The sequence below is a fragment of the Telluria sp. ZT3P26 genome (genome assembly GCF_059686035.1).
In genome coordinates this window covers 1-49,644 of the sequence record NZ_JCASII010000010.1, presented here as the reverse complement: position 1 = coordinate 49,644, position 49,644 = coordinate 1, and the positions used below count along the sequence as shown (strand labels likewise).

The window sequence follows — 49,644 nt, the reverse complement described above, 5'->3', positions numbered from 1 at the left end:
GACCCACGTGCTCAATGGCACTCAGTCTGAACAGCGTCACCCCGACCGGCCACATCACCACGATTATCTACTGGTGAGCTGGCATGTTCAATATACGAGGTCTGACATTCGGACACGGTCTCGACAATCGGAGCTGGGAACCAGCCGGTACCGAACCATGCGAATACCGGCAAGACACCATTGGAAGTGGTCAAGGCTGAGGTCGTGTCCGAATGTCAGACCTGACCCCGGCTGTGTCATGACAATTTTGTCGCCGGCAAAAAAAAGCGGGCCGTGGCCCGCTTGGTGTTACCGGATGCGCACTACCATGATGCCGGCGCGTAGTCCCACCCGGACATCCGGGTTCGGGAACACGACCAGTTCTTCGTCGTGCTGCACCGTGTAGGTCGTTGCACCATCCTGCGCGATGACGTCGTCTCGTTGCATCGGCGTGAAATTCCAGGTCTCGCGCCCCACCTGCATGGTAAATGCGTCGGACAGCTTGATGATCGACTGCGCCGTTGCGAACACGCGCGGCGCCACCGTCGCTGACTGCGCCGGCTGCCCGCGCAGCAGGCGATCCAGCGCGCTTGAGGCGGCGGCAAACTGCGACAGGTCATTCTGCCCCAGCGTGCCAACCCGACCCAGTTCGACCGTGCTGCTGGCCGCGCCGAGATGTTCGGCCGTGAAGTAACTGTAGGTGCCGGCCGATTCGGGATTCATGATGATCGCTTCGATCCCTGCCTCGCCCAGCCACCCCATCAAACCCTCGCGCGCCGCATCCGCAATCAGTTCCGGCACGATCGCGAACATTGGATAGTGCGACGGCCTGATTGCCGTGTGCAGGTCGAGGTGCCAGCGCGCCGGGCCGCTGCCCTCGAAAAACGCGCGGGTCGCCTCGATCAGCACATCGGCGCGCCCGGCCTCGAACGTCCCGGCGAGCGAGCCGCGTTCGGCGCGGAACATCCGGTTCAGGTCCGCGTCGATGAAACGCTTGCCGGCGCGGATGGCGTCGATATGCCCGACACACAGCATCAGGTCCACCGCCAGCGCGCTTGCAGAGCGCGACAGCGCGTCGACCAGATACGCCACCATCTCGATCGGCCCCGTCTCGTCGCCATGCACGCCAACCGACACCAGCACGCTGGGGCGATCGGCGTCCGGCGTTGCGGCGCGCACCGTCAGGATGCCTGACGCTGGCAATGCAACGACAAAGCCGGCATCACGAAAACGCTGCGCGACCGCGCCGAAGTCGGCTTCGGCCAGTGCGCGCACCGCTTCCGGCAAACCTGCTACGGATGCTGCACTCATCTTATGCAGCCAGACGTTCTGGCGAGAGGCCTTCCGACAGCGCCCACACGTCCAGCATCGCCTGCTCCAGCTCGGTCGGCGGGGCAAAGCCCGTCAAGCCGCGCGCGGCGGTCACTTCGTCCACCGCTGCCTGCATGTCGTTGCCGTTGTGGCCGGCATGCTCGATCACCTGCAGCAGCAGGCGCTGTTGCGCGCGGCGCAGCGATTGCAGCGCGTAGTTGCGCAGCTGTTCCTGCGACTTGCTTTGCGCCGGCAGCTTCAGGCCCAGTTCCAGCGTGTCGATGCCGACCTGCTGGCGCAGCAGCGTGCCGACCTGCAGGAACTGCAGCAGCGACATGCCCTCTGGCCGTGGCACCGAGACCGCCGCGAACAGGAACGAAGCTTGCGACTCGATGATCTCGACGGCCTTCCAGGCAGCCGCGAACTGCGGCGGCAGGCCCGTATGGCCATCGGCCTCGGAGCGGAACTTGGCAGCGGCGCTCTCGTCGGCTTCGGCGAACAGCGTCGAGAGTTCGTCCAGGCCTTGCGAGCCTGGCGGCAGCGACAGCACGCCTTCGATCGTGGCGCGTTGCAGCGCGCGGGTGCGGTTGTCGACCGAGACCGACACGTCACGCGGCACCACCAGGGCGTCGGCGTCGAGCGCATCGAACACCGGCGCCAGGTGCAGCGCAGCCCAGGCCTTGGCCCATGCCTTGACGACTTCGGTGTCGTCGATGCGGTGTTCCAGCGCCAGGTCGCGCAGCATCAGCGGGCCGCAGCGGTTGACGGCTTCGTTGGCCAGCACGGTAGCCAGGATCGCGTTGGCCAGCGGATGGTCCAGCGGATCGCGGGTGGCGACCAGCTGCGCCGGGAAGTAAGGCCGCAGCAGCGAATCGGCCCAGACTTCGTCGGTCAGCGGCAGCGCAGCCAGCGTGCGCTTGAAGCGGTTCTTGACGTTGGCGATGACCACGGCCAGCTCCGGCGCGGTCAGGCCCAGGCCCAGTGCCTTGCGGCGCAGCAGTTCGGCGTCGCTCGGGAGTTGCTCGAGTTCGCGCGAGACGGCGCCTTCGGCTTCGAGGTTGGCGATCAGGGCGATGTAGCCGTCGACCACCGCGCCCGTGGCTTGCGCCTGCACTTCGCGCGTCAGCAAATGGGTCTGCAGCGTGTTGTCGCGCAGGACCAGGCGCTCGATCTCGCCGGTCATTTCGTTCAGCGTGCGGTTACGGTCGGTTTCCGACAACTGGCCGGCATTGACTTCGGTGTCGAGCCAGATCTTGACGTTGACTTCATGGTCCGAGCAATCCACGCCGGCCGAGTTGTCGATCGCATCGGTGAAGATGCGGCCACCGGCGAGTGCGAACTCGATGCGGCCGGCCTGGGTTGCGCCCAGGTTACCGCCTTCGCTGACCACCTTGCAGCGCAGCTCATTGCCGTTGACGCGGATCTGGTCGTTGGCGCGGTCCTTCACTTGTGCGTGCGTCTCGGTCGAGGCCTTGATATAGGTGCCGATACCGCCGTTGTAGAACAGGTCGACCGGCGCCTTGACGATGCGGTGCATCAGTTCCTGCGGCGGCAGCGATGTCTCTTCGATCTGCAGCGCTTCGCGGATCTGCGGCGAGAGTTCGATCGAGCGGGCATTGCGCGGGTACACGCCGCCGCCGGCCGAGATCAGGCTCTTGTCATAGTCTTCCCACGACGAGCGTGGCAGCGCGAACATGCGCTCGCGTTCCTTGAACGACACTTCGACGTCCGGGGTCGGGTCCAGGAAGATGTGGCGGTGATCGAACGCCGCCACCAGTTTCAGCTGGCGCGACAGCAGCACGCCGTTGCCGAACACGTCGCCCGACATGTCGCCCACGCCGGTCATCGTGATCGGGTTGTTGGCCAGGTCGTGACCCAGTTCATAGAAGTGGCGCTTGACCGCTTCGAACGCGCCCTTGGCGGTGATGCCCATCTTCTTGTGGTCGTAGCCGTTCGAGCCGCCCGACGCGAACGCGTCGCCCAGCCAGAAGCCACGCTGCACGGCGATGCTGTTGGCGATGTCCGAGAACGTCGCGGTGCCCTTGTCGGCGGCCACCACCAGGTACGGATCGTCCTGGTCGTGACGCACGGTTGCTTCTGGCGGCACGATCTCGCCGCGCACGCGGTTGTCGGTCACTTCCAGCAGGCTGGCAATGAACAGGCGATACACGGCTTCGCCCTCGGCGGCGACCACGTCGCGCGCCGCATCCTTCGGCATCTGCTTGCAGACAAAGCCGCCTTTCGAGCCGGCCGGCACGATGACGGCGTTCTTGACCATCTGCGCCTTCACCAGGCCCAGTACCTCGGTGCGGTAGTCTTCCATGCGATCCGACCAGCGCAGGCCGCCGCGGGCGACCGGGCCGCCGCGCAGGTGCACGCCTTCGAAGCGGCGCGAGAACACGTAGATTTCGCGGAACGGCCGTGGCTCCGGCGCCAGCGCCAGGTCGCTCGTGTCGACCTTGAAGATGATTTTTTCGCCGCTGTTCTGGAAGTAGTTGGTACGCACGGTGGCCAGCGCCAGGTCGATCAGCGCTGCCATGATTTCTTCGGTGTCGGCGTGGTTCACGCCCGGCAGGCTGGTTTTCAGCAGGTACAGCGCGCTGCTGCCTTCATTGCGTTGTTCGTCGGTCAGGGCCGGATCGAAGCGCTGCATGAAGCCGTTGACGAATTCCTTGACCAGGCCAGGCTGGGCGCGCAGCGTTTCGGCCATGTAGCGCACCGAAAACTTCGAGCCGAGCTGGCGCCAGTAGCTGATGTACGCGCGCACCAGCTGCACTTCGCGCAGCGACAGGCCGCCTTCGATGGTCAGGCCGTTCATGCGGCCATCTTCGGCTTCGTCGTTGAACAGGGCCGAGAACAGTTCTTCGGCCACTTTGCCGATGCCAGGCTTGGTGAGTTTGGCGGCGCTTTCGGCGTCGACCGACAGCGCGGTCACGTAACGGCGCACGCCATCCAGGCCCGTGTGGCGGAAGGTCTGCTCGCGGTCGACCGCGATGCCGGCGTTCTGCAGCGCCGGCAGGATGCGCGACAGCGACGGCACGGTCTCGCTCGAGTACAGGCGGATCGACGTGCCGGCCGTGTCATCCTGCTCGATGCGGGCGGTCACGCGATCCGGACGGCAGCGCGTCAACAGCGCGTGCACGTCGCGGAATGCCGTTTCAGGCGCAGTGGCGGAGACAAAACTCACCGGCAGCGTCGGCACCACCTTGCGCATCAGGCTGCGCAGGCGGCTTTCATCGACGCTGTTGGTCAGCTGGGCAAAGCGGTCATGCCAGCCATCGAGCACGCCCAGCAGCGGCGCCTGCAGATCGGTTTCCAGGTCGAGCGGATAGCGGGCCGCATGCGCGATCAGGTACACGCGTGCCAGCGGTCCATCGGCCACCAGGGTCTGGACGTCGACTTCACGCGCGCCCGAGCTTTCCTTCAGGGCGGCTGCCAGGCTCGCGGCCACGGCCGCGCTGAAACGCTCGCGCGGCAGGTACACCAGCACGTTCAGGTGACGGCGATACACGTCGCGGCGTGCGAACACCTTGGCGCGCGGCTGCTTGTACAGCGACACCACGGCGCTGCAGACTTCGGCCAGCCATTCCGGCTCGGCTTCCAGCGCTTCGTTGCGCGGCAGTGATTCGAGGATCTCGATGAATTTCTCGGCGCGGAAACCTTCCTGGCGCACGCCGGCGATGCCGAGCACCTTGGCCACGCGGCCACGGGCAAACGGCAGGCGCGCCAGCGGGGTCGAGGTGGCGGCGCGGGTGAACAGGCCAATGAAGCAATGCTCGCCCAGGATGCGGCCCTGCGCGTCGGTGTCGCGCACGCCGATGAAGTCCAGCGGCTGGTCGCGGTGCAGCGTGCCGCCCACGTCGGCCTTGACGATCGACAGCGTGTCAGCGCGGCGCGACAGCGTATCGAGGTCGCCCGGGATGCTGGCCAGGCAATCGCCATACACCGGATGCGCGGTGTCTTTCAGCACGCCGATGCGGCTGCCCAGATCGCGTTCGAGTTCGCGCTCGCCCGCCTTGACGACGTAGTAGGCGTAGCCGAACGGCTCGAAGCCTTCGTTCTTGGCCCATTCGAGGAAGGCAGCGGCTTCCTGGCCGTCCGGCGTGCCGGCGGCGGCAGCGGCTGCGGCCACGGCGGTCATGCGGTCGCCCATGGCGACGGCGTCGCGCTGCACGGTAGCGGCGTCGCTGGCGACCATGCGGATGCGCGCGGTCAGCTTGTCGAGTTCTTCGACCTGCAGTTCGTCGTTCAGCAGGCACAGTACGATGGATTCGAGCGGGCTGCCCGCTTCGCCAATGGCGGCCAATGCGCCGCTGGCGTCACGGCGTACCGGCAGCACGGCGTTCATGACGCCGGCGGCGACGATGCGCTCCTTGCGCAGCGCCATGACGAACGAGTCGACCAGGTACGGGCGGTCATCGTTGAGAATCAAGAGTGCGGTGGCCTTGCCGCCGCGGCCGTCCGAGTAACCCATCGTGGCGATCTGCGCGCCAGGGCCGGTGCGCTGGGCCAGTTGCGAGAAACCGTCGACCAGCACGGGCGCCAGGCTTTGCGGCGCGGTGCCGGCCAGGTCTTCGTCGTCGAGCGACTCGAGCCAGGCGGCGATCAGGGCATGGACCTGCGCGCTGCCGGCCGATTGACTGGCCGAACCGTTCTCGTTGATCAGCGCCAGCGTCTGGCCGCGCAAATCGTTGGGCATATCTTTCATCTTGCTTCTCCAAAGTTGTGTGCCTGGCGCGCCGCAGCTCGTGGCATGGCGCTTCCCTGCTTTATATGGACAGGGATTACCCGCCCGAATCTTACCTGTTACAAGTCGTACAGCCCCGGCAAGCCGAGGATGCGTGTGAGTTCTTCCAGCGCAGCGGCGCATTCGAGCGCCAGCTGCGGGTCCATCAGATCCTGCGTTTCGATGCGGTCGCGGTAGTGGCGTTCGACCCACGCGACCAGTTGCGCATACAGCGCCTCGGTCATGATCACGCCCTGGTGCATCGCGGCCGCCTCGGCATCGGTCAGCGCCACGCGCAGGCGCAGGCACGCCGGCCCGCCGCCGTTGCGCATGCTCTGGCGCAGGTCGAATTCGATCAATTCATCGATCGGCCCGCGTCCAGCCAGCAAGCCTGCCAGATAATCGGCAACTGCGGCGTTCTCGCGGCATTCGTGCGGCACCACCAGCGCCATGCGGCCATCGGCCTTGGACAGCAGCTGGCTGTTGAACAGGTAGCTGGCGACGGCGTCGCCCACCGCGACCTGGCTGCTCGCCACGCGCACCGGATGCAGCTCGGTGCCGGCAACGGCCAGCGCGCGCCGCAGCGCGTCGAGCGTGCCTGCTTCGTCGGCGAAGGCCTGCTCGTGATAGAACAGCACATTGCCATTGCCGACTGCGATGACGTCGTTGTGGAACACGCCCTGGTCGATCACGTCCGGGTTCTGCGATGCAAACACGGTGCGTGCCGGGTCCAGGCCGTGCAGGCGCGCGATGGCCTGCGAGGCTTCCAGCGTCTGGCGCGCCGGGTATTTTTTGGGCGCCGGGGCCGACGGATCGAACTCGACGCGGCCATACACGAAGAACTCGACGCCGGCGGCGCCGTGGCTGGCGGCAAAGCGCGTGTGGTTGGCCGCGCCTTCGTCGGCAAAGGCCGGCACCGATGGCAGCGGCTCATGCACCATGAAGTGTTCACTGTTGCCGAAGATCGCGCGCAGCGTGCGCGTGGCCTGCACGTGTTCTTCGGAGCGGTGCAGCTTGTTGTTCAGGTTCGCGGCCGTGAAGTGCACGCGGCCATCGAGCGAATCGGCCGACGGGCTGACAGTGGCCGCGTTGGCGGTCCACATCGGCGCAGCTGACCAGGCGCAGGCCAGGATCACGGGCGCTTCACGGTAGGCGCGGGCCAGCACGTCGGCGTCGGTGCCCGAAAAACCCAGGCTGCGCAGCAGGCGGAAGTTCGGGCGGCCCTGCGGCGGCATCACTGCCTGCGCAAAGCCGCGCGCAGCCAGCTCGCGCATCTTGGCCAGGCCCTGCAAGGCGGCCTGGCGCGGATTGGAGCTGCTGCGCACATTGCTGAACGAGGCCACGTTACCGAACGACAGGCCGGCGTAGTTGTGCGACGGGCCAACCAGCCCGTCGAAATTGTATTCGCGTGCGTCGCGCATGCTCAAGCTCCTTCGGCCGGGAAGCTCAAGCCGGGCGACAGCTTGGCCGGCATGTCCAGCACGGGGTTCTCGATCGAGGCGACCGGATAGGCGCAATAATCGGCGGCGTAATACGCGCTCGGACGGTGATTGCCCGACTTGCCCACGCCGCCGAACGGCGCCGAGCTGGCCGCGCCGGTGGTCGGGCGGTTCCAGTTGACGATGCCGGCGCGGGCGCGCACGGCAAAGCGCTGCCACAGGTCTTCGGATGGCGACAGCAGGCTTGCGGCCAGGCCGTATTGGGTAGCGTTGGCCACGCGCAGCGCGCCGTCGAAACTCGCCACGCGGATCACCTGCAGCAAGGGGCCGAACCATTCTTCGTCCGGGATACCCTGCGCATCGGTCGTGTCGACGATGCCGGCGGTGACGAAGCCGGTGTTCGGATCGAGCTGGCGCATCGCCAGCAGCAGCTTGCCACCCTTGGCAACCATGTCTTCCTGCGCCTGCACCAGGCGCGCAGCAACAGCGCTGGAGACAACGGGCCCCATGAACGGCTGCGGTTCGGCGTTCGACGGGCCGACCTGCAACTGCGCGGCCACGGCCACCAGGCGCGCGAGGAACGCGTCGCCGGCGGCGCCGTTTTCGATCACGAGGCGGCGCGCGCAGGTGCAGCGCTGGCCGGCCGAGATGAAGGCCGACATCACCGTGTGGTGCACGGCCGCGTCGATGTCTTGCACGTCCCAGACGACGAGCGGATTGTTGCCGCCCATTTCCAATGCCAGCATCTTGCCCGGCTGGCCACCAAACTGCTTGTGCAGCGCGGCGCCGGTCTGGCTGCTGCCGGTAAACAGCACGCCGTCGATCAGCGCTTGCTGGCCCAGTGCGATGCCGGTGTCGCGGCCGCCGTTGACCAGGTTCAGCACGCCCTTGGGCAAACCGGCCTGCTCCCACAGCTGCACCGTCTTGACCGCCGTGCGCGGTGCGTATTCGCTGGGCTTGAACAGCAGCGTGTTCCCGGCGATCAGCGCCGGCACGATGTGGCCGTTCGGCAGGTGGCCAGGGAAGTTGTACGGTCCATAGACGGCGAACACGCCGTGCGGACGGTGACGCAGCACGGCGTTGCCGTCGGCGACCTTGGTTGCGCTCTCGCCGGTACGCGCGGCATGCGCCTGCACCGAGATGTCGATCTTGTTGGCCATCGTCGCGACTTCAGTGCGCGCTTCCCACAACGGTTTGCCCACTTCTTCGGCGATCGTCGCGGCGAGCGACTCGGCGTTATCCTTCAGCAGATCGCGAAAACGGGTGGCGATGGCGATGCGTTCGGCCAGCGGCGTCAGGGCCCAGGCTTCGAAGCTGTCGTGCGCGGCCTGCGCGGCGCGCGCGATGTCATCCGGGGTCGAGCTATTGCTGGTCCAGGTCTGGCGGCCGGTCGATGGGTCGATCGTCGCGAGTTCGGCGCCGCTGCCGGCGAGCCATTCGCCGTTGATGTAATTCGAGAGATTAGCCATGGGTGTTTTTCCTGGTATTGAGTGTCAGGGTACGCACATTGTCGCCGGCGGCGATGCGCAGCAGCGCCAGCTCGTCGGGACTCAGGACCACGCTGCCCGCGCCAGGCACGGCGCGCGTGAGGATCATCCGGAAGTCGTCCAGGCGCGTGTTCGACACCAGCATGTGTTCGGTGTCGTGGGCGACGTCTTTTGGCGCGCCGTCCGCCACCTCGCCGGCATCGATGGCCGGCAAGCCTTGCGCCGCCACGGCCAGCACGCTGTCGCGCACCGCGCGCAGTTCGGACACGCGGCCCTGCAGCACGGGACCGGCATCAAAAATGTCGACATAGCCTTCGTAGTACATGCCCTCCTGCTCGAGCAAGCGGCGCGCCGGCTGGGTCGAGGTGTGCACCTTGCCGATGACGTCAATCGCCGATTGCGGCAGGTAGTCGACATACAGCGGCTGGCGCGGCATCAGTTCGGCGATGAAGGATTTCTTGCCGATCGCGGTCAACCCATCGACATGGTTGAAATCCATCTTGAAGAAGTGCCGGCCCAGGCCTTCGTAGAACGGCGAATCGCCACCCTCGTCCTGGTAGCCGCGCATCTCGGCGATGATCTTTTCGGTGAACAGCTGCTGGAACTGGGCGATGAACAGGAAGCGGCTCTTGGAGAGCCACTTGCCGTTGAAGCCCACGCGGTATTCGGGCAGCAGGAACAGCGAGCACAGTTCGGTCGAGCCGGTGAGATCGTTCGACAGGTACAGCGTCTCCATGCGCGTGAAGACATTCAGTTCGCGGCTGCAGTGCACCAGCGTACCGATGCGGTAGTTGTAGAACGGTTCGGTCAAGCCCACCGCGCCCTTGATCGCGCAGACGCCGGCGATGCTGCCGTCCTGCGGCTCTTCGAGAACGAACATGTAGTCGCGCTGCTCGGGGCGGATGGTTTCGGCAAACGAGGCCTCGGACGTGGCCAGGCGCTGGCCGAGCATCTCGGGATCGGGCTTCAGCGTGGTCATGCCACTGCCGGCCTGGTGCGCCATATTGATCAGGGCGTCCAGGTCGGACGTTTTGGCGGCGCGGATCACGAGCATGACGGTTCTCCTTCGATGCGCAGGCACACGACCTCATCGCCCGCTGCGACGCCAAGCGCCTGCTGGACGTCGCGCGGCAGCGCGATCGTCGAGCCGTGTTCGAGCGGCGAAGAGTGCAGCGTCACGGCCCGGAAGCCGTTGTCGACGCTGGCGACCGCATAGGCCACCGGCGTGCCCTGGCTGCCCGGTTCCTGGCCGGCAGCGGCCACGCGCAGGCGCTGCGACGCGCCGAACGAACGCAGCGCGTTCTTGTGCGCCTGCAGGATCGGGCCGCCGTCGAAGATGTCGATGTACTCGTCGGCTTCAAAGCCTTCCTGCGCCAGCAGGTCGAACGCCATCTGGCCACCCGGATGGATCTGGCCCAGCGCCGCCTGGGCGTCGCCCGGCAGCAGCGGCACGTAGACGGGATAGTGCGGCATCAGTTCGACGATCAGCGTGCGGTTGCGGGCGCCTTCGATCAGGCGCTCGGCTTCGAGGAAGTCCATCTTGAAGAACTTGCGGCCCAGCGCATTCCAGAACGGCGACTGGCCATCGGCATCGACGCGCCCGGCCAGCGGCACGAAGAAGCGGTCGCCAAAACGGTGCGGTGCGAGCATCGCGTACAGCAGGCGCGCGCGCGACAGCAGCGCCGCTTCGACGCCGGCGCTCTCGCGGTTGCGCACAAAAAAACCCGACAGGTGCGAGTAGGCAGTCAGCTCGGAGCACAACGTGAGTGCGTGCACGTTGTGGCTGATGTTCAGGTCACGCGAGACCTGCTGGATGACATCGTTGCGAAACGCGAAATAGGTGCCGTTCGAGCCGGCCGATGCGTGGATGGCGGCGGTGCCGACGACCTCGCGCGAGCGCAGGTCTTCGAGCACGAACAGATACGATTCTTCGCTTGGAATATCGACTTGCGCGGCGAACGAGGCGAGCGAGCGCTCGACGGCGGCATTGATGCCTTCGCGCGTGCGCGGGAGCGTATGCACCCCCGGCATCGAAATAGCGGCCATCGCTTCGAGCGCGCCGATATCCGCGCGATCTACCGGACGGACAACATACATGTGGTCTCCCTGTGGGTCAGTGCGTGCAGCCGGCCGCCTCGGTCAAGGCGGCCGGCGGTTCCGATGCGTCAGGCGGCGTCGGGTGCCGGCACGGGTGCCTCTTTGCGTGGGGCCGCAGGTTCGTCGATGGCGTCGGCTAAAAATTCGGCCACGGCGGCGCGCATGATGCGGTTCGCTTCGGCGATCTGCGCGTCCGAGACGATCAGCGCCGGCGCCAGGCGCACGACGTCCGGACCGGCGATCAGGAGCATCAGGCCCATCTTCTCGGCGATCTTGGTGAAGTCCTTCGAGCGGCCTTTCGACGTTTCCGCCATCGGCAGGCCCAGGAGCAGACCCATGCCGCGTGGCTGGCCGAACACTTGCGGGAAGTCCGACGCCAGTTGCAGCAGGTTCGTCATGATCGCCAGGTTCGCTTCTTTCACGCGCGCCAGGAAGGCTGGCTGGTTGATGATCTCCAGGACCTTCAGTGCGACGGTGGTGGCCAGCGGATTGCCGCCGTAGGTCGTGCCGTGGCTGCCCACGCCCAGGTGCTTGGCGATCTCGGTGGTGGTGAGCATCGCGCCGATCGGGTAGCCGTTGCCCAGCGCCTTGGCCGACGTCAGGACGTCCGGCTTGACGTTCATCTGCTCGTAAGCGAACAGCGTGCCGGTGCGGCCCATGCCCGACTGGACTTCGTCGAAGATCAGCAGCGCGCCGGTCTGGTCGCACAGCTCGCGCAGCACTTTCAGGTAGTCAGGATTGCCAGGAATGACGCCGCCCTCGCCCTGGATCGGCTCGACGATCACGGCCGCGACATCATCGGTAATCGCGGCGCGCGCGGCCTCGATGTCGTTGTACGGGATGTGGCTCAGTTCCGGTGGCAGTGGCTCGAAGCCTTCGGTGTATTTCGACTGGCCGCCGACCGACACGGTAAACAAGGTGCGGCCGTGGAACGAGGCCAGGCACGAGACGATGCGCGACTTGTGCGGACCGAACTTGGTATGCGCGTATTTACGGGCCAGCTTGAGCGCCGCTTCGTTGGCTTCGGCGCCCGAGTTGCAGAAGAACGCGCGCTCGGCGAAGGTCGCTTCGGTCAGGGCGCTGGCCAGGCGCAGCACCGGCTCGTTGGTGTAGCCGTTGCCGAGGTGCCAGAGGGTGTTGAGCTGTTTGGTCAGCGCTTCGTTCACTTCCGGATGGGCGTGGCCCAGCGAGGTGACGGCGATACCCGAGGTGAAGTCCAGATACTGCTTGCCTTCCTGGTCCCACAGGTCCAGGCCCGATGCGCGCACCGGCACCATGGCGGCCGGGGCGTAGGTCGGGACCAGGACGTCGTCGAAGGTCTGCCGGGTGACAGGCCGCGTGGCGATACCCGAATCAAGCTGAGCGTTCATGGCGTTTTCCTCATCCAATCAATGTAAATGGCGCGGGATGCTTCTCCCGCATGATCAATTCATTATAGAAACGCTGGCCGACAACTTCTTTTAGAAGTGCGACAGGCATTTTCATTTTTGGACGAGGTAGTTATTGGCATGGAGATAACGGCGCCACTGGCTGGCTTCTATAGCACGTCGTTCTAGCGGAGGCTGGAACCCAAGCTCGTCGCGTACCTGTAGCGTTAAACTTTGCCGATATGCACGCACACTTGGGTTCCAGCCGCCGCTGGAACGACGTGCGAGGGCACGTAGCCAAGAAGTAGGTAATCACTGCGCCAGCTTCCTCTGCCGCTCTTCGCGTGGCGTATTGCCGAACAAGGCCCCAAAGGCCGTCGAAAAGTGCGAGCCCGACGAAAATCCGCACATCAGCCCCACCTGCACGATCGAGTGGTTGGTATCGAGCAGCAGCTGGCGCGAGCGGCGCAGGCGCAGTTCGAGGTAGTAGCGCGACGGCAGGCTGCCCAGGTATTGCTTGAACAGGCGCTCGAGCTGGCGCCGCGAAATGCCGGACAGCTGCGCAATTTCGTCGGTGGACAGCGGCTCTTCGATATTGGCTTCCATCAGCGCCACCGCCTCGGACAGTTTCGGTTGCAGCGCGCCGAAACGGGCCTGCAGCGCCACGCGCTGGCGCTCGTCCGGGCCGCGCACGCGGTCGATGCACAGCGTTTCCTTCACTTGCGCCTGGACGGTCGCGCCGAACAGCAGGTCGACCAGCGTCAGCGCGAAGTCGATGCTGGCCGCGCCGCCGCAACAGGTCAGGCGGTTGGCGTCGAATTCGTACAGATTGGGGGTGAGCAGGGCCTGCTCGGCCTGGGCATTGACGTCCGGGTACAGCGCCCAAGGCAAGGCGGTGCGCACGCCATGCAGGACGCCGGCATCGGCCAGCCACAGCACGCCGGCGCCGACGCCGCCCCAGAACGGCGCGGCGCGGCAGCGCTCGACCAGCGCGCGCAGATTGGCCGGACGCAGCGCCGCTTCGGCCTCGTCGGCCACCAGCAGCACCAGGTGCCAGTGGCGCTGGGCGTCGCCCATGAATTTGTCGGGACTGCGCACGTCGACGTGCAGGCGCTCGGGCCCCAGCACCTTGGCAGCGAGGCGCAACGGCTGGTACAGCCCGGACCAGGTCAGCGCGTCCGGCTCGCCGGCATTGACCAGGAGCACGCGCAGCAGCCGCTCCTGCGTGAGCAGGGACAGGTCAGGCTGCATCGCGGCGGATGGTCAGGGTCACGAAAAGGAAACGGCCACAGGCCTGTGCAAACGACATGGGCGTACATCATACCGGAGAACATTCGCACAACGGGCCTGTGGCCGCCTGCCCCGCCATATTGCGTGCCGATGAACGCGCAGTGTTACGGGCAGTGCAGCGGGCAAGGCAGCGGGCGGCTATAATCCCGGCCCATGGGGGAACGATATCTAAAAAGCGTCCGACTGCTGGCCGAGTGCATGCAGAGCTTCGAGCGCGTCTCGGGCGACGCCGTGCGTCAGAACGGCTTGACGCATGCGCAGTTCGATATCATCGCCACGCTCGGCAACACGAGCGGCATGAGCTACAAGGAACTGGGCGAGCGCACCCTGATCACCAAGGGCACGCTCACCGGCGTCATCGAACGCCTGGAGCACAAGGGCCTGGTACTGCGCGAGCGCAGCTGCGACGACAAGCGCTCGTTCTTCGTGCGCCTCACACCGGCCGGGGAACAGGTATTCTGTGATGTGTTCCCGATCGTGATCGCACGTGGCAAGGAATTGTTCCACGCTTACACCGACACCGACTTCGCCACGCTCGAAACCGCCCTGACGCTGCTGCGCACCCGCATCGCCAGCCACGGCAACGGTCCCCTGCCATCACCACCCCACCTGAAGGAAACGCCTTGAAAACCGCCCTCATCGACGACAAGAAGCCTGCCCATTTCGACAAGCACATCATCGGCAACATCCTGCTCGACGTCGCCCCCCTGGATGAAGTCCAGCAAGAACCGATGCTGATCGGCGTGCGCAACGAAGCGGGCGAGATCTACCGCCTGATCGGCGCAACCAAGCTCAACAGCTACATGAATGCGGTCGAAGAACTGTTCGACCTGGGCCTGGCCGACGAGCTGGAAAACACCGAAGAGCCAAAAGAAGGCTGCGACGCCATCTTCAGCGAAGCGTAATCCGGTCGCAGGGATGCCACAGGCCATCGCCCGTGGTTCTCTAGAGCAATATATTTGGTCGCGTTCCGATGGGTTGGGGGTATAATTTTTTCATGGACCAACTCTCCTCCCTCGACAGCATCGCTGCTGAAGCCAGCCGGGGCGAACTCACGTTCCCCACCAGCGTTCACGCATCGCTCAAGTTGCAACGGGCGTTGAGCGAACCCGACTGCCATATCGACGCCGCCGCCCGCCTCGTGCAGGCCGAGCCGCTGCTGGCCGCGCGCACGGTGGCGATCGCCAACTCGGTCGCCTATAACCGCTCCGGCAACGACGTCACGAGCGTGCCCGCCGCCGTGCAGCGGGTGGGCTTTCGCACGCTGGGCGCGCTGGCCGCATCCGTCATCGTGCGCCAGCTGGCCAGCGAAATCCGCGATCCGGGCCTGCGCAAGAAGGCCGACCAGCTCTGGACGCACTCGGCCCACGTGGCCGCACTGGCCCAGGTGATCGCGCGCCGCGTCTCATTCGTCGACCCTGAAACCGCGCTGTTTGCCGGCATCGTCCATGAAGTCGGTGGGTTTTACCTGCTGTCGCGCGCCGAATCGATGCCGGGGCTGCTGGACGACAATCTCGATGCCTGGCTCGACCATGGCGAAGCGGCCATCGGCCGCGGCGTGCTGCACAAGCTTGCCGTGCCGGCGCCGGTGATGGACGCCATCGAGGCGTTGTGGGATGGCATGCGCGCACTGCCGCCGGAAACCCTCGGCGACACGCTGCTGCTGGCCAACGACCTGGCGCCATTCCCGTCGCCGCTGTTCGCGCCGTTGGGCGCCACGACCTATGCGGGCGCGGCGACCATCGATTTCGTGTTCGGCCACGGCACGCTCAAGGGCGTGATGGAAGAGTCGGGCGACGAGGTCAAGAGCCTCACCTCGGCGCTGCTGTAGGCAAAAAAATGCCCGCTCGGTGAAGAGCGGGCCGAAGTCCAAAACTAGGGATGTCCTGAAAGAGACAGCCTGATCTTATGTCTGGCGGGGTGCGCACTCGGTGCGCTGACTCACACTACACGCAGTTCAAGCGCCTTGTTCGATCCTTCTTTTTCCGCACGACATTGCCACGGCATGCGTGCCGGGCCCATCCCTGCTTTCTGCTAAGGTCGTTCCCATAGTTGGCGCACGCAACAGTGCGCCCTGACCTTCTGGAGAATCCCATGAAAATCAGCCTGCAGGACCAGGTGGTGCTCGTCACCGGCGGCGATTCCGGCATCGGCCGCGGCATCAGCCTCGCGTTTGCCGACGCCGGCGCGCATGTCGTCGTCAATTACAACAGCAGCCGCGACAAGGCCGAAGAGGTCGTCGCCCAGATTACTGGCGCCGGAGGCCGCGCTGTCGCGGTCCAGGCCAATGTCGGGCACGAAGACGATGTCGCGCGCCTGTTCGACGACACCATTAAAACCTTTGGCGGCATCGATATTCTGGTATCCAATTCGGGTATCCAGAAAGATGCGCCAATCGCCGAGATGACGCTCAAGGACTGGCAAGCCGTCATCGACGTCAACCTCACCGGCCAGTTCCTGTGCACGCGCGCGGCGATCCGGCGCTTTCGCGAGCAGGGCAACCGCGGCCGCATGCGCGCCAACGGCGCCATCCTGTGCATGAGTTCCGTGCACGAGATCATTCCCTGGGCCGGCCACGTCAACTACGCCGCGTCAAAAGGCGGCATCGGCATGCTGATGCGCTCCCTGGCACAGGAAGTGGCGCCCGACCGCATCCGCGTCAACGCCATCGCACCGGGCGCCATCCGCACGCCGATCAATGCCGAGGCCACCGAAGGCGCGGCAGCCGACAAGCTGCTCAAGCTGATCCCGTATGGCCGCATCGGCGACGTGGAGGACGTGGCGGCGCTGGCGCTGTTCATGGCATCCGACCTGGCCGACTACATGACCGGCACCACGGTGTACGTCGACGGCGGCATGACGCTGTATCCGGGCTTCGAAGACAATGGTTGAACGTTCAGGCAACCCAGCTGGCACGCCACCGCCCCGGCCCATCGCCAGCCACGGCGCCATCGGCAACCTGGCCACGATGGCGCTGGTCGCCACCGACGGCACGGTCGACTTTCTGTGCTGGCCCGACTTCGACAGCCCCAGCGTGTTCGCCGCCCTGCTCGACCCGGAACGGGGCGGTCACTTCACGCTCGCCCCGCAGATCGGGGATGCGCGCGTCGTGCAGACCTACCTGCCCGACACCAACGTCCTGCTCACGCAGTGGCTGAGTGACGACGCCAGCGTCCAGATCACCGACCTGATGGCCGGGCCCGAGGAAATCGGCCACGGCGCCGCATGCCTGCTGCGGCGCGTGCAGGTCACGAAGGGCGAAGTAAGGATGCGGCTCGATTGCCAGCCGCGCTTCGACTATGCGCGCCTGCAGCCCGAGGTCGGCATCACCGCGGGCCAGGTGGTGTTTGCCGCGCCCGGTGCGCCGTCGCTGCGCCTGTGCGCGGCGGTCGAGTTTACCGCCGTCGAAGGCGGCGCCGGCGCCAGCTTCGTGATGAAGGCAGGCGAATCGGTCGATATCGTTCTGGACGAAGAAGGCGACCCGGCCCTTGACCAGGCGGCGCGCGACGCGCTGGTTGTCGACGTGGTTGCGCACTGGCGCAACTGGGCCCGGCGCTCGACCTACAAGGGCCGCTGGCGCGAAGACGTCACACGCTCGGCGCTGGTGCTCAAGCTGATGACATCGCGCCGTCACGGCTCGATGGTCGCTGCCGCCACCTTCGGCCTGCCCGAGGTGCTGGGAGGCTCGCGCAACTGGGATTACCGCTCGACCTGGATCCGCGACGCCTCGTTCACCGTGTACGCGCTGATGCGCCTTGGCTACACCGAGGAAGCCAAGGCGTTCACGCGCTGGTCGGCCGAGCGCCCTGGCCACGGGCCGGATGGCGGCCAGCTGCGCATCATGTATGCGCTCGACGGCGGCGAGGTGCAGGCCGAAGTCGATCTGGATCACCTGGCCGGTTACGCCGGCTCGCAGCCGGTCCGGATCGGCAACGACGCGGCGACCCAGCTGCAGCTCGACATTTTCGGCGCCCTGCTCGACGCGGTCTACCTGAGCAACAAGTACGGCGAAGCGATCTCGCACGCCGGCTGGCTGGGGGTTTGCCACGTGGTGGGCTTCGTGTGCGACAACTGGCGCCGGCCCGACGCCGGTATCTGGGAAGGCCGCGAAGCACCGCGCGAGCACCTGCACTCGCAACTGATGTGCTGGGTGGCGGTCGACCGGGCGATCCGCCTGGCCAGCAAGCGCTCGCTGACCGCCCCGTTCGACCAGTGGATCGCGGCGCGCAACGACATCTCCAACTACATCTGGGCCACGTTCTGGAACAAGGAGCTGGGTCACTTCGTGCGCAGCAAGGGTTCCACCGACCTCGATGGCGCGATGCTGATGATGCCGCTGGTGCGCTTCATCGGCTCGACCGACCCGCAGTGGCTGGCCACGCTCGACGCCATCGGCGACCAGCTGGGCGACGATGCGCTGGTGCTGCGCTACGACCGCGACGATGGCCTCGAGGGCGAGGAAGGCGCGTTCGCGGCCTGTTCGTTCTGGTACGTGGAATGCCTGGCGCGCGCCGGGCGCCTGGAGCAGGCGCACAACAATATGGAAAAGTTGCTCGCCTACGGGAACCACGTGGGGCTGTACGCCGAGGAGTTCACCAGCCAGGCCGAACTGCTCGGCAACTTCCCGCAGGCGTTCACGCACCTGGCATTGATCAGCGCCGCAACGTATCTCGACAGCGCGCTCGATGGCAGGAACAACCATCCGTGGCAGTTGTAGAGCAAGCATTCCCGGGGCGCGCACCTGTTTGGTGAAGATCAGGGCTTCGGCCAGCTACCTGACTGTCGAGATCGTGTCCGAATGTCAGACCTGACCCCCGCTTTTTTGCAGGGAAAGCAGGGCAAAAAAAACCCGCGCCGTTGCCGGAGCGGGTGAAGTCCAAAACTAGGGATGTCCTGAAAGAGACAGTTCCACTATAAATACGGGCACATCGCGGCTCCGTGCGTTGACACACACAAAGCCGCAATCGTGCAATTGGTCAGACGACGGCGCCGTCGGTGTCGTCTTTCTCTTTGACCGGCTTGATCAGGTCTTCACGCTTGACGCCCAGCCACATCGCCACTGCTGCCGCCACGAACACCGACGAGTAGATACCGAAGAGAATGCCGATGGCCAGTGCGATCGCGAAGTAGTGCAGCGCGTAGCCGCCGAAGAACAACATCGACAAGACCATCATCAGCGTCGAGCCGTGTGTGATGATCGTGCGCGAGATCGTGCTGGTGATCGCGTGGTCGATCACTTCCGGCACACTCATGCGGCGCTGCTTGCGGAACATCTCGCGGATCCGGTCGAAGATGACGACCGATTCGTTGACCGAGTAGCCCAGCACCGCCAGCGTTGCCGCCAGCACCGTCAGCGAGAATTCCCACTGGAAGAACGCGAAGAAGCCCAGGATGATGACCACGTCGTGCAGATTGGCGACCACGGCGGCGACAGCGAATTTCCATTCGAAGCGGATCGCCAGGTAGACCACGATGCCCAGGATGACCATCAGCAGCGCGTTCAGGCCGTTCTGGGCCAGCTCCTCGCCGACCGACGGGCCGACGAACTGCACCTGCTGCAGGCTGATCAGCTCTTGCCCGCCTGGCGCGACGCAGCTGGTACGGTTAAGCACGTCGCCCTTGTCGGTGGTGGTTTGCGTCTGCTTGGTCGTGCCCTGCTCGTCGCGGCAGATGGCGTTGAACACGGCCGTCGAGCTGCTCGCCGCCGGCGCGCCTTCGACGATCGGCAGGCGCAGCATGATGTCCTGCGCGGTGCCGAAGCTGGCCACCTCAGGGTGCGAATAGCCCATGCCGCGCAGCGTGTTGCGGATCTTTTCCTGGTCCGCCGCTTTCGGATACAGCAGCTCCATCACCGTGCCGCCCGTGAACTCCACCGAGAAGTTCAGAGGCTTGGTGATCAGGAAGAACACCGCCGCCACGAATGTGACCACCGAGATCGCATTGAGGACCAGGGCGTGGCGCATGAACGGGATGTCCCGTTTGATCTTGAAAAATTCCATTGTCGTATCCCGGTGCTTACTTCTTGTTAGGCGTCATGCCAGGCTGCCAGACCGTGCCGATCGAAATCTTCGTCAGCTTCTTCTGGCGGCCGTACCACAGGTTGGCGAAACCACGTGCCACGACCACGGCCGAGAACATCGAGGTCAGGATGCCCAGGCAGTGGACCACGGCGAAGCCGCGCACCGGGCCGGAACCGAAGATCAGGAGCGCCAGGCCGACGATCAGCGTCGTCACGTTGGAGTCGACGATGGTGTCCCACGCATGCTTGGAACCGGCCGAAATCGCCGCCTGCGGCGTCGCGCCGGCACGCAGCTCTTCGCGGATACGTTCATTCACCAGCACGTTCGAGTCAATTGCCACACCCAGGGCCAGCGCAATTGCCGCGATACCCGGCAGGGTCAGCGTGATTTGCAGCAACGACAACAGGGCCAGCAGGAACAGCACGTTGGCCGCCAGTGCCAGCGCCGAGAACACGCCGAACAGGTGGTAGTAGATGACCATGAAGATCGCGATCGCCACGAAGCCCCAGATGGTCGAGTGCAGGCCGCGTTCGATGTTCTCGGCGCCCAGTTGCGGGCCGATCACGCGTTCTTCGACGAATTCCATCGGCGCCGACAGCGCGCCCGAGCGCAGCAGCAGTGCCAATTCGTTGGCGTCCTGCGAGGTGCCCATATTGGTGATCTGGAAGGTCGAACCCAGTTCGCTCTGGATGGTCGGGGCCGACAGCACGTTGTAGACGCCCTTTTCTTTCAGCAGGATCGCCATGCGCTTGCCGACGTTTTCACGCGTGGCCAGGCGGATGCGGCGGCCGCCGTCGCCGTTCAGGTCGAGCGAAACGGCAGGCTGCTGGTTCTGGTCGAAGCTGGCGGTGGCGCTCGAAATCGATTCGCCGGTCAGGATGATGTCGCGCGAGACAACGATCGGTGCGCCGCGGCCTTCGGTGAACAGTTCGGAGTTCAGCGGAATCGCTGCCGACAGCTCGGTGCCCGGGGTCACGGTGGTATCGACCATGCGCAGTTCGAGCGTGGCGGTGCGGCCGATGATGTCTTTCGCGCGCGCGACGTCCTGCACACCTGGCAGCTGGACCACGATGCGGTCGGCGCCCTGCTGCTGGATGATCGGCTCGGTGGTGCCCAGTTCATTGATACGCTTGGACAGCGTCATGATGTTCTGCTTGATGCCGTCTTCGACCGAGCGCTTGATGGCGTCGGGCTTCAGGCTCACGACCAGCTTCATGTCGGCGCCATCGGCAGCATCGGCAAAGGCCAGCTCGCTCGACTGCGCGGCCAGCACATTGCGCGCGTTGCTGCGGGTGGCGGCGTCGCGGAAGCGCACTTCGATGGTGTCGCGCACGCGCTCGATGCCGCTGTGGCGCACGTTCTTGTCACGCAGATTGCTGCGCACGCTCGACTGCAGGGCCTTGACCTTGTTGTCGAGGACCGCCTTGGTGTCGACCTGCAGCAGGAAGTGCACGCCACCGCGCAAGTCCAGGCCCAGGCTCATCGGCGCTGCGCCAATGGCCGTCATCCAGGCCGGGGTGTTCTTCACCAGGTTGACGGTGACGATGTAATCGGGATTGGCAGGGTCGCGGTTCAGTTCGCGCTCCAAGGCCAGCTTGGCCTTGAACTGCTCTTCGGTACCGGCAAAGCGCGCGCGCACCGAGGTGGTATGGCCCGTGCCTTCGAGGGTGATACCGGTGGATGGAATGCCGGCACGCTTGAGCGCATCCGCAACCACGGTGGTGGAGGCACTCGTGATATTCAGGGTAGAACGGCCTGATGTGACCTGCAACGCCGGCGTTTCGCCGAAGTAGTTAGGCGCCGTGTACAAGGCGCCGAGCAACAGCGCAATGACGATCAGTAAGTATTTCCAGACGGGATAGCGATTCATAGTGTTCCGGCGTTCAGGTTAGGCAGTGCGGGTTGCCCCGCACGGCGCACAGCGAGGCTTACAGGGCTTTCAGCGTGCCTTTTGGCAGCAGCGTGGTCACCGAATTCTTTTGCACGGTGATTTCGGTGCCGACGGCAACTTCCAGCGTCACATAGGCTTCGGCCACTTTCGACACACGACCGACGATACCGCCGGCGGTCACGACTTCGTCGCCCTTGGCCAGTGCGTCCATCATGGCTTTCGCCTCTTTCTGGCGTTTTTGCTGAGGACGGATCATCAGGAAATACATGACCACGAACATCAGGATCAGCGGCAGGAAGGTCGTCAGGCTACCCATGATGCCGGCATCGGCGACAGGGGCAGTTTGCGCGTACGCGTTGGAAATGAACACAAGAACTCCGATGGTGAAGTTAAAAAAATAAGCGGTGTATTCTAGCATCGGCCAGAAGCCGCAAACCATATCCGGCAGTATGTCGTCTTGCTTTCAGGTATTGCAAGACAAACCGGTCGATTTTGCATGCAGACCCGACCGTCAATACCGCAAGATCGGGGCCGCAGGGTAAGCAAGTGCTTACACGCCGCGTCCGCGGTCGGCCGCGAACTTGACGCGGAAGGCCTGGAAACCGTCGGCGTCGATCGCGTCACGCATTTCCTGCATCAGATTGAGGTAGTAATGCAGGTTGTGGATCGTGTTCAGGCGCGCGCCCAGGATCTCGTTCGAGCGGTGCAGGTGGTGCAGGTACGCGCGCGAGAAATTCTGGCAGCAGTAGCAGGTGCAGCTCTCGTCGAGCGGCGCCATGTCTTCCTTGTAGCGCGCATTCTTGATCTTGACGTCGCCAAAGCGCGTAAACAGCCAGCCGTTGCGGGCGTTCCGGGTCGGCATCACGCAGTCGAACATGTCGACGCCGTTGGCCACGCCATCGACCAGGTCTTCCGGCGTGCCCACGCCCATCAGGTAGTGCGGCTTGTTCTCGGGCAGGCGCGGGCCGACGTGGGCCAGGATGCGCTTCATGTCTTCCTTCGGCTCACCGACCGACAGGCCGCCAATGGCCAGGCCCGGGAAGTTGATGTCTTCCAGGCCGGCGAGCGACTCGTCGCGCAGATGCTCGTACATGCCACCCTGGACGATGCCGAACAGCGCGTTCGGATTGCCGCCGCTCGTGAATTCATTCATCGAGCGCTGGGCCCAGCGCAGCGACATGCGCATCGATTTGGCTGCTTCGTCGGCGGTGGCCGGGCGGCCGTCGATTTCATACGGCGTGCATTCGTCGAACTGCATCACGATGTCCGAGTTCAGCGCGCGCTGGATCTGCATCGAAATCTCGGGCGACAGGAACAGTTTCGAACCGTCGATCGGCGAGGCGAACTTGACGCCCTCTTCCGTGATCTTGCGCATCGCACCCAGCGAAAACACCTGGAAGCCGCCCGAGTCGGTCAGGATCGGACCATCCCAGCCCATGAACTTGTGCAGGCCGCCGAACTTGTTCATCACGTCCACGCCCGGGCGCAGCCACAGGTGGAAGGTATTGCCCAGGATGATCTGCGAGCCGACGTCCTTCAGCTCGATCGGGTCCATCGCCTTGACCGAGCCGTAGGTACCGACCGGCATGAAGATCGGGGTTTCGATGGTGCCGTGATTCAGCTTCAGGCGGCCGCGGCGGGCATGCGACAGGCCGCTGGTGTCTTTTTTGAGCAGGGTAAATTCGAGCATGTGTTCTCTGACTTATCGTGAGGTGGTGCTCAAGAGCATGGCGTCGCCATAGCTGAAGAAGCGGTATTCGTTGGCGATCGCGTGCGCGTAGGCGGCGCGGATCGGCGCGTAGCCGGCAAAGGCCGACACCAGCATCAGGAGCGTCGACTTGGGCAAGTGGAAGTTGGTCACCAGGCGCGTGACGGTCTTGAAGGTGTAGCCGGGCGTGATGAACAGGGCCGTGTCGGCGCTGCCGGCAACCAGCTCACCGCTTTGCGAGGCCGATTCCAGCGCACGCAGGCTGGTCGTGCCGACAGCAATCACGTCGCGGCCTGCGGCCCGGGTGGCGCGCACCGCGTCCACCGTGTCTTGCGCGATCGTGTACCACTCGGTGTGCATCTTGTGTTCGCTGAGGTCTTCGACCCGCACCGGCTGGAAGGTGCCGGCGCCCACGTGCAGCGTGACGTAGGCGAAGTTCACGCCTTTCGCGGCCAGGCGATCGAGCAGCGGCTGGTCGAAGTGCAGGCCGGCCGTGGGCGCGGCCACGGCGCCCGGCTCTTTCGAGTACACGGTCTGATAACGCTGTTCGTCGAACTCGTCGGCCGTGTGCTCGATGTACGGCGGCAGCGGCAGCCGGCCGTGCGCTTCGATCAGGTCGAACACATCGCCTTCAAAGTGCAGCGTGAAGAATTCGCCGGCGCGCTCGCCTGCCGTCACATCGAAAGCGTCGGCCAGGCGGATGCGGTTGCCGGGCTTGGGCGACTTCGACGCGCGGACCTGGGCCAGTACCGTGCGGTTGTCGAGCACGCGCTCGACCAGCACCTCGACCTGGCCGCCGGATTCCTTGACGCCGAAGAAGCGCGCCTTGAGCACGCGGGTGTTGTTCATCACGAGCAGGTCGCCGGCCTGCAACTGGTCGACGATGTCGGCGAACTGGCGGTCGATGATCTGGTCGCCATCGAGGTGCAGCAGGCGCGACGCGCTACGGTCCGGCAGCGGCAATTGCGCGATGCGCTCGGGGGGCAGGTCGAAGTCGAAATCGGATAGCGAATACATGATGTTCAATTGGTTGGGCAAATCTCGGCAAATCAATGCTGCCAGCTTTACAATAGAGGCTTGAAGCGCATACGGCGAACCTTCTATTTTACGTCAGCAAGCGCCACTTTGCCGCAATATGCCCGCCCCTAAAACCACAACGCCCCCAAAAACGCTCGAAAGCAAGCTCGCCCGCCTCGGCCTGCGCACCGACATGGACCTGGTGCTGCACCTGCCGCTGCGCTACGAGGACGAGACCCAGATCATCACGATCCGGGATGCCTGCATGCGCGGCGGCCAAACCTGGCAGGTGGAAGGCGTCGTGACCAAGAACGAGATCTCGTTCAAGCCGCGCCGCCAGCTTCTCGTGACGATCGCCGACGCATCGGGCGACCTGCTGCTGCGCTTCATGAATTTCTACGGCAGCCAGGTCAAGCAGATGGCCGAAGGCGTGCGCATCCGCGCGCGGGGCGAACTCAAACACGGCTTCTTCGGCGCCGAGATGGTGCACCCGGGCTACAAGGTGGTCAACGAAGGCGCGCCCCTTCCCGCCTCGCTCACGCCCGTGTATCCGGCCGGCGAAGGCTTGTCGCAGACGGTGCTGCGGCGCGCGATCGCCGACGCGATGAAGCGCATCGACTGGGCCGACACCGTGCCGCCCGCGATCCGCAAGCGCATGGACCTGATGGACTTCGAGCCGGCCGTGAAGCTCTTGCACTACCCGCCGGCGGACGTCGACGAGCACGCGCTGATCGAGCGCTCGCATCCGGCCTGGGACCGCATGAAGTTCGACGAACTGCTGGCGCAGCAGTTGTCGCTGAAACGCGCGCAGCGTGCGCGCCGCGAAAAAGGCGCGCCGCCACTACGCGCGGTGGGCGAGCTGTCCGAAGGCTTCCTGGCCGGGCTGCCGTTTGCACTGACCGGCGCGCAGCAGCGCGTGGTCGAAGAGATCCGCGCCGACCTGCGCGCTGGCTACCCGATGCAGCGCCTGCTGCAGGGCGACGTCGGCAGCGGCAAGACAGTGGTCTCGGCGCTGGCCGCCGCGCAGGCGATCGACAGCGGCTACCAGGCGGCCCTGATGGCGCCGACCGAGATCCTGGCCGAACAGCACTTCCGCAAGATCGCGGCGTGGATGGAACCCCTCGGCGTGAAGGTCGCGTGGCTCACCGGCAGCCTGAAGAAAAAGGACAAGGCGGCGTCGAACGCGTTGATCGAATCGGGCGAGGCGAATCTGGTGATCGGCACGCACGCGCTGATCCAGGACTCGGTGCAGTTCGCGAAACTGGGCCTGGTGATCGTCGACGAGCAGCACCGCTTCGGCGTCGGCCAGCGCCTCACGCTGCGCAACAAGGGCAGCGACGGCCTGGTGCCGCACCAGCTGATGATGTCGGCCACGCCGATCCCGCGCACGCTGGCGATGACGTACTACGCCGACCTCGAAGTCTCGGTCATCGACGAACTGCCGCCGGGACGCAGCCCGATCGTCACGCGCGCCATCGACCAGAACCGCCGCGACGAAGTCGTCGAACGCGTGTATGCGGCAGCGCTCGAAGGCCGCCAGGTGTACTGGGTCTGCCCGCTGATCGAGGAATCCGAAGCGCTGCAATTGCAGACCGCGACCGAGACCTACGAAACGCTGGCCGAGTCGCTGCCCGACCTGCAGGTGGGGCTGGTGCATGGCCGCATGAAGCCGGCCGAGAAGCAGGAAGTGATGGACGCGTTCACGGCGGGCCAGGTGCACGTGCTGGTGGCGACGACCGTGATCGAAGTGGGCGTGGACGTGCCCAATGCATCGCTGATGGTGATCGAGCATGCGGAGCGGTTCGGCCTGTCGCAGCTGCACCAGTTGCGCGGGCGCGTGGGCCGCGGCTCGGCGGCGTCGGTGTGCCTGCTGCTGTACCAGTCGCCGCTGGGCCAGGTGGCCAAGCAGCGCCTGCTGACGATGCGCGAGACAACGGACGGCTTCGAGATCGCGCGGCGCGATCTGGAGATCCGCGGGCCCGGTGAATTCCTGGGCGCGCGCCAGTCAGGACAGGCGATGCTGCGCTTTGCCGACCTGGAAATCGACCAGTGGATGGTCGACCGGGCGCGCGACGTGGCGCAGTGGCTGCTCGATGGCGAGACGCCGGAGAAGATGGCGGTCGTCGATGCGCACCTGGCGCGCTGGCTGGGTGGGCGTGAAGAGTTCCTGAAAGTTTAGACGGCGCGCAGGATGGCAGGGGGCGCCAGCCCCACCCGGCAGTGCCCAAGGTCGCTTTGATGGACGCATAGCAGATCATAGGCATCCAGCATGGTGCGCAGGCTTTTGTAGCCATTCGCCGTGTGGCTGAACCCGGGACGTACTTGCCGCAGATGGTTGCCCAGCGCGCCAAGATCGACCCTGCCATCGGAAGCCGAATCGGCTAACAGACGCACTGCCTCCACGACGAATCGTGGCCTGCGCCTGACAGGCGCGGTGACCTTGTCGTCCATTACAACTGCCACCGCCCTGGGTGGCTCGACGACCTGCGCTGCGGCGGCCATCGCCTCATGAAACTGGTCGCATGCATGACGCAAGGCGGCAGGCGTTTTCTGCTCGCCAAATATATACACGCCCGCCCCGCGCTCCTGCAGTTTGCGGCACAAGCCGACAAAATCCGAGTCGCTCGTGACGATCACGAACTGGTTGGCGCGCCCGTCGAGCAGCATCTCCAATGCGTCCAGCGCCAGCGCGATATCGGCGGTGTTCTTCCCACCCACATACTGGAATTGCAGGCACGGCGCAAAGCCGTGGCGGATCAGCGCTTCCTGCCACTTGTTTGTCAACGAAGCCGCGTTACCGTAGCCGCGCCGCAGCACCACACGCCCAAGGGTCGATGCATGCTGCATCGCCTGATCGAGCACGCCGCTCTGCGCATTTTCGCAATCGACCAGTACCGCGACATTCCGTTCTGCAGACATGAGAATTCCCGTTAGGCAACAGCTTGACTCTAGCAGGATATTGACGACGGGCGGGTGAGATTTCCCGTCTGGGCGCTTACCGTGTTGTACAAACGCACTGTGACAATCCGTTAGAAATTTGCGCCCTGTTTGCGGCTATCTTGGCTGAGTTGCAACGCCCTGTCCGGGGCAGTTGCGCCTCTCATTCACCATTCAATACGGAACCTGGCATGCCTATCGTCGGACTCGGACTGCACTTTCTGATCGCGCTGTTCTTCGCGGTCCATGCGCTGCGCAACGGGCGCCAGATGTACTGGCTGCTGATCCTGTTTTCGTTCCCGGTCCTGGGCAGCCTGGCTTATTTCGTGGCCGAATACCTGCCAGCGTCGCGCCTTCAGCGCCAGGGCCGCATCGCCACCCGTGCGCTGCAGAAGACCATCGATCCGGGGCGTGACGTGCGCGAAGCGCGGCGCGCGTTCGACCTGACGCCGACGGCCCATAACCAGATGCACCTGGCCGCCGCCCTGCTGGGTGCGGGCCAGTCCGAGGAAGCGGTCCAGCATTACGATGCGTGCCTGCGCGGGCCCTTTGCGGGCGATCCGGAAGTGGTGCTGGGCGCCGCGCGCGCCAATGCGGCGCATGGCCAGCCGGCCGCAGCGATTGCGCTGCTCGCGTCGCTGCAAACCAGGCAGCCGGGCTTTCGCGCCGATGAGGTCGGGCTGGCATTAGGGTGCGCGTATGCCGCGAACAATCAGCAGCTTGAAGCAGGCGTGCAGTTCGAGTCAGTGGTGGAGCGCTTCGGCAGCATCGATGCGCGCGTCGAACTGGCGCTGTGGGCCATTGCCAACGGCAGGAACGATGTGGCACAGCGCGAGCTGCAAGAAATCGCGCATGCGCGCAAGCACATGGCAAAGCACACGCGGGACCTGCATCGCGAGTTGTTCAGGCGGCTGGATGGGGCGATCGCATCGACGCCACCAGCCACCTGACCCGGAACATACCTTTATTGGGTACGATCATGCCCATGCTGGGTTCCGCCGTGCCATCCATCGACCAATGCATGAACACTGACATTGGCCACCTCTGGCCGGGCACGTAACCACTGCGCAACGGCCTCGCGATCGTCTTCGCTCGGCGAGCCGCGCTCCATGGCAGTGATGACGCCGGATGTTTCAGTGAGCGGGAAGCGCCCGCCGAAACCACCACCGAGCAAACCACGTCCCTCGAGGAATCCGAACAGGCCATCAGTGAAGCCGTAGTAGGAATCGACATCGATCGGCTCACTGAACGTCAGCTCGACATCGAAGACATATTCGGTGAATTCGCCAACGCGCAGCTTCTTGCGTTGACGTTGATTGAGGCGCCGTACACGGGCGGTGGAGCGAGCATCGCGTTTCATGGTGTCCTTGTTGTTTGTCGATCTGACCCGAAGTGGTTGACAGCGCCAGGCATCATGCGGGCACGCGCACCCGGTCCGCCTCGTAACGCAAGCCGATCTGGCGCCGGATCTCGTCCATCACGCCCATCAGCGCCAGCGTTTCGCGCTGCGTCATTACCGGGCTTTCCAGCAAACCGGCCTGCCAGCAGCGCTGCGCTTCGATCGCTTCGTGCACATAGCCGTTGCCCTGATACGGCGTGTCGATCGTGCGCGAGGTGCCATCGTCAAGCGTGACCGTGACCGAGGTCGCGCAGTGGAAGCGCGTGTTCATGCGCACATGGCCACGCTCGCCCGCCACCGTCAGTTCGGCCGGCGTGCGCGCCAGCAGCGAGCAGCTGCACACCGACATGCCGCCGCCTTCGTGCTTGAGCGTGAAGCCCGTCTGCACGTCGACGCCGGTCGGGCCCATCTCGGCCTGGGCGCGGATTTCCGTCACCGGGCCAAGCAGGCCCGCAGCGATCGACAGCGGATAGATGCCCAGGTCGAGCAGCGCGCCGCCGCCCAGCGCGGGATTGAACACGCGGTGCTCAGGGCCGAACGTGGCGGCGAACCCGAAGTCGGCCACCACCTGGCGCGGCGTGCCGATTTCACCGGACGCCAGGATGCGCTGGACTTCCTGGTAGGCCGGCAGGTAGCGCGTCCACATGGCCTCCATCAGGAACAGGCGCCTGGTGCGCGCGAGCGTGACGACCTGCTCGGCTTCGCGCAGGTTCATCGTGAACGGCTTCTCGCACAACACGCCCTTGCCGGCGCGCAGGGCCATCGACGCATTCTCGACGTGCTGCGGGTGCGGCGTGCCGATGTAGACCAGGTCGATGTCCGGGTTCGCGGCCAGGGCCTCGTACGAGCCGTAGCTGGCCAGTGCGCCGAATTCGTGGCCGAACGCGTCGGCCGTTTCCTGGCTGCGTGACGCCACGCCCGCCAGCACCGCACCCGGCACGTCCTTGAGTGCAGTGGCAAAAGCACGGGCAATCTTGCCCGTGCCGAGGATTCCCCAACGTACCGCTTCAGCCATGCACATTCTCCTTGGTTAGTCCGTCCGGCGTGGACGGAACACGGTGGTATCACGATAAAAATCGGCGTCCTGCCCCGGCCACCAGCCCGGCACGCCCAGCACCTGCAGCGGTGTGAAGCCCGCTGCGGCCCCGTTGCTCGCCAGGCCTTCGCCGGCCAGGGCATCCGCCACCTCGCGGTCGATCCAGGCGCGGCGCGCAGCCGGCGCCAGCGCGAAGTACGCGTCATCCACGAACACGACACGCGTGTGCGCGGTGATCGCCTTGCGCGGCGTGACCAGCTTCTCCATCAGCGCGTGGCCGAACAGCCAGACCTCGGCGTCGCGGCCGAACAGGGCGCGCCCGTCGTGCAGCGCTTCGAGCCAGCGGTGCGCGCGCAGGTCGTCCACCAGCGCGCGCCCGGCAGCCGTACCCCGCACCACCAGCAGCGCCGCGTTTTCGTCGAAGATCGTGGCGGCGTCGCGCGCCGGTCCACGCGACTTGCCCACGCCGGCCTGCGCGATCTGCGCCGCCTGAAGCGTGTTCAGGGCGCGTTTGATACCCGGGAACGTCAGCCACACCAGCGCATTGAAAAAGTCGTGCAGATTGTCGCGCGTGGGCACCTGCCCCGTCGCGCCGATGAATGCCTCGTACGCGGTACCGTCGGGCAGGCTCGCTTGCGGCACGAAGCGCAGCGGCTGGCCGGCGCCGTTGCGCAGGTCCAGCGTGCGCGCCGCGACGTTGAAGGCGTCGATGAAGGCGTCAGGCGGCGGCGCGGCGCGCTCGAAGGCCGGGCGCACCGTGTCGTACCACGGCTGCGCCCAGTCGATCGGCGGCAGCATCGGTGTTACAGCATCTTCCAGTTGATGGTCTCGCCCGCATTGAGCGGCACCAGCTGGTGTTCGGCCATCGGCACCGATGCGGGCAAGGTCCAGGCTTCGCGCTTGAGCGTGATCGTGCCTTCGTTGCGTGGCAGGTTGTAGAACGCCGGGCCGTTGAAGCTGGCGAACGCCTCCAGCTGGTCGAGCGCGCCGGCCTGGGCGAAGGCTTCGGTATACATCTCCATTGCGTGCAGCGCCGTGTAGCAGCCCGCGCAGCCGCAGGCGGCGTACTTGGTGTGCAACGCGTGCGGCGCCGAGTCGGTGCCCAGGAAGAAGCGCTCGTCGCCGCTGGTGGCTGCGGTGACCAGCGCCAGGCGGTGTTCTTCGCGCTTGAGCACCGGCAGGCAGTAGAAGTCAGGGCGGATGCCGCCCTTGAACAGCTCATTGCGGTTGTACAGCAGGTGGTGCGCGGTGATGGTGGCCGCGATCGGGCCTTCAGCTTCGGCCACGTACTGGGCCGCATCCCTGGTGGTGATGTGCTCGAACACGACCGGCAGGGCCGGCATGTCGCGGCGCAGCGGGCGCATGACGCGCTCGATGAACACGGCTTCGCGGTCGAACAGGTCGATGTCGCTATTGGTGACTTCGCCGTGCACCAGCAGCGGCATGCCGATTTCCTGCATCACTTCGAGCGTCTTGTAGCACTTGGTCAGGTCGGTCACACCTGCGTCGGAATTGGTCGTGGCGCCGGCCGGGTACAGCTTGACGGCGTGGATGAAGCCGGTGTCCTGCGCGCGGCGGATTTCGTCCGGGTTGGTATTGTCGGTCAGGTACAGCGTCATCAGGGGCTCGAACTGCACGCCCTCGGGCAGCGCAGCCAGGATCCGGGCGCGGTAGTCCAGCGCCATCGCGGTGGTGGTGACGGGCGGGCGCAGGTTCGGCATCACGATCGCGCGCGCGAATTGGCGCGCGCTGTGCGGCAGCACGCTGGCCATGGCCGCGCCGTCGCGCAGGTGCAGGTGCCAGTCGTCTGGACGGGTGATGGTGATGGTGTCAGGGATTTCGATGGTGGACATGGCGGCTCTCGGAAAACGGATGGCGTATTTTACCTGTGCCGGGGCGTCCTGGATCACCGCGCAACATGGGCGAGGACGCACGCGACGGCATGCTTGACAGCACCAACAGCGGCTAGGATACTGCGGAACTTGCCATAATCTTCAGAACTAACTGGTCTTTCGGTCCTCGACAGCCAGCCACTGCCCGAACAATTCACCAGCGACAGCGCCGTTGCCGCGGGTGTCGCACAGGTCCAAAAGACAGGAAGCTTTATGAACAATCGAAACCGCCTGACCACTTATATTCTGATCGCGCTGGTGGTCGGTATTCTGGTCGGCTATCTGGTCAACACCAATTCAGATACGGCCGGGGCGCAAAGCTTCTCCGACACGATGTCGCTGATCACGACGCTGTTCCTTCGCCTGATCAAGATGATCATCGCGCCGCTGGTGTTTGCCACCCTGGTGGTCGGCATCGCCAAGATGGGCGACGCCAAGGAAGTCGGCCGCATCGGCGTCAAGGCGCTGGGCTGGTTCTTCATCGCCTCGCTCATCTCGCTGTCGCTGGGCCTGATCCTGGTGAACCTGTTCCGTCCCGGTGACGCGCTGTTCGCTGCCGGCATGATGCCGCCAGTCGATGCCACTTCGGGCATTACCACCAGCGGCCTGACGATGAAGGACTTCATCACCCACCTGGTGCCAACCTCCATTGTCGACGGCATGGCCCGTAACGAGATCCTGCAGATCGTCGTGTTCTCGGTGTTCTTCGGCACCGCTGCCGCTGCCGTCGGCGCGCGCGCCACGCCGATGATCGACGCCATCGACGGCGTCGCCCACGTCATGCTCAAGCTGACCGGCTACGTGATGAACTTCGCACCGATCGCCGTGCTGGCCGCTGTCTCGGGCATCATCGCCAAGAGCGGCCTGGGCGTGCTGTCGACCTACGGCATCTTCATGGCCCAGTTCTACTTCGGTATTGCGCTGTTGTGGGTGGTGTTGATCGGCATCGGCATGATCTTCGTCGGCCCGCGCATCCTGCGCCTGATCGCCGAGCTGCGCGGCCCGACCCTGCTGGCCTTCTCGACCGCATCGTCCGAGGCGGCGTTCCCGAAAACCCTGGAAGGCCTGGAGCGCTTCGGCGTCAAGAACCGCCTGGCCTCGTTCGTGCTGCCGATCGGTTACTCGTTCAACCTCGATGGCTCGATGATGTACTGCACCTTCGCCGCCGTCTTCATCGCCCAGGCCTACGGCATCGAGCTGTCGATGAGCACCCAGATCACGATGATGCTGGTGCTGATGCTGACCTCCAAGGGCATGGCCGGCGTGCCGCGCGCATCGCTGGTCGTGATCGCCGCCACGCTGAACCAGTTCGACATCCCCGAAGCCGGTCTGCTGCTGCTGCTGGCGATCGACCACTTCCTGGACATGGCCCGCTCGGCCACCAACGTCATCGGCAACGGCATCGCCACCGCCGTCGTTGCCAAGTGGGAGGGCGAGCTCGGGGAGCCGAACGCCGAACCCGCCATTTCACCGCTGCGCTAGGCGCGGCGGGCATTGCCTGATACCGGAAGGCCTTCCAGAGATGGAGGGCCTTTTTTTTCATGAAAATAACGAGGGACAAACGATGAAAACCATGATGGCCGCCGGCATGCTGCTGGCCTTGAACAGCGCGCACGCCGCCACCCAGACAGTCGATTGCGGCCGCCTGCTGGACGTGCAGCAAGGCACCTGGCGCGAACGCGTCAGCATCGTCATCGAGAACGGCAGCATCGTCTCGGTCGGCCCCATGACCGGCGCGGCCGGCAACATCGACCTGTCGCGCCACGCCTGCCTGCCCGGCCTGATCGACATGCACGTGCACCTGACCAGCGAGACCCAGCCGGCAGTCGACGCCTACCGCGACCGCCTCACGGCCAACCCGGCCGACATGGCTTACCGCTCGATCAGGTTTGCCGAACGCACGCTGATGGCGGGCTTCACGACGGTGCGCGACCTGGGCGCGGCGGATGACCTGAACATCGCGCTCAAGCGGGCGATCGCCGCCGGCGACGTGCCGGGCCCGCGCATGTTCACGGCCGGTAAATCGCTGGCCACCACGGGTGGTCACGCCGATCCGACCAACAACCTGTCGCACTTCCTGAACGAGAAGATCGGCACGCCCGGCCCGGTCGAGGGTGTGCTCAACAGCCCCGAAGAAGCGCGCCAGGCCGTGCGCCAGCGCTACAAGGACGGCGCGGACCTGATCAAGGTGACGGCCACCGGCGGTGTGCTGAGCCAGGCCGCCAGCGGCCAGAACTCGCAGTACACCGAGGACGAACTGCGCGCCGTCGTCACGACCGCGAAGGATTACGGCTTTCGCGTGGCGGCCCACGCCCACGGCGCCGAAGGCATGAAGCGCGCGCTGCGCGCCGGCGTCGACTCAATCGAGCATGGCACGCTGATGGACGACGAGGTCATCACGCTCTTCAGGAAGACCGGCGGCTGGTACGTGCCGACCATCTCGGCCGGCCGCTACGTGGCGGACAAGGCCAAGGTGCCGAACTACTACTCGGCGCTGGTGCAGCCGAAAGCCGCAGCGATCGGGCCGCAACTGCAGGCCACGTTTGCCCGCGCCCACAAGGCCGGCGTGAAGATCGCGTTCGGCACCGATGCCGGCGTGTTCCCGCATGGCGAGAATGCGAAGGAATTCGGCTACATGGTCGAAGGGGGCATGACGCCGATCGACGCGATCCGCGCCGCCACCATCAATGCGGCCGTGCTGCTGGACCAGCCCAAGCGCCTGGGCGCGATCGCGCCGGGGTTCGCGGCCGACATCATCGCGGTCGAGGGCGACCCGCTCAAGGACGTCAAGCTGCTCGAGCAGGTCAAGTTCGTGATGAAGGATGGCGTCGTCTTTAAAAAGCTGTAAGCTGCCGGGTTTATAAAACCCGGAGACCTTCATGCTGTTCCCGCGATCTGCCCACGCCGCCCTGTGCGGCGTTCTGTTTTTGTTTGCGGCCGCCGTCCAGGCCCAGACCGCCAAGCTGCCGAACGTGACGATCCTCGCCACCGGCGGCACCATCGCCGGAACGGGCGCCAGCAGCACGACGACGGTCGGCTATACCGCTGCCACCGTCGGCGTGCAATCGCTGATTGCAGCCGTGCCCGAGATCACGAAGGTGGCCAACGTCACCGGCGAACAGGTATTCCAGATCGCCAGTGAAAACATCAGCGATGCGCAGTGGCTGCAACTGGCAAAGCGGGTCAATGTGCTGCTGGCGCAGAGCAGCGTCGATGGCATCGTCATCACGCACGGGACCGACACGCTGGAAGAGACGGCATATTTTTTGAACCTGGTCGTCAAGAGCAGGAAGCCGGTGGTGGTGGTGGGTTCGATGCGGCCCTCGACGGCGCTGTCGGCCGACGGCCCGATCAACCTGTACAACGCGGTGCGCCTGGCGGGCACGCCTGAAGCGGCCGGCCGCGGCGTGCTGGTGGCGATGAATGACCAGATCCACGCGGCGCGCGACGTCACCAAGGCCAATACGACGACGGCGGACACCTTCCGCACGACGGAGCTAGGCATGATCGGCTACATCCAGGGCGGCAAGCCGTTCTTCTATCGCGACGTGATGCGCAAGCACACGGTCGATACCGAATTCGATCTGACCAGGGTCGATGCGCTGCCGCAGGTGGACGTGGCGTACGCGTATGCGAACGTGGGCGACGTGGCGGTCAATGCGCTGGTGGCGGCCGGCGCCAAGGGCCTGGTGCACGCGGGTGTCGGCAACGGCAGCCTGCCTGCCAAAACGAAGCCGGCGCTGGTGGCGGCACGTGCCAAGGGCGTCATCGTCGTGCGCGCGAGCCGCGTCGGCCAGGGCATCGTGGCGCGCAATGGCGAAGCCAATGACGACCAGCTGGACTTCGTGGTGGCCGATACGCTCAGCCCCCAGAAGGCGCGGATCCTGTTGATGCTGGCGTTGACCAGGACGACCAGCACGCAGGAGATTCAACGGATGTTCTATACGTATTGAGGCACTGCTGGCGGGACGCGTGGACGGCGGAGCCGTCCACCCTACGCCTATTTACCCGTTACCACCTGCTCGAAGGCGTCCGGCACCAGCGGCGGCGAGGCCACATCCTCATCCGGCCGTGCCAGTTGCCGGTCCCACATCTGCGCATACAGGCCGCGCGCGGCCAGCAGCGCGCCGTGCGTGCCGCGCTCGACGATCTTGCCGTGATCGAGCACGATGATCTGCTGCGCGTCGGCGATCGTCGACAGGCGGTGCGCGATCACCAGCGTCGTGCGGTTCTTTGCAATCTCTTTCAACTGCGCCTGGATTGCCTGCTCGGCGCGCGAGTCGAGCGCCGACGTGGCTTCGTCGAAAATCAGCAGCGCCGGGTCTTTCAGCAGCGTGCGCGCGATTGCCACGCGCTGCTTCTCGCCACCCGACAGTTTCAGGCCCCGCTCACCCACCATGCTCTGATAGCCATCCGGCAGGCTTTCGATGAAGTCGTGGATCGATGCCGCGCGCGCAGCCGCCACGATATCGTCGTGGCTGGCGCCGGGCCGGCCATACGCAATGTTGTATTCGATCGTGTCGTTGAACAGCACCGTGTCCTGCGGGACGATGCCAATCGCCGCGCGCAGCGAAGACTGGGTGATGTCACGCAGGTCCTGGCCATCGATCCTGATCGCGCCGCCGTTCACGTCATAGAAGCGAAACAGCAGGCGTGACAGCGTGGACTTGCCCGAGCCGCTGTGGCCCACCACCGCCGTCGTGGTACCGGCGGCAATGGTGAAGTCGACATCGAACAGGATCTGGCGCTTGGTCTCGTAGCTGAATTCCACGTGGGAGAACTCGACCTGCGCGCCCTTGATGACCAGCGGCAGCGCCTTGGGGCCATCAGCCACTTCGCGGTTCTGGTCGAGCAGGCCAAACAGGCGCTCCATGTCGGCCAGGCTTTGCTTGATCTCGCGGTAGATCACGCCCAGGAAGTTCAGCGGCATGTACAGCTGGATCATGAAGGTATTGACCAGCACCAGGTCGCCCAGGCTCATGGTGCCGTTGATGACGCCCTGCGTGGCGCGCCACAGGATCAGCGTGACGGCGGTGGCGATGATCAGCGACTGGCCCGTGTTCAGGACCGACAGCGAAGTCTGCGAGCGCACGCCGGCGTTCTCGTAGTTCTTCAGGCCCTCGTCGTAGCGTTTGGCTTCGTAGTCTTCGTTGCCGAAGTATTTCACCGTCTCGTAATTGAGCAGCGAGTCGATCGCCTTGGTACTGGCCTTCGATTCGAGGTCGTTCATCGTGCGCCGGAAGTGCGTGCGCCATTCGGTGACCACCACGGTGAAGGTGATGTACGAGGCCAGTGCCACAGCGGTGATGATGCTGAACCAGATATCGTAATTCAGTATCAGGTAGCCCAGCACCAGCGTGATCTCGACCAGCGTCGGCAGGATGTTGAAGAGCGAGTACGAGATCAGCGAGTTCACGCCGCGCGTGCCACGCTCGATGTCGCGCGTCATGCCGCCCGTCTGGCGGTTCAGGTGAAAGCGCAGCGACAGCGCGTGCAGGTGACGGAACACGCGCAGCGCGATGGTGCGCACGGCGCGCTGCGTCACGCGCGCGAACAGAAATTCGCGCAGCTCGGTGAAGACGGTCATCGACAGCCGCAGCAGGCCGTAGGCAATCAGCACGCCGACCGGCAGCACCATCAGCGCGTGCGGGTGCGCAGGATCGATGGCCAGGCCGTCGATCAGCCGCTTGAGCACCAGCGGCACGCCGACGTTGGCCATCTTGGCCGCGACCAGCGCGCCCATGGCGGCCAGCACGCGCCACTTGTAGACCCACAGGTACGGGAACAGGGTCTTGAGCGTGGCCCAGTCGTTGCGGGGAATGCCGGTAGGGTCCGGCGGAAGTGAGGTATTGCGGCGCATGGGGAGACTTTTGTGGTTCAATTCGGGTCGATTGTAGCTTTTACCGAGAATTCACGATGACCACGCCCGAAAACACCGTTACCACGCCCAGCACCATTCGCCTCCCCGCCGGCAAGATGCCTGAATTGCGGGTCATGCCCACCCCGTCCGACGCCAATGTGTATGGCGATGTGTTCGGCGGCTGGATCATGGCCCAGGTCGACCTGGCCGGTTCGCTGCCGGCCACGCGCCGCGCCAATGGCCGCGTGGCGACCATCGCCGTGAACTCGTTTTTGTTCAAGAATCCGGTGTTCGTCGGCGACCTGCTGTCGTTCTATGCCGATATCACCAGGGTGGGCAACACGTCGATCACGGTGTTCGTCGAGGTGTACGCCGAGCGCAACCGGCTGGCCGCCGAAGTGGTCAAGGTGACCGAGGCGACGCTGACTTATGTGGCCACCGGCCCGGATCGCAAGCCGCGCCAGTTGCCGCCGCTCGAATCGCTGATCGCGAACCGGTAATCCGGTCGTAAAAAAGGCCGCCATGATGGCGGCCTCCAGAACCTTATGCCGGCATCAACCCGGCTTTTTTTCGTCGCGCAGTTCGCGCCGCAAAATCTTGCCGACGTTCGTCTTCGGCAGCGTTTCGCGGAACTCGACGAACTTCGGCCGCTTGTAGCCGGTCATCTGCTCCTTGCAGAACGCCGTGACCTGGTCGGCGGTGAGGCTCTGGTCCTTCTTGACCACGTACAGCTTGACCGCTTCGCCCGAATGCTGGTCGGGCACGCCCACGCACGCCACTTCGAGCACGCCCGGCATCGATGCGACCACGCCTTCGACTTCGTTCGGGTACACATTGAAGCCCGAGACCAGGATCATGTCCTTCTTGCGATCGACGATGCGCGTGTAGCCCTTGTCGTCCATGATGCCGATGTCGCCCGTCTTGAAGAAGCCATCGGGCGTCATGACCTTGGCCGTTTCGTCATCGCGCTGCCAGTAGCCGGCCATGACCTGCGGGCCGCGCACGGCGATCTCGCCGGCGGTGCCGAACGGGACGGCGTTGCCGGCATCATCGAGGATGCGCAGTTCGGTCGAAGGCAGCGGCAGACCGATGGTGCCGGTGAACTCGCTGATGTCGCAGCGGTTGGCGGTGACCACGGGCGAGGTTTCGGACAAGCCGTAGCCTTCAACGATCGGGATGCCCGTCGTCTTGAGCCACTTGTCGGCCACCGCTTTTTGCACGGCCATGCCGCCGCCCGGACACACCATCAGGCCCGAGAAATCGAGCTTCGCGAAATCGTCGTTGTTCAGCAGGCCGTTGTACAAGGTGTTCACGGCCGGGAAGATGTTGATGCGGTAGCCACCCAGTTCCTTGATGAAGCCCTTGATGTCGCGCGGGTTCGGAATCAACAGGTTCATGCCGCCCACGCGCAGGCCGAGCAGCGCGCAGACCGTCAGCGCATAGATGTGGTACAGCGGCAGCGCGCACGCAAACTGCGCCTGCTCGCCCGGCGGCATGCGGCTTAAGGTCGGCGCGAACCAGGCTTCGTTCTGCAGCACGTTGGCGATCACGTGGCGGTGCAGCAGCACGGCCCCTTTCGACACGCCCGTGGTACCGCCCGTGTACTGCAGGAAGGCGATGTCATCGTGGCCGATGACCACCGGCGCCAGCGTCTCGCGCGCGCCCTCGGCCAGCACCTTGTTGAAGGCGATCGCGCCTGGCAGCGAGTAAGCCGGCACCATCTTCTTGACCTTGCGTACCACCAGGTTGACCAGCGTGCCTTTCAAGCCGCCCAGCAGGTCGCCCATCGTGGCCAGGATGACGTGCTTGACCTGCGTCTGGCCGACCACCTGTTCCAGCGTGTGGGCGAAGTTTTCCAGCACCACGATTGCCTCGGCGCCCGAATCGGTCAGCTGGTGCTGCAGCTCGCGCGGGGTGTAGAGCGGGTTGACGTTGACGACGACGTAGCCCGCGCGCAGCACGGCGGCCAGCGCCACCGGGTACTGCAGCACATTGGGCATCATCAGCGCCACGCGCGCGCCCGGCTTCAGGCCCTTCGCCTGCAGCCAGGCGGCCATGCGCTGCGACATCGTGTCGAGTTCGGAAAACGTGATGGACTTGCCCATGCAGGCATAGGCCTTGCGGTCGGCGTACTTGCGAAACGCCTCCTCGAGCAGATGCGACAGCGAGCGATATTGCGTCGCATCGATCTCTGCCGGTATGCCGGTTTCGTACGACGTGAGCCAGAATTTGTCCATGTATTCCACTGCCTTCCTTGTTGGTTCCAATAAAACGCCGAAGCCGCCTGACAGGCGGCTTCGGCTGATTGCCCATCATCCGCCGTGACTTACGCCACCGTGTCCGCCTGCTTTTCATCCCGCAGCGCGCGCCGCAGGATCTTGCCGACGTTGGTCTTGGGAAGCTCATCGCGGAATTCGATGTACTTGGGTCGTTTATAGCCGGTGAATTCCTGCTTGCAGTAGGCCAGCAAATCGTCCGTCGTGAGGTTCGGGTCTTTTTTTACCACGAATACCTTGACCGCCTCGCCCGAATGGGCGTCCGGCACGCCGACCACGGCGCACTCGAGCACCCCTGGATGGCCGGCGATGACGCCTTCGAGTTCGTTCGGATAGACGTTGAAGCCCGAGATCAGGATCATGTCCTTCTTGCGATCGACGATCCTGACATAGCCGCCTTCGTCCATGATGCCGATGTCGCCCGAGCGGAAGAAGCCGTCCGCCGTCATGACCTTGGCGGTCTCGGCCGGCTGGTTCCAGTAGCCCTGCATGACTTGCGGGCCGCGGATCGCGATCTCGCCGCTCTGGCCCGCCGCCACCGGGTTGCCGGCGTCGTCGATGATGGCGATGTCGGTCGATGGCACCGGCAGGCCGATGGTGCCGGTGAATTCAAGCACGTCGGCGCGGTTGCAGGTGGCCACCGGCGACGTCTCGGACAAGCCGTAGCCTTCGATGATGGCCACGCCGGTGATATCGCGCCATTTGTCGGCCACGGCCTTCTGCACCGCCATGCCGCCGCCATTGCAGATGCGCAGGCCGGAGAAATCGAGGTGCGCGAAGTCGGGGTTGTTCACCAGCGCGTTGTACAGCGTGTTCACGGCCGGCAGCATGTTGAAGCGGTACTTGGCCAGTTCCTTGACGAAGCCGGGGATGTCGCGCGGGTTCACGATCAGCACGTTCAGCGCGCCCATGCGCATGCCCCACATCGCGCACGCGGTCAGCGCGAAGATGTGATACAGCGGCAGCGCGCACACGATCGTCAGCGGCTCGCCGCCCGCCTCGCCCAGCGCCGGCGCCGACCACGCTTCGCTTTGCAGCACGTTGGCGATCACGTTGCGGTGCGTGAGCGTGGCGCCTTTTGAAGGCCCGGTGGTGCCGCCCGTGTACTGGAGGAAGGCGACGTCGCCGGCCTTGAGCGTGGCCGGCTTGAAGGTCATGCGGGCGCCCTGCGCCAGCGCATCCTTGAAGGTGACCATGTTCGGCAGCGAGAACTCGGGCACCATCTTCTTGACGTGGCGAACCACGAAATTGACCACCATGCCCTTGGCGCCGCCAAGCAGCTCGCCCATGTTCGCCACCACGACGTGGCGCAGCGGCGTCTTGCCCATCACCTTCTGTACGGTGTGGGCGAAGTTTTCCAGCACGATGATGGCTTCGGCGCCCGAGTCGGTGATCTGGTGTTCGAGTTCGCGCGCGGTGTAGAGCGGATTGACGTTGACGACGACATACCCGGCGCGCAGCACGGCGGCCAGCGCGATCGGGTACTGCAGCACATTGGGCATCATGATGGCCACGCGCGCGCCGGGCGTCAGGCCGCGGCTTTGCAGCCAGGCGGCGAGCTTTTGCGAATACGCATCCAGCTCGCGGTAGGTAAGGAACTTGTCCATGCAGACGAAGGCGTTGCGGTCTGCGAATTTGCTGAACGATTCTTCCAGCAACTGCACCAGCGAAGAGTACCGATCGGGATTGATCTCTGCCGGCATGCCTGGTGGATACGACTGCAGCCAAATCTTGTCCATGGGTCGCCTCTGTCTCGTGATCCTGGTCGGATCGTGATCGTTCTTGTCAACGGCCGTGCTATGTTGCCGGCTCGCGTGCGCACGAAGCTTATGCCTTTGCTATCGCTGGTTGTGATGCTATCGGGCAGCGCCCATGTGCGCAAGCGCTTTTACGCCGATTGGAACCAGCCCTCTACGGCAGAGCATTGATGGTGCGCTGCACCACCTGCAAGCCTGATGGATTCGTCGTCGCCAGCCGCGCCAGGACGCGATTGCGCTCCTTCTTGTCAAGGGCAGCGAGACGGTTGACGGCCCGGTAGAAACCGTTCCAGGTTTTCTCCCGGTGCAGCAGAGCGCGAAATGCCGGCACCAGGTCATTGTAGGTCGCAACCGAGGCAAGATGGGCGTTCGAGAGCGGCTCGGCAAAGAAGCGGTCGTACCCGGCGTATCCGCCCCAGCTCGCCTTGAGCACCTGGTAATCGTTCTGCAGCGCGATGAACAGGCGGCCCTTGGTGGCGCGCTTGGTCTCGTCCGGTTCGATGCTCTTGTAGGTGCGCTCGAGTTCACCGCGATAATGCAGCAGCAGCGCCAGGAAGTCGCGCTTGCGGGCCTTGTAGCGGTCGTAGGCAGCGCTCATGGCCGGGTTGCCGAAGCGTTCGAGCCAGGCTTCCACGCCGGCCTGCTCGACGGCGCTGGCAAACGATTCATTGAATTGCGAGTCGCCCGCGACATAGACGACCTGGTGCGCCAGTTCATGGAAGATCAGGCGCGCCAGTTCGGCGTCCGGGTAATTGATGAAGGTCGATACCAGCGGGTCGCTGAACCAGCCGAGCGTCGAATACGCGGTGACGCCGCCCACTTCCACGTCATGGCCTTCTGCGCGCAGTTGCCGGGCATAGGCCTGGGCATCGGTCTTGCTGTAGTAGCCGCGGTAGTTCACGCAGCCGGCCACCGGGAAGCACCACTGGACCGGCTTGAGGGACAGCTCGGGCGTGGCCACCACGTTCCACAGCACGTAGGGGCGTTTCAGACTGGTGTAGTTGGTGTAGCTGCCGTTATCGGGCAGCTGCATTTCCTGGATGGCGAAGCGGCGGATCTGGCGCGCCGCTTCCAGCCGATGGCGCAGGGTGGCGCTGGTGCCGGTGTCGGCGATCCAGTCGTCGATCGGGCGCGCATCGGACAGCAATTGCAGCTGGCCCTGCGCGGCCTGGGTGTAGTACGAGAGCGATGAGCAGCTGGTCAACATGAAGACCGCAGCTGCCGCGGCCATGAGCGGCCGGAAGGCCAGTGCGAATCTAGAGGGCGTCATCTCGTGTCGGGGGCGCAGCTTTTTCAACCTGCACCAGGGTGTCGTAGAAAGTGGGCGCCCGGCCCATGTCGGTCAAACGCTGGCTGGTGACTTCGTTGGCGTTCTTGCCGTCGGTGGCCAGCTTTTTCCACCAGATCGACAAGCCCACCACCAATCCAGCGCGCGCCTTGTCGGTCACGCGTGCACGGGCGAGGAACGAACCGCGGTCGTTATAAATGCGCGCCATGTCACCGTGCGCGATGCCGCGTGCGGCAGCATCGAGTGGGTGGATGTCGAGGTGCGGTTCGCCCTCAGTTGCGCGCAGGCTCTGTACATTGACAAACGTCGAGTTGAGGAAGTTCCGCGCCGGCGGAGAAATCATGGCCAGTGGATAGGTTTTTGCCAGCTCCGGGTTCGAGGCGACCGACTCGTACGGCGGGATGTACGTCGGCACCGGATCGAGACCGTCGGCCAGCATGCTCTCGGAAAAGAACTCGCACTTGCCCGATGGCGTCGTGAAGCCGCCGTCGGCAAACGGCGCGTCCGGCATGTTGAGCTTGCTCCAGCCGGTACGCTTGAGCGACTCCCAGTCGAAGTGCACCGCGCGCGTATCCTTGCTGTTGAAGGCCTGGGCGGCGATGGCGTCGTCGCTCTCGCTGAAGCACGGATCGGTAAAGCCCATGCGCGCGGCCAGCAGGCGGAAGAACTCGGTGTTCGGTCTGGATTCGCCCACCGGCGCCACGGCGGCATTATTGGCCATCATGTACAGGTGGCCATAGGCCAGGTGTGCATCGACGTGTTCGAGCTGCGTGGTGGCCGGCAGCAGGATGTCGGCGTAGTCGGCGCTGTCGGTATGGAAGTGCTCGAGCACCACGGTGAACAGGTCTTCGCGCTCGAAGCCTTGCTGCACCTTGCGCGAATCGGGCGCAATGGCCAGCGGGTTGGCGTTATAGACGATGACGGCCTCGATCTTGGGGCCGAAATCAGGCGCGCTCTCGCGCAGCAGGTCGTCACCGATCGTGGTCATGTTGATCGTGCGCGGCGTGCGGCCGGCCAGCAGGTCCGGCCGCTGCAGCGCCGGGCGGTTGGTCGGGAACGAGGCCGAGCTCGACAACTGGATGCCGCCGGCTGGCAGGCGCCAGGCGCCCACCAGGGCTGGCAGGCAGGCGATATTGCGCACGGCCATGCCGCCGCCGCGCACGCGCTGGACGCCGTAGTTGACGCGGATCGCGGCCGCCTCGCCGTTCTTCGCGGTCTGGCCGTACAGGCGCGCCAGATTCACTACCTCATCGACGGTGATGCCGCAGATCTCGGCCGTGCGTTCCGGCGGCCATTCGAGCGCGCGCGCCTTGAGTGGCTCGAAACCCAGTGTGTGCTTGTCGATATAGGCGTGATCGAGCAGGTCTTCCTGGATCAGCACGTGCATCATGCCCAGCGCCAGCGCGGCATCCGTGCCAGGCAGCAGCGCAATGTGTTGATGGCATTTTTCGGCGGTGAGCGAGCGATACGGATCGATGGCAATCAAGGTGGCACCATTCCGCTTGGCTTCTTGCGCGCGCATCCAGAAATGCAGGTTCGACGCGATCGGATTCCCGCCCCAGATCAGGATCAGTTTGGCGTTCTGGAACTGCTCGAGGTCGGTGCCAATCGAACTGCCGATGGAATACCGGTAGCCGGTCGCGCCGGCCGTCGCGCAGATGGTGCGGTCGAGCAGCGACGCGCCCAGTTGATTGAAAAAGCGCAGCGACATCGATTCGCCCTGCACCAGGCCCATCGTGCCGCAATAGCTGTAGGGCAGGATCGCTTCAGGGTCGCGCGCGGCGATGTCCGTCAGGCGCATGGCGATCTCGTCCAGGGCAGCGTCCCACGTGATGCGTTCGAACTTGCCTTCGCCCTTGCGGCCGACGCGCCGCATCGGATACAGCACGCGATCGGGGTGGTAGGTGCGTTCGACGTAACGTGAAACTTTGGTGCACAGCACGCCGGCCGTGGTGGGATGGTCCGGGTCGCCCTTGACCTCTGTCGCGACGCCGTTCTCGACTTTGATGAGCAGCGCGCAGGTATCGGGACAATCGTGGGGACAGGTCGCACGGACGGTGGTGGTGGTCATATTGTTATTTGGGCTTGAATGCAGGCTGCACTGAAAAAAACTGCGCTAAACCAATACTTTATACGATTCGGACAAGGTTCGTGACCTCCCCTGTCAAGTCTGTTTAAGGCACGCTACAATAGTTAAAACCATGCCATGCAAGGGTGGCAAGACAACCGAGGGGCCTCCAGCAAACCCCTGCGTACAGCGCCTGACGCGCTGCAGCGCGCGGCAGCGCCACCGAGGTCCCCATCGCGGAGAACATCATGAAACTGGTTGAACCTATCCTGGCGTCACACGCCGAAATCCAGGCAATCCGGCGCGACCTGCACGCACATCCCGAACTGAGCTACGAAGAGCACCGCACCGCACAAATCGTCGCCGACCGGCTCGAAGCGTGGGGCATTCCCGTCGTGCGCGGGCTGGGCGTGACGGGCGTCGTCGGCATCATCAAGAACGGCACGTCCGAGCGCGCGATCGGCCTGCGCGCCGATATGGACGCGCTGCCCATGCAAGAAATCAATGGCTTTGCCCATGCGTCGACCCATGCCGGCAAGATGCACGCCTGCGGCCACGACGGCCACACGGCCATGCTGCTCGGCGCCGCGCACTACCTGGCGCAGCACCGCAACTTCGACGGCACCGTGTACGTGATTTTCCAGCCGGCCGAAGAAGGCGGCGGCGGCGCGCGGCGCATGATCGAAGACGGCCTGTTCGAGCGTTTCCCGATGGACGCCGTGTATGGCATGCACAACTGGCCAGGCATCGCCGAAGGCACGTTTGCCGTGGTCGACGGGCCGATGATGGCCTCGAGTAACGAGTTTCGCGTGACCGTGCGCGGCAAGGGCGCCCACGCGGCGCAGCCGCACCGCGGCATTGATCCGATCATGGTGGCGGTGCAGATTGCGCAGGCGTGGCAAACGATCATTTCCCGCGAAAAGAATCCGCTGCTCACCGCGGTGTTGTCGATCACCCAGATCCATGCAGGCAGTGCCACCAACATCATTCCGGATGAAGCACAGCTGGTGGGGACAGTGCGTACGTTCACGACCGAGGTGCTGGACCTGATCCAGCGCCGCATGCAGGAAATGGCCGACGGGATTGCCGCCGGCTTTGGCGCGACGATCGACTTTGGCTTCAAACGCAATTATCCGCCGCTGGTGAACCACACCGAGCAGACCGCGTTTGCGATCGAGGCCATGCGCGCGGTGGTGGGCCCGGACGCGGTCAATGCGAATGTCGAGCCGACCATGGGGGCCGAGGATTTTGCCTTCATGCTGCAGGCCAAGCCGGGCTGCTATGTCTTCCTCGGCAATGGCGATGGCGACCACCGCGCAGGCGGCCATGGTCTTGGCCCATGCCAGTTGCACAATGCCAGTTACGACTTCAACGACAACCTGCTGCCGATTGGGGCGAGCTATTGGGTGCGCCTGGCGGAGATGCAGCTGCCGGTTGCCTGATCGCGTAGCGGGCCGGGCATCGCGCCCGGCCCGGTTTGACGGCGCCTAGAACAGGCCGAGAAATTTCTTCTTGACCGAATTCTTGCGCGCCGGGTCGACGACATCGGTGACGTCCTTGTCGTTGAACTTGTCGATCAGGGCGGCAAAGCCACGGTGCCGCGCCAGGTCGAGTTCTTCCTTGAACAGCGGCACGACGCAGTGGAAATAGATATCCCTGCCTTCGACCGTCACCGAGTGAAACGGTTCCGGCGCCGAGACCGGCGGCAGCAGGATGGCGCCGCAGAAGCCCACGCCCTCGACGTAAGGCTTGGGCGGCGCGCCATTGGGCAGCGCATGGCCCAGGCCAATCCAGGTGCCCTGGTTGTGCGGATAGTGCGCCAGGTGGCGCATCAGGGCCACCGGCCAGTACCAGCGTTCTTCCTTGATCGACGCTTCATCGAGCTGCCAGTTTGCCGGCAAGGTCATCATCAGTTCCGCAAACGGTGGCGCACCTTCCGGCGTCGTCATCGGGCGCTTGCTCATCCCCGAGGTCAGCAGGCGCACATAGGGGAAGTCGGCAGTCGGTGCGATCACGTGGATGTCGACCTGGATGGCGCCGCCATCGGTCTCGTGGAAAAACATCGCGGGTGCGCCCAGGTGCGCGGCAATGTGTTCACCGACCGGGTCATGCGGCAGCACGACGGATTCCGGCTGGCGCTGCATTGGCGCACTCAAGGGGTACAGCGGGGTGATGGTTGGTTCGGCCATAGGTCTTGATCGATATTGTTGCGGCGGGCGCCCATGATACCTGTGCCGCGCACTTACGTGGCTGGCAGCACGCTATTGTTCCCGCTAGTACAATACCGCATTATTCCAAAATGTCATCCCTCACCCTTTCCAGGTAGACCATGTTCACTCTCAAAAAAATCAGCATGCTGGCGCTGGCCAGCGCCGCGCTGTGCGCGCCTGCCGCGTTCGCCCAGTCCACCGTGGGTAACGGCTACATCGATTCCGTCTCGTTCGAATACGGCACCAATCCGCAGCAGCGCATGGGCCGCGTCGCGATCCAGTCTGACTGGGACAAGCAATGGTTCGCTGGCAATGGCCGCCATCTGTCGGGTTACTTTGAAACGAATCTGGCCCTGTGGCGCCTGAACGCGTACGAGAACGTCCCCGGTCGAAACAAGAACATCGGCGTACTGGGCTTTACCCCGGTGTTCCGCTACCAGAACGACAACAAGCTGGGCCTGTATGGCGAAATCGGTATCGGCCTGAACCTGCTGTCGACGCTGTACAAGAATGAAGACAAGGAACTGTCGACCGCGTTCCAGTTCGGCGACCACATCGGCGTCGGCTATACCACCGCCAAGTGGGACTTCGGCCTGAAGTACCAGCACTACTCGAACGGCAGCATCAAGAGCCCGAACGCCGGCGCCAACTGGCTCGTCGCCAAGGCAGCCTACCGTTTCTAACGGGTTGCGTTACCCGCCTGAGACCCACCTGCGCTGCGGGTACACGGCGCGGGTAAATAGCAATTCGTGACACAATCGGGCCTTTCGCGGCGCAGTCCGCGCGCTGTTGTCGAGGCCCGATTGACTCCTTCGCCCACCCTCAAACGCTACCTCCCCTGGCTCGTCGCCATCGCGCTGTTCATGGAACAGCTGGACGCGACCATCGTCAATACCGCCATTCCCAGCATTGCCGCCAGTCTCGGCGTCACGCCGCTCAGTCTCAAATCCGTTGTCACCAGCTATATCCTGGGCCTGGCCGTCGGTATTCCGCTCAGTGGCTGGATGGCCGATCGCTTCGGTACGCGCCGCGTGTTCTTCACGGCCATCGCGATCTTCACTTTTGCGTCCGTGCTGTGCGGCTTGTCGGTCGATGCGCGCATGATGACGGGCGCGCGCCTGCTGCAGGGGCTGGGTGGCGCGATGATGATTCCGATCGGGCGTCTGTCCATCGTGCGGACGTTTCCCAAGAATGAGTTGCTGGGCGCGATGAACTTCGTGATCATCCCGGCGCTGATCGGGCCGCTGCTGGGCCCGACGATCGGCGGACTGATCGTGCACTGGACCACCTGGCGCGTGATCTTCTTCGTCAATGTGCCGGTGGGCCTGATCGCGCTGTATTTTGTCTGGCGCCATATGCCGGATTACCGCGCGGAGCAGCGGCGGCCGCTCGATGTGACCGGCCTGCTGCTGTTCAGCAGCGGCACGGCCTTGCTGTCGTGGGTGCTGGAAGTGTTTGGCGAGCACACGCTCGACGGCGTCACGGCGGGGCTGCTGTTCTTGCTGGCGCTGGGTTTGCTGGGCGCTTATGCCTGGCATGCGTGCCGCACGAAGTTTCCTTTACTACGCCTGACGCTGCTCAAGGTGCGGACCTTCCGTATCGCGGTGCTGGGGGGCTTTGTGACCCGCCTGGGCGTTGGCGGCCTGCCATTCCTGCTACCGCTGCTGTACCAGCTGGGCCTGGGGATGCCGGCATGGCAGTCGGGGCTCATGATGATGCCGTCGGCGCTCGCGGCAATGGGAATGAAACTGTTCGCGCCGCGCCTGCTGGCACGCTTCGGTTATCGCCAGGTGCTGCTGGCCAATACGATCATGATTGGCGTGACGATTGCCATGTTCACACTGGTCGACGCCGGCACGCCGTTGATCATGATCGTGTGCATCAGCCTGATGCTGGGCTTCTTCAACTCGCTGCAGTTTTCGAGCATGAACACGCTGGCGTATGCCGACATCGAGCCAGCAGACTCGAGCATGGCAAGCACGATCTCCAGCTCGTTGCAGCAATTGTCGATGAGCTTTGGTTTGGCGGCAGGATCGCTTGTCACGGCCTGGTTTCTTGGTGACGTGCCCCAAACCAATCAGGGGCAGGTGACACAGGCAATCCACCACGGTTTCATGGCGCTGGCGATACTGACGCTGTTTTCTTCGCTGGTGTTCTGGCGTCTGCGCCGGGATGATGGGGACAGTATCAGCCGCAGCCGCGGCGTGGAGAAGACAGTAGAGCCGGTGACGGTGACGAGCCAGTAATTCAGCTGGCCTTGTTGGTGGGTCGATAGCGACACTGGTTCGGGATGATGCGGGTAAAGACTAGCTGGCTTATGTCCGGTCGCATTGGCGTGCACATCAACGGCCTGGCGAGCATGGCGGCGTGAAGGACGCGTTCATGCGGCGGCGAAGGACTGGGCTGGGCTGACACGGATCAGCAGGATGCTGGATTCGGTCTTGGCAGAATGGGGCATCATAATCGATCGCACAAAGCGAAAAGCCCCACTCAGATCACTGAGTGGGGCTTTTCTATATAACTAGCCTGACGATAACCTACTTTCACACTGGTTGCAGCACTATCATCGGCGCAAAGTCGTTTCACGGT

Annotated in this window: 38 protein-coding genes; 14 read left to right on the top strand and 24 right to left on the bottom strand. The window is 64.7% G+C overall.

What is annotated here, in order from left to right; translation table 11 throughout:
* Positions 1–288 precede the first annotated feature (288 nt).
* From AC56LN_RS22375 to AC56LN_RS22340, 8 genes are all read right to left on the bottom strand, one after another.
* Positions 289–1,290 (bottom strand): succinylglutamate desuccinylase, encoded by a 1,002-nt coding sequence (locus tag AC56LN_RS22375; protein WP_499574775.1) that lies wholly within the window; start codon positions 1,288–1,290, stop codon positions 289–291.
* 1 nt (position 1,291) lies between these two features.
* On the bottom strand, positions 1,292–5,998 hold the full coding sequence (locus AC56LN_RS22370) for an NAD-glutamate dehydrogenase domain-containing protein (RefSeq protein ID WP_499574774.1): 4,707 nt from the start codon (positions 5,996–5,998) through the stop codon (positions 1,292–1,294).
* 98 nt (positions 5,999–6,096) lie between these two features.
* The gene (gene astB / locus AC56LN_RS22365) at positions 6,097–7,437 is read right to left on the bottom strand and encodes an N-succinylarginine dihydrolase (RefSeq protein ID WP_499574773.1); all 1,341 of its coding nucleotides are present in this window, start codon (positions 7,435–7,437) and stop codon (positions 6,097–6,099) included.
* A 2-nt stretch (positions 7,438–7,439) separates the two neighbouring features.
* Positions 7,440–8,924: a succinylglutamate-semialdehyde dehydrogenase gene (astD, locus tag AC56LN_RS22360; RefSeq protein ID WP_499574772.1), complete on the bottom strand. Its 1,485-nt coding sequence runs from the start codon at positions 8,922–8,924 to the stop codon at positions 7,440–7,442.
* On the bottom strand, positions 8,917–9,996 hold the full coding sequence (gene astA / locus AC56LN_RS22355) for an arginine N-succinyltransferase (RefSeq protein WP_482896506.1): 1,080 nt from the start codon (positions 9,994–9,996) through the stop codon (positions 8,917–8,919). The genes astD and astA overlap by 8 nt, the downstream gene beginning before the upstream one ends.
* On the bottom strand, positions 9,987–11,039 hold the full coding sequence (locus tag AC56LN_RS22350; RefSeq protein ID WP_499574771.1) for an arginine N-succinyltransferase: 1,053 nt from the start codon (positions 11,037–11,039) through the stop codon (positions 9,987–9,989). Before AC56LN_RS22350 ends, astA begins: the two co-directional genes overlap by 10 nt.
* A gap of 68 nt (positions 11,040–11,107) precedes the next feature.
* Positions 11,108–12,409 carry an acetylornithine/succinyldiaminopimelate transaminase gene (locus tag AC56LN_RS22345; protein ID WP_499574770.1) on the bottom strand — a complete coding sequence of 434 codons (1,302 nt, stop codon included), beginning with the start codon at positions 12,407–12,409 and terminating at the stop codon, positions 11,108–11,110.
* A gap of 309 nt (positions 12,410–12,718) precedes the next feature.
* Positions 12,719–13,657, bottom strand: coding sequence for a GlxA family transcriptional regulator (locus AC56LN_RS22340; protein WP_332533497.1), 939 nt, complete (start codon positions 13,655–13,657; stop codon positions 12,719–12,721).
* 237 nt (positions 13,658–13,894) lie between these two features.
* Between AC56LN_RS22340 and AC56LN_RS22335 the strand changes: the two genes are divergently transcribed.
* The 5 genes from AC56LN_RS22335 (at position 13,895) to AC56LN_RS22315 (ending at position 18,413) form a co-directional block, all read left to right on the top strand.
* A complete protein-coding gene (locus AC56LN_RS22335) occupies positions 13,895–14,323 on the top strand; it encodes a MarR family winged helix-turn-helix transcriptional regulator (protein WP_499574769.1) in 429 nt (142 codons plus the stop codon).
* Positions 14,320–14,601, top strand: a complete 282-nt coding sequence (locus AC56LN_RS22330; protein ID WP_183555992.1) for a hypothetical protein — start codon at positions 14,320–14,322, stop codon at positions 14,599–14,601. The genes AC56LN_RS22335 and AC56LN_RS22330 overlap by 4 nt, the downstream gene beginning before the upstream one ends.
* 92 nt (positions 14,602–14,693) lie before the next feature.
* Complete coding sequence (locus tag AC56LN_RS22325; protein WP_499574768.1) at positions 14,694–15,527, top strand: HDOD domain-containing protein; 834 nt, start codon at positions 14,694–14,696, stop codon at positions 15,525–15,527.
* A gap of 263 nt (positions 15,528–15,790) precedes the next feature.
* A complete protein-coding gene (gene fabG, locus AC56LN_RS22320; protein WP_499574767.1) occupies positions 15,791–16,588 on the top strand; it encodes a 3-oxoacyl-ACP reductase FabG in 798 nt (265 codons plus the stop codon).
* Complete coding sequence (locus AC56LN_RS22315; protein ID WP_499574766.1) at positions 16,581–18,413, top strand: glycoside hydrolase family 15 protein; 1,833 nt, start codon at positions 16,581–16,583, stop codon at positions 18,411–18,413. Before fabG ends, AC56LN_RS22315 begins: the two co-directional genes overlap by 8 nt.
* A 259-nt stretch (positions 18,414–18,672) precedes the next feature.
* Here the strand turns inward: AC56LN_RS22315 and secF are convergent, their stop codons facing one another.
* From secF to queA, 5 genes are all read right to left on the bottom strand, one after another.
* Complete coding sequence (gene secF, locus AC56LN_RS22310) at positions 18,673–19,695, bottom strand: protein translocase subunit SecF (RefSeq protein WP_499574765.1); 1,023 nt, start codon at positions 19,693–19,695, stop codon at positions 18,673–18,675.
* A 16-nt stretch (positions 19,696–19,711) separates the two neighbouring features.
* The gene (gene secD, locus AC56LN_RS22305; protein ID WP_499574764.1) at positions 19,712–21,586 is read right to left on the bottom strand and encodes a protein translocase subunit SecD; all 1,875 of its coding nucleotides are present in this window, start codon (positions 21,584–21,586) and stop codon (positions 19,712–19,714) included.
* A gap of 58 nt (positions 21,587–21,644) precedes the next feature.
* Positions 21,645–21,977 carry a preprotein translocase subunit YajC gene (gene yajC, locus AC56LN_RS22300; protein WP_183555984.1) on the bottom strand — a complete coding sequence of 111 codons (333 nt, stop codon included), beginning with the start codon at positions 21,975–21,977 and terminating at the stop codon, positions 21,645–21,647.
* A 180-nt stretch (positions 21,978–22,157) separates the two neighbouring features.
* Positions 22,158–23,297 carry a tRNA guanosine(34) transglycosylase Tgt gene (gene tgt, locus AC56LN_RS22295; protein WP_482896517.1) on the bottom strand — a complete coding sequence of 380 codons (1,140 nt, stop codon included), beginning with the start codon at positions 23,295–23,297 and terminating at the stop codon, positions 22,158–22,160.
* 12 nt (positions 23,298–23,309) lie between these two features.
* Positions 23,310–24,332 (bottom strand): tRNA preQ1(34) S-adenosylmethionine ribosyltransferase-isomerase QueA, encoded by a 1,023-nt coding sequence (gene queA, locus AC56LN_RS22290; RefSeq protein WP_332533507.1) that lies wholly within the window; start codon positions 24,330–24,332, stop codon positions 23,310–23,312.
* A 118-nt stretch (positions 24,333–24,450) separates the two neighbouring features.
* On the opposite strand from queA, the gene recG reads away from it, so the two are divergent.
* Entirely contained in the window at positions 24,451–26,511 is a 2,061-nt protein-coding gene (gene recG / locus AC56LN_RS22285; protein WP_499574763.1) for an ATP-dependent DNA helicase RecG, read from the top strand.
* Here the strand turns inward: recG and AC56LN_RS22280 are convergent.
* Positions 26,508–27,251, bottom strand: a complete 744-nt coding sequence (locus tag AC56LN_RS22280; protein ID WP_499574762.1) for an NYN domain-containing protein — start codon at positions 27,249–27,251, stop codon at positions 26,508–26,510. The two genes, recG and AC56LN_RS22280, sit on opposite strands and share 4 nt — an antisense overlap.
* 209 nt (positions 27,252–27,460) lie before the next feature.
* Here AC56LN_RS22280 and AC56LN_RS22275 point away from each other — a divergent pair, with 209 nt between their 5' ends.
* On the top strand, positions 27,461–28,219 hold the full coding sequence (locus AC56LN_RS22275) for a hypothetical protein (protein WP_499574761.1): 759 nt from the start codon (positions 27,461–27,463) through the stop codon (positions 28,217–28,219).
* 14 nt (positions 28,220–28,233) lie between these two features.
* On the opposite strand, the gene AC56LN_RS22270 is transcribed toward AC56LN_RS22275, so the two are convergent.
* The 4 genes from AC56LN_RS22270 to pyrC are packed head-to-tail and all read right to left on the bottom strand — an operon-like array spanning position 28,234 to position 31,557.
* Positions 28,234–28,629: a 50S ribosome-binding protein YggL gene (locus AC56LN_RS22270; protein ID WP_499574760.1), complete on the bottom strand. Its 396-nt coding sequence runs from the start codon at positions 28,627–28,629 to the stop codon at positions 28,234–28,236.
* Positions 28,630–28,681: 52 nt separating this feature from the next.
* Positions 28,682–29,683 carry a Gfo/Idh/MocA family protein gene (locus tag AC56LN_RS22265; protein WP_499574759.1) on the bottom strand — a complete coding sequence of 334 codons (1,002 nt, stop codon included), beginning with the start codon at positions 29,681–29,683 and terminating at the stop codon, positions 28,682–28,684.
* 15 nt (positions 29,684–29,698) lie between these two features.
* Complete coding sequence (locus tag AC56LN_RS22260; protein WP_499574758.1) at positions 29,699–30,502, bottom strand: DUF3025 domain-containing protein; 804 nt, start codon at positions 30,500–30,502, stop codon at positions 29,699–29,701.
* Positions 30,503–30,507: 5 nt separating this feature from the next.
* The gene (gene pyrC, locus AC56LN_RS22255; protein ID WP_499574757.1) at positions 30,508–31,557 is read right to left on the bottom strand and encodes a dihydroorotase; all 1,050 of its coding nucleotides are present in this window, start codon (positions 31,555–31,557) and stop codon (positions 30,508–30,510) included.
* A gap of 252 nt (positions 31,558–31,809) precedes the next feature.
* On the opposite strand from pyrC, the gene AC56LN_RS22250 reads away from it, so the two are divergent.
* From AC56LN_RS22250 to AC56LN_RS22240, 3 genes are all read left to right on the top strand, one after another.
* On the top strand, positions 31,810–33,078 hold the full coding sequence (locus AC56LN_RS22250; RefSeq protein WP_482896526.1) for a dicarboxylate/amino acid:cation symporter: 1,269 nt from the start codon (positions 31,810–31,812) through the stop codon (positions 33,076–33,078).
* A gap of 82 nt (positions 33,079–33,160) precedes the next feature.
* On the top strand, positions 33,161–34,444 hold the full coding sequence (locus AC56LN_RS22245) for a metal-dependent hydrolase family protein (RefSeq protein ID WP_499574756.1): 1,284 nt from the start codon (positions 33,161–33,163) through the stop codon (positions 34,442–34,444).
* A 31-nt stretch (positions 34,445–34,475) separates the two neighbouring features.
* Entirely contained in the window at positions 34,476–35,549 is a 1,074-nt protein-coding gene (locus tag AC56LN_RS22240) for a type II asparaginase (RefSeq protein WP_499574755.1), read from the top strand.
* A 47-nt stretch (positions 35,550–35,596) separates the two neighbouring features.
* On the opposite strand, the gene AC56LN_RS22235 is transcribed toward AC56LN_RS22240, so the two are convergent.
* Positions 35,597–37,456, bottom strand: coding sequence for an ABCB family ABC transporter ATP-binding protein/permease (locus AC56LN_RS22235; RefSeq protein WP_499574754.1), 1,860 nt, complete (start codon positions 37,454–37,456; stop codon positions 35,597–35,599).
* 56 nt (positions 37,457–37,512) lie between these two features.
* Here AC56LN_RS22235 and AC56LN_RS22230 point away from each other — a divergent pair, with 56 nt between their 5' ends.
* Positions 37,513–37,956 carry an acyl-CoA thioesterase gene (locus tag AC56LN_RS22230; protein WP_499574753.1) on the top strand — a complete coding sequence of 148 codons (444 nt, stop codon included), beginning with the start codon at positions 37,513–37,515 and terminating at the stop codon, positions 37,954–37,956.
* A 54-nt stretch (positions 37,957–38,010) separates the two neighbouring features.
* Here the strand turns inward: AC56LN_RS22230 and AC56LN_RS22225 are convergent, their stop codons facing one another.
* The 4 genes from AC56LN_RS22225 to AC56LN_RS22210 all read right to left on the bottom strand — a co-directional run bounded on the left by AC56LN_RS22225 (position 38,011) and on the right by AC56LN_RS22210 (position 44,848).
* Positions 38,011–39,693, bottom strand: coding sequence for a long-chain-fatty-acid--CoA ligase (locus tag AC56LN_RS22225; RefSeq protein WP_499574752.1), 1,683 nt, complete (start codon positions 39,691–39,693; stop codon positions 38,011–38,013).
* A gap of 89 nt (positions 39,694–39,782) precedes the next feature.
* Complete coding sequence (locus AC56LN_RS22220) at positions 39,783–41,471, bottom strand: long-chain-fatty-acid--CoA ligase (RefSeq protein WP_499574751.1); 1,689 nt, start codon at positions 41,469–41,471, stop codon at positions 39,783–39,785.
* A gap of 172 nt (positions 41,472–41,643) precedes the next feature.
* Positions 41,644–42,720 (bottom strand): aminopeptidase, encoded by a 1,077-nt coding sequence (locus AC56LN_RS22215; RefSeq protein ID WP_499574776.1) that lies wholly within the window; start codon positions 42,718–42,720, stop codon positions 41,644–41,646.
* 25 nt (positions 42,721–42,745) lie between these two features.
* Positions 42,746–44,848: a molybdopterin-containing oxidoreductase family protein gene (locus AC56LN_RS22210; RefSeq protein ID WP_499574750.1), complete on the bottom strand. Its 2,103-nt coding sequence runs from the start codon at positions 44,846–44,848 to the stop codon at positions 42,746–42,748.
* Positions 44,849–45,093: 245 nt separating this feature from the next.
* Between AC56LN_RS22210 and AC56LN_RS22205 the strand changes: the two genes are divergently transcribed.
* On the top strand, positions 45,094–46,287 hold the full coding sequence (locus AC56LN_RS22205) for a M20 aminoacylase family protein (RefSeq protein ID WP_499574749.1): 1,194 nt from the start codon (positions 45,094–45,096) through the stop codon (positions 46,285–46,287).
* A 45-nt stretch (positions 46,288–46,332) separates the two neighbouring features.
* Here the strand turns inward: AC56LN_RS22205 and AC56LN_RS22200 are convergent, their stop codons facing one another.
* Entirely contained in the window at positions 46,333–47,034 is a 702-nt protein-coding gene (locus AC56LN_RS22200; protein ID WP_499574748.1) for a suppressor of fused domain protein, read from the bottom strand.
* Between the two features lie 140 nt (positions 47,035–47,174).
* Between AC56LN_RS22200 and AC56LN_RS22195 the strand changes: the two genes are divergently transcribed.
* Entirely contained in the window at positions 47,175–47,738 is a 564-nt protein-coding gene (locus AC56LN_RS22195; RefSeq protein WP_482896535.1) for an acyloxyacyl hydrolase, read from the top strand.
* Positions 47,739–47,858: 120 nt separating this feature from the next.
* Positions 47,859–49,301, top strand: coding sequence for a DHA2 family efflux MFS transporter permease subunit (locus AC56LN_RS22190; protein ID WP_499574747.1), 1,443 nt, complete (start codon positions 47,859–47,861; stop codon positions 49,299–49,301).
* Positions 49,302–49,644: the final 343 nt, after the last annotated feature.

Coding starts and splice junctions, on each gene's coding strand:
- AC56LN_RS22265 (WP_499574759.1), bottom strand. CDS start 29,683: ATGGCTGAAGCGGTACGTTGGGGAATCCTCGGCACGGGCAAGATTGCC.
- queA (WP_332533507.1), bottom strand. CDS start 24,332: ATGTATTCGCTATCCGATTTCGACTTCGACCTGCCCCCCGAGCGCATC.
- secD (WP_499574764.1), bottom strand. CDS start 21,586: ATGAATCGCTATCCCGTCTGGAAATACTTACTGATCGTCATTGCGCTG.
- AC56LN_RS22340 (WP_332533497.1), bottom strand. CDS start 13,657: ATGCAGCCTGACCTGTCCCTGCTCACGCAGGAGCGGCTGCTGCGCGTG.
- AC56LN_RS22200 (WP_499574748.1), bottom strand. CDS start 47,034: ATGGCCGAACCAACCATCACCCCGCTGTACCCCTTGAGTGCGCCAATG.
- fabG (WP_499574767.1), top strand. CDS start 15,791: ATGAAAATCAGCCTGCAGGACCAGGTGGTGCTCGTCACCGGCGGCGAT.
- AC56LN_RS22205 (WP_499574749.1), top strand. CDS start 45,094: ATGAAACTGGTTGAACCTATCCTGGCGTCACACGCCGAAATCCAGGCA.
- AC56LN_RS22250 (WP_482896526.1), top strand. CDS start 31,810: ATGAACAATCGAAACCGCCTGACCACTTATATTCTGATCGCGCTGGTG.
- AC56LN_RS22240 (WP_499574755.1), top strand. CDS start 34,476: ATGCTGTTCCCGCGATCTGCCCACGCCGCCCTGTGCGGCGTTCTGTTT.
- secF (WP_499574765.1), bottom strand. CDS start 19,695: ATGGAATTTTTCAAGATCAAACGGGACATCCCGTTCATGCGCCACGCC.
- recG (WP_499574763.1), top strand. CDS start 24,451: ATGCCCGCCCCTAAAACCACAACGCCCCCAAAAACGCTCGAAAGCAAG.
- pyrC (WP_499574757.1), bottom strand. CDS start 31,557: ATGTCCACCATCGAAATCCCTGACACCATCACCATCACCCGTCCAGAC.
- tgt (WP_482896517.1), bottom strand. CDS start 23,297: ATGCTCGAATTTACCCTGCTCAAAAAAGACACCAGCGGCCTGTCGCAT.
- astA (WP_482896506.1), bottom strand. CDS start 9,996: ATGCTCGTGATCCGCGCCGCCAAAACGTCCGACCTGGACGCCCTGATC.
- AC56LN_RS22345 (WP_499574770.1), bottom strand. CDS start 12,409: ATGAACGCTCAGCTTGATTCGGGTATCGCCACGCGGCCTGTCACCCGG.
- AC56LN_RS22280 (WP_499574762.1), bottom strand. CDS start 27,251: ATGTCTGCAGAACGGAATGTCGCGGTACTGGTCGATTGCGAAAATGCG.
- AC56LN_RS22230 (WP_499574753.1), top strand. CDS start 37,513: ATGACCACGCCCGAAAACACCGTTACCACGCCCAGCACCATTCGCCTC.
- AC56LN_RS22275 (WP_499574761.1), top strand. CDS start 27,461: ATGCCTATCGTCGGACTCGGACTGCACTTTCTGATCGCGCTGTTCTTC.
- AC56LN_RS22220 (WP_499574751.1), bottom strand. CDS start 41,471: ATGGACAAGATTTGGCTGCAGTCGTATCCACCAGGCATGCCGGCAGAG.
- AC56LN_RS22235 (WP_499574754.1), bottom strand. CDS start 37,456: ATGCGCCGCAATACCTCACTTCCGCCGGACCCTACCGGCATTCCCCGC.
- AC56LN_RS22325 (WP_499574768.1), top strand. CDS start 14,694: ATGGACCAACTCTCCTCCCTCGACAGCATCGCTGCTGAAGCCAGCCGG.
- AC56LN_RS22270 (WP_499574760.1), bottom strand. CDS start 28,629: ATGAAACGCGATGCTCGCTCCACCGCCCGTGTACGGCGCCTCAATCAA.
- AC56LN_RS22260 (WP_499574758.1), bottom strand. CDS start 30,502: ATGCTGCCGCCGATCGACTGGGCGCAGCCGTGGTACGACACGGTGCGC.
- AC56LN_RS22370 (WP_499574774.1), bottom strand. CDS start 5,998: ATGAAAGATATGCCCAACGATTTGCGCGGCCAGACGCTGGCGCTGATC.
- AC56LN_RS22215 (WP_499574776.1), bottom strand. CDS start 42,720: ATGGCCGCGGCAGCTGCGGTCTTCATGTTGACCAGCTGCTCATCGCTC.
- astD (WP_499574772.1), bottom strand. CDS start 8,924: ATGGCTAATCTCTCGAATTACATCAACGGCGAATGGCTCGCCGGCAGC.
- AC56LN_RS22350 (WP_499574771.1), bottom strand. CDS start 11,039: ATGTATGTTGTCCGTCCGGTAGATCGCGCGGATATCGGCGCGCTCGAA.
- AC56LN_RS22335 (WP_499574769.1), top strand. CDS start 13,895: ATGCAGAGCTTCGAGCGCGTCTCGGGCGACGCCGTGCGTCAGAACGGC.
- astB (WP_499574773.1), bottom strand. CDS start 7,437: ATGCGCGACGCACGCGAATACAATTTCGACGGGCTGGTTGGCCCGTCG.
- AC56LN_RS22245 (WP_499574756.1), top strand. CDS start 33,161: ATGAAAACCATGATGGCCGCCGGCATGCTGCTGGCCTTGAACAGCGCG.
- AC56LN_RS22225 (WP_499574752.1), bottom strand. CDS start 39,693: ATGGACAAATTCTGGCTCACGTCGTACGAAACCGGCATACCGGCAGAG.
- AC56LN_RS22315 (WP_499574766.1), top strand. CDS start 16,581: ATGGTTGAACGTTCAGGCAACCCAGCTGGCACGCCACCGCCCCGGCCC.
- AC56LN_RS22375 (WP_499574775.1), bottom strand. CDS start 1,290: ATGAGTGCAGCATCCGTAGCAGGTTTGCCGGAAGCGGTGCGCGCACTG.
- AC56LN_RS22210 (WP_499574750.1), bottom strand. CDS start 44,848: ATGACCACCACCACCGTCCGTGCGACCTGTCCCCACGATTGTCCCGAT.
- AC56LN_RS22195 (WP_482896535.1), top strand. CDS start 47,175: ATGTTCACTCTCAAAAAAATCAGCATGCTGGCGCTGGCCAGCGCCGCG.